We start from the raw sequence: 57161 nt of genomic DNA, 5'->3' as shown, positions 1-57161 counted from the left end.
CTTACGGGGAGGTTCACAGCTCACAATTCAGGTGAAACCATCAGCGGAAATTCCCCAAATCACCGAACGAGAATTGGAAGCTGTGAAGAAAGTTGTCGAAGGTCGGATTAATGGTCTGGGTGTTTCTGAGCCAGTTATCCAAACAGTCGGCGCAGATAAGATATTGGTGCAACTCCCAGGAGTCAACGACCCAGAGCAAGCCGAACGGGTGCTAGGGGGTACGGCACAGTTAGAATTCCGCACACAAAAGCAGAATACAGAAACTCAACTGTTAGCTTTCCAAACATCGCGAGCTGAATTGAAGGTAAAGCAAGAAGAGTTGAGAAAAGGTAAGGATAAAGCAGCAATTGCCAAAAATCAAGAAGATTTACAGAAAAATAATCAAGCGATCGCTGAATTGTTTGAAAGCACCAACCCGCCCCTGATTGGTAAATACCTCAAGGATGCCTATGGCGAACCCACTCAAGGCAACAATTGGAATGTTGCCATTCGCTTCGACCAAAAGGGTGGTGAACTTTTTGCTCAGCTGACGAAAAACCTTGCTGGTACTGGGCGTAGTATTGGTGTTTTTCTCGATAATGAACTGATCAGCGCTCCCACTGTCGGTATAGAATTTGCCTCTACTGGGATTACTGGAGGCTCAGCGGTGATTACAGGCCGGTTTACCGCACAAGAAGCTAATGACTTGGGTGTACAGCTACGCGGTGGCGCATTACCTGTACCAGTAGAAATTGCAGAGATTCGTACTGTCGGGGCAACTTTAGGTCAAGACAGCATCACTAGCAGTATCTATGCTGGTATCGGTGGTCTGACTTTAGTATTAATATTTATGGTGGTGTACTATAGACTACCAGGACTGATTGCCGATGTAGCACTATTGATCTACGCCTTATTGACCTGGGCTACCTTTGCTTTGTTGGGTGTCACCCTGACTCTACCAGGAATTGCCGGTTTTATTCTCAGTATTGGTATGGCGGTGGATGCGAATGTACTAATTTTTGAGCGGACGCGCGAAGAATTGCAAGCAGGCAAATCCCTTTATCGTTCTGTAGAATCTGGTTTTTACCGCGCCTTTTCCAGTATTTTAGACGGCAACGTGACTACAGTCATCGCCTGCGCTGCACTATTCTGGCTAGGGGCTGGCTTGGTAAAAGGTTTTGCTCTAACTTTGGCTTTGGGCGTAGCGGTGAGTATGTTTACAGCAATTACCTGTAGTCGCACCTTGATGTTTTTGGCAATTACAATTCCCGCACTCAAAAAACCAGAACTTTTCTCTCCTAACCTGCCAACATCGAATAAGGCAGAGGTGTCTCAATGAAACTCAGTATTAACAAATCGCGATCGCTTTGGTGGGCTATTTCTGGTGCCATCATCCTGGCTGGTATCATCTCAATGGTGATTTCTTGGCAAAACCCCAACATCAAAGCACCCCTACGTCCCAGTTTGGATTTTGTTGGTGGTACACGATTGCAGTTTGAACGGGATTGTACCAAACCCGGTAACTGCGACCAGCCCATTGATATCAATGTCGTTCGAGAAGTAGCTAAAGCGCAGGGACTCGGTGACAGCAGCATCCAAATTGTCGCAGACAAAGGCAGCGGTGCAGAAAATGGTATATTAATTCGCACAAAAAGCTTGGATCGCGAGCAGCGTACCAACTTGCAAAATGCTTTAAGCGAAAAAGTCGGTACTTTTGACGACCAAAAGAATCAATTTGACACCGTTGGCCCTACTCTGGGGGCAGAACTGTTTAGGTCTGGGGTAATAGCTCTGATCGTTTCCTTTGCAGGTATTATTATTTACTTGACCTTCCGATTCCAGTTGGATTATGCGGTATTTGCGATCGTTGCTCTATTTCATGATGTGTTGATTACCGCAGGAATTTTTTCAATTTTGGGTTTAGTAGCAGGTACTGAAGTCGATAGCTTATTCATTGTTGCTCTACTGACGATTACAGGTTTCTCAGTCAACGATACAGTAGTGATTTACGATCGCATTCGAGAAACCTTAACAATCAATCCCAATCGAGCGATCGCTGACATTGTGGATGATGCTGTCAACCAAACCCTAGCAAGGTCTATCAACACGACCTTAACCACGATGCTATCATTGTTCGCGATCTTTCTGTTTGGGGGAGAAACACTGAAAAACTTTGCCTTAGCTTTAATTATTGGCTTTACTGCCGGGGCTTATTCAAGTATTTTCATTGCCAGTACTCTCTTAACTTTGTGGCGAGAACGTAGCGGTCAATCTCAGGCGGTAGTTAATGCTGAGTCAATTGATACATCTGCTGGGAATTAGTTCTTGGGTATGGGAAGAGGGCAAGGGGACAAGGAGAATAATTCTTAACTCCTAACTCAGCACTCCTAAAGACCAATGACAAATCACAAATGACAAATGACAAATCACAAATGGCAACTGACCCATCATTTGCTCAACAAGTAGAAAGGTTATACCAGCTAACAGTATATGGGAGATGGTTGTTTGTGAGCTGTTTATGGCTCACCATTGCGCCTGTTTCCTTGTGGGGTCTACGTGCAGAAATTTCTCTGTGGCAACAATATTTTACTTGGGTAGCAGTGCGATATGGACTGTTCTATCATCCACTGCCTACCTTCGGTTTAGCCTTTTGTATCGGGATGACTGCTGCTGTATTAGTTTGGCAAAGTCGGAATATCTTACTGGGATTACCAGACCAAGAAAAACAACGTTTAGAAAAACAAGTTTATCGAATACGTCAGCAAGGACCAACTCATCCTTTATGGAAGTGGGTTTGTTACTGAATATTGCCTTAGCTAACTAAATTTTCTCTCTCGTTGCATAGACATATACACATTCGCCAATTTCTAGCAAAATATGACTTAGAAATAGCTAAGATACAGCCAAAGTGAGTGCCATAGATGAACAATCCTCAAATTCAATTTAGCGATCGCAAGTCTGAAATTGACCTTTACCAACTCCAAGAACTGTTAAACATTTCAGCTTTCTGGGCAAAAGGCCGCAGCATTGAGGATTTAAGTATAGCCATTGCCAACAGTGAGCCAGTGATTTGCGTGTGGGATAGTCAGCGACTGATTGGCTTTGCTAGAGCAACATCTGATGGCATATATCGCGCTACGATTTGGGATGTTGTGATTCATCCAGAGTATCGAAATAGTGGTTTGGGAAGCAATTTAGTGGAAACTGTTTTGAGTCATCCCCGGATGAGATGGGTTGAGCGCGTTTATCTGATGACTACTCACCAACAGGAATTCTACAAAAAAATTGGTTTCCAGCCCAACACTACTACTACGATGGTGTTGCATAACTTAGCTAACCTGAGTTTGCTCCCTGATACAGAAGTTGAGCTTGAACAATCACCAAAATAGTCCTGAGTGCTGAGTGAGGAGTTAGGAGTTAGTAGTTATACTAATTTTAAAAAGAATGTGACAAATAAACCATTTGTAGAGACGCGATTCATCGCGTCTTCATCCAAGAATGTGTTGGAATCATTAATTGAATTGGTATTATTTATTCCCCTTCTCCCCATCTCCCGACTCCCCACTCCCTACTCACCCCTCAGTACTACTAAATAGGGGAATAGAAATTTGTAGTCTGCTCATTTCTTGGGATGGTTCCTTGGCAATTGGAGAAGACAAGATTTCTAGTTTTCCTCCCATAACTTCCAGCAGAGTTTGATTGATTAATAGCCTCATTCCTGGAGAAAGAGTAACGTTCTCTAGGTTAGCTTTACTCGGGTGATTTTCAGATTTGATCGAGTCAATTAACTCACTCGAAGGTATGGTATGGCTTGGTACATCCAGCCAAATATTCACAAAATTACTTGTAGAGATGGTGCTGCTAGAAATATAGATGCTGCCTTCTTCCATCTGAGTAATGGCAGTGTCTATTAAACTAATTAATATTTGTCGGAGCCAGAGATGATCTGCCAAAATATAAATTTCTGGGTCTGCGGGTAACAATTGCAAAGGAAAATTGCGATTTGCCGCCAGCATATAAGTTAAGTTATAAACTTCCTCCAAAATATTGGCTAAGGGTCTGGGTTGAATATCAAGTTTATTTGTACCATGCTCAGTTCTGGCAACGTTGAGAATTTCATCCATTAGCTTCAGCAGTTTCAGCGTTCGCTCATGAGCTTGGACAATAAATTCTCGTTCTTCAGCAGGACTTTCACACAAATCTGACAAAATTAACTGATGTAAACCAATTAAACCATTGAGGGGCGATCGCAATTCATGGGTTGTCCGTGCCAAAAACCCAGCTTTAAACTGGCTCATTTCCCTTGCCATTTGGTATGCCAACTGCGTTTGCTGTATTTGTTGCGATATTGATGGCATATCCTGTTGGTCTAATGGCACTACTGGCGATAAGCTAGATGAAGAGTTTGGCGATGCCTGGGTTGGGCGTAGCCATCGCGCAAATAATCGACGAAAACCTAGACCTAGTGCTATTCCTGCTCCTAAATATATCCAGTTACTCCAATTCATATTTTGGCAATTATTAACTTGTTAATTAACCACAACAGCCCAAATTAAAGTTCCATATTTTTCAGCTGTTGAAACCAGGGAAACAACATTATAGCTATCTATATCTGGTTATCATTCGATGAATCTAACTTTATTGCACCTTGCCGCAAAATCTCCCAATTAATGCCCGTCCATTTGGCAACGGTGGAAGGTATACCCAGTCCTAGCGTTTGCTCCTGGGATTCTGTCGCTGCCAGAGTCACAACGTTGGGGAACTGCGCTGCAATCTCGACCATTGTTTGTAAAGGCGGCTGACCAGAGAAATTAGCACTAGTGGTGGCCAGAGGGCCTGTTTGCGCCAAAATAGTTTGAGCGATCGCACTGTTTGGTACTCGAATACCAATTGTTGTCGGGTCAGTAGGATTCATCACTTTCGGCAAGCACTGACTAGCTGGTAATACTAATGTCAGCCCTCCTGGCCAATATTTCTCGGCTACTTTTTGCCAAATTTTATACTCGTTCTCACTACCTTTGACATAAGGCCACAAATCCTCAGCACTAGCAGCCATGAGAATCAAAGGTTTATCTTGACTACGTTGCTTGGCCGCAAAAATTAATCCGGCTTTTTCTGGTATCGCTGCCAGCGCCGGAACCGTGTCTGTGGGAAAGCTCACCAAAAACCCAGCACGTGCGCCAGCTATGAGCTTTTCTAAAGAAACTTGAGCCATGTTTGCTGACAATATTCATCCATCAATTTTACTAGTTGTTGTGGATGACCGAGGCTCTACTATGCCAAGAGCCTTGGTTTTGTCAATTGCAGCTGTAGCAAGAAAAATGCGATCGCACCTTTAGGTGGAATCGGGAATAGGAAGTGAGCGAGTCTGAGAAGTCAATACCAGGGAAGAATTGCTAACTCATAATTCTCACTCATCACTCCTAACTTTTATAAGCTAGGGCAAAGCGTTCAATTCCAGCTAAATCACTGTGAATTTGAATATTGCAATAGCTTCCTTGATTTTGCAAAAGTTCTCGCACTGTATTTGCCTGTCCTGTCATCATCTCAATCAGCCAGACACCACCAGGTTGCAAATAGCTAGGAGAAATTTCTATCAAATGGCGGATGCAATCTAAGCCATCTGCACCACCATCCAAAGCTAGATGCGGTTCGTGGTTGACTACTTCAGGTTGCAAACTAGGTAAGGTACTGGTGGGTATGTAAGGGGGATTCGACACCATACCACTGAACTGACCTTTAAGGAATGTCAGTGGCTCCCACCAAGAACCTTGATAAAATCGAATGCGGTCAGCAAAACCCAAATTTTGGGCGTTGGCTTGGGCGATCGCCAATGCTTCAACACTGCGATCAACAGCATGAATTGTTGCGTTTGGCAAGATATCTGCTAGTCCGATGGCGATCGCTCCACTGCCGGTACCTAAATCCGCCCAGTGTCCTGAAGCATTCCCAGCAGAGGCTACAGCTAAATCAATTAAGCACTCTGTTTCTGGTCGGGGAATCAAAACCGCATTCGATACGGCGATTTTAAACTGACGCCAAGGTGTAGCTTTGGCAATATACTGCACTGGCAAACGTTCATTTAATCGCCTCTGCCACAACCGATCTAACTCTATCAGAGGCAATTGCATCTGAATTTGCGGCCAATTTTTAAAAGACTCCAAACGCAGTGCCAAACGGTCTAACCCAGCTACTTCTTGGAGTAGCCAATCTACCTCCGTTCGTGGAACATCAGTGGCGATTGCTGCTTGAGTTGCTGCATTCCGCCACTGCCAAAGTTCTAAACCAGAAACTATCAGATGTTTCTCCCCCATGCCTCAACCTTGGAGAGCAAATCGGTTATTTTTTCGGAGCAGGCGCAGCAGCAGGCTTGGCAGCAGGTGACTGATTCGGGGCAAGCGATCGAATAAAATTGATAGATTCCCGCGATGGATATAAAACAATTTTATTGATACTTGGATCGTTGCTAGTATTGAGAGCCTCCATAACACCGTACAAATCCACTACCTGAATTTCAGTGTTTTCTGCTTCCTTTGGCACGGCTTTTTTAAATTCATCTAACAGAGCCACTGCTTGCTCTTTCTCAAAAAAGAAAGGAATGTAGCGCTCGTTACCTTTTGCCACGGGAATGGTCAGATAGCTATTATCTTTTTTAAATTTGGGCACAAACAAAGGAATACCGTTGAATTGCTCAACTTTTTTACCATTTGCGTTCACCATACTTGTGGCTGACGCTACCTGTTGTTGAGTCGGGACTAAAGTATAAATTACTGAGTCTGACTTCTTTTTGCTTTCCAGCACTATTTTATAGTAGTCTGCTAAAGACAAAGGTCTTACTTGTAGGGTGCTTGCCAGTTGAGGATTTTCTTTTTTCAGCCGATTATCAAGGAATTTTTGAGCATCTTGCTTGCTAATAAAAAAGCCCACTTGAGAGACGGTCTTGGATTGATTATTCCTGGAAAGAACTACGAATTCGCCTTTAGGATTTGTGAGGGTGAATACGGGTACTTCCTGTAGCTTTTTCACTACCTGATCTTGTGGTAAAGCCACCGCCTCTAGATTACCTAGTCCTGGTAGATTACCTATTCCTGAAAGTCCTCCTAAAAAGACACTTCCAGCTATACCTAATGTTGCGCCCCAACGAACCAATGATTTCATGACTGCTCCTCGCATCAATAAGACAATTAAATTAAACAAATGGTTGGATTTGCACAGCACCAACTAGCTTCAGTTATATAGCAATCTATTTTAGTTGTGAAAATTTATTTGTAAACAACTCATGATGTCAGTTGACTGCTAAAAGTCAAAGATCAAAGCAAAATAATCCCAACTATTTAGGATTGTTATAATATCGCCTTTACCAATAGACTGTGCTAAAGTTGTGTTTTTGTCAATTTTATTTTGCTATTCACTGCCAAATCCTCTAGATGCCTATTTTATGGCTTGTGGAACAGTGAAAAGTCTCTCTGACCCTGAAAATAATAAATGCCATTTTATTGACTTTCTCTGGTATTGGGTGACGGCATGACTTGATCAATCGTTCCATCTGGGGCTAACTAAATATCTTCTCAAATTTATACAAAGTACAGTATCAGAAGTACCTTATTTATCAAAGACAAAATATAGCTACCATGCCTTGAAAGCTGGCCTAATACCAAAATAACTAATTTAATTTTCTGCGTAAAAATATGCAATTTTATTGCACATCTTAGCGACAAAGCTTTAGTCTATTTGCGCTAAATTGCAGAAATTTTTCAGAAATTTTGTAGATTTAGTTGATTTCTGAGAAAGAACGACTTAAAAAAATAGACATCTCCAGAAATTAATTCTGCTTTGCCCGAAATTTTTGTAGAGACGTACCACTGCTACGTCTCCATATACCCGTGCGTGTAGATTGGCTAACAGTTTCCGTCGTTGATCGCAATCTAGTAAATTTTGATTTTTTAATTTGGCATGTTAATCAAAGCTAGACTTTTTGATAAGTCTGGCTTTGGTTAACATGTAATTGACTAAATCGGGATGACAGGATTTGAACCTGCGGCATCCTGCTCCCAAAGCAGGCGCGCTACCAAGCTGCGCTACATCCCGGTTATATGTATCTACTTTTTGCGGTTGGGTTGTGACTTGTTAAAGGTAAGCGATTTGCCCTTTCGCATAAGCATTAAGTTCAATATATCACACAACACCGCTCATGCATAATTTTCTTTATTTTGTGTAAAGACGAGATAGATAGCATCTTTACACAGAATAAAGGTTTTTATGCCGACTGAGTTGTACAAGACATAATATTTGCTTGTTTGTCGGCTGAACCTTCCCAAACCACATAAAAACAATATATCTTTACTAGAGTACCTGATTTTATTGTAAAAATCGGTTTTTTTGAATTCACTCTTAGTGAGGATACCAGAACATTCCTTTAATACCTTCTGGATCTGGCATAAACCCCATAGTTCGGTAGAAATCTACAACATGAGGGTCGGCGAAGAGAGTCACATTGCTAATCTCTTCACTCCTAAGTTTTTTGAGGACGTATTTCATTAGCGCTTTGCCCAGTCCTTGATTTTGAAAGTCTGGGTGAACCACCACATCCCAAATAGTGGCATTAAAAGCATGATCTGAAGTAGCGCGGGCAAAACCGATGAGCCGTTTTTGGTTTCCTCTTACCTGCCACATAGAGGCAACGAGAAAACTATGCTCAATGGCTTTTTTGACTTTTCTTAAAGGACGACGCGACCAACCAACTGCATCACAGAGTTCTTCTAGTTCATACAGATCGATGTCTCGCTCTGTACTGAAGACGATGCGAGCCTCCTTTGAAGAAGCTTCGCTAAGACTACCGGGGGTAGAGTTGCCCGCAGTTTCAGCTGTATGTTCTTCAAAAAGGTTTGTTTTAGTTGTCGCTACAGACTCAGGAGTACTAAACCAAGTTTTCCAAAAACCCATGCCAACGTGGTTCGGGTAATATAACTAAAATTGGTTTCCACTCTCAAGAGTGTTGATTCATGTTTAACGTAGCTAGCCCCATTTACTACCCCTAACACTCAAAATTTTTGGGTTGTTTTCGAGATTTGTAATGGTAACAGCTACTTAAGGCATGTTTCACACCAATCATCTTCAACTTTAGCATTTTGTTGTAAACCCTAGTAAAAATTCAGCAAAAGGGAAGAATATAAGTAATTCAAAATTATGCTCTGTTGTAATTCCTCTGTCTGACTATGTGGAAAACGACCCAAGCTGCTGTGACTTTTCTCGAAATAAATATAGAAAACCCAATTCTGGCAAAGATCCTGTGAATTGTTCGTATGCAGCTTAAATGCACGTTAGCTTAAGAGTGAATTGTATATCAGGGATTTGAATACCCGGGAAAAATTTTCCCACTACCCAGTGGTTTGCCAACCTAAAAATCCTCGGTGAGTTCTGGGGAAAGAGAAAAGGCGAAAGGGAAGGGATTAAAAACCTTTCCCGTTTTCCCCTTACCCTTTACCCCGCCAAGAGAACTTGGCGAACTACTAGTCCCCAGGTGACGAAAGCAAGCGAGTCTTACCCTTAACAATGGCTTCTGGTTTAAAATCTTCGACACTGGAACTCCTAAAGCGCTTTAATCGAGCGTTTCCCCAGTTTTATGAGCAATTCGTCAGCAGTGAGATTCAACTGCAAAATTTACGGCTAGCCTACCGTCTCTATAAAACTAGACGCGCTGTGATTGAACTGAAACCGGAAGGTAGCAAAAGTGCCTTGCATTTTGCCTACCGCAACCAGTCTTTTCTGCTCAGCGATATTTTTGGTGTACTAGCAGCTTATGGTTTAACAATCCACGGTCTGAGTTTATACGGTCAGATCCGTCCGCCGATGTTAGTTTTTATCAAACTGCTGGTATCTCGTGGTAGTAAAGCCTTGACTGAGAAAACCGCAGAAAATGTCTGTCGCGCCATTCGCGAGGCTTTAGGAGGTCGGTTTGAGGTAGAAGAAATGCTGGCAGTAGAATTCAATCTTGACACTGGTTTAGAGCAGGTACAAACTGAATTCTATGTCGATCCGGTTTTTCATCTCCCTGCCCTAGTGATTGAAGCCGATAATCAACCAGGATTATTTTACAAAGTGATGTACGCCATCTGGCAGGAAGATCTGCTGGTAGTCAATGCCAATTTACTCGTTTGGCGCGGACGTACACGGCTGATTCTCTACTTGTTGGGTCCCAATGAAAGCTTGATTCCTGAATATCTGGGTCACAAAATTGCTGAAGGGGTGCGATACAGGTTGCTGGGTAAATGAACAAACTCCTGATTCCTCAAAGAATTTTAGATTTTAAATTTTGGATTTTGGATTGAAAGATTCAAAATTCAAAATCCAAAATCGTTTGACTCCTCACACTTCGTATTTAGTCGCACCCACCCTTAGGGGTACGATATAAGTATGGCAACTATTGAAATCTTGGGCGTTCCACACGCATACGAGCTAACGGCTCCTACTTCCTGCCCCCACGCTTTAGTATTTATTCACGGTTGGCTCAATAGCCGTGGATACTGGCAACCTGTGATTTCCCGCCTATCAAATGATTTGCAGTGCCTGTCCTATGATTTGCGGGGTTTTGGTGAATCCCAGTCCCAGGTAAAAACTGATTTTAGTCGGGCACAAACGTCTATGAGTCTTACGCCCATCTCAAGTGGTGGGGTTGGATCGCCTTTCGATTCTCTTTATACTCCTGCTGCCTATGCTCAGGATTTAGCAATTCTTTTGGAACAGCTAAATATTACTAGTGCTTGGCTAATTGGTCACTCTTTGGGAGGTACGATCGCTCTATGGGGAGCAGAGCAAATACCTGAGTGTGTTCAGGGAGTTATCTGTATCAACGCTGGTGGTGGTATTTACCTCAAAGAAGCTTTTGAGCAGTTTCGCTCAGCGGGTCAAAAATTTTTGCAAATCCGTCCGCGTTGGCTGTCCCAAGTGCCTTTGATTGATTTGCTGTTTACCAGAGCCAGTGTGGCACGTCCTTTAGAGCGCTATTGGGCACGTCAGCGGGTGATTGATTTTGTCGTGGCTGACCCAGAAGCGGCGCTGGGAGCTTTGTTAGACTCCACAACCGAAGAAGAAATCAACCGTTTACCTGAGCTGGTATCCCAACTCAAGCAGCCAGTTTATTTTTTGGCTGGTGCCGAAGACAAAGTTATGGAACCGAAATATGTCCGTCATTTAGCTAGCTTTCACAGACTTTTTCAATACTGTGGTGACAATGTTTTAGAAATTCCTAATTGCGGACACTTAGCTATGTTAGAGCAGCCAGATGCAGTAGCTGATTACATCCGATCGATAGTTAAAAGTCAATAGAAATGGGGCATGGGGCAATACGCTTGGGTTAAGGCTAAAACTCTTTGTCAAAGTCAATTTTTTTAACGAACCGCAAAGGACGCATAGACGCGGAGCGGCTTCCCGCAGGGTAGGACGCAAAGGAAGAGAAGGAAGAAATACTTAACTGAACTGTATTGGGGTATGGGGCATTGGGCATCGGGAAGAGGCAGGGGGGCACAGGGGCAGAGGGGCAGAGGGGAAAGATTGCTACAACTTCTCCCCTGCTCCCCTGCCCCTTCATCTCCCTCATCTTTGCCAGTCCCCAGTCCCCAGTCCCCAGTCCCTCATTTCCCCTGAGATTGATACAGCTTCATCACCTGACTCAGGGCTAATCTAGATTCAACGCCCAGTGTCAGAGGCGACGTATGACCAGAGGATAGATGTTCGGCGGCGGCGCAGCCAATCATGGCGGCGTTGTCAGTGCAGAATTTCAAAGGTGGAAATAGGACGCGTAGATTATTTTCAATGGCGGCGGCTTGGAGGTTTTTTCTCAAACCGCTATTGGCTGCTACGCCGCCGCCAACGGCAATTGTGTCTAGACCATAGTCTAGAGCACAGGCGATCGCTCTTTTGGTGAGCGATCGCGCTACAGTATCCTGAAAGCTAGCTGCTACGTCTGCCACTGGCACTTGTCTGCCATCTTTCTCTAGCTGCTGTACTAAACGCAATACAGCCGTTTTTAACCCACTAAAACTCGCATCATAACGATGAAATCCGCCACCAGGTAAAGAAACTTTTCCTTCCGGTAAGGCAAAAGCTTGGGGATCTCCCTGTTGTGCGAGTTTGTCGATGGCTGGTCCACCAGGATAACCAAGCTTTAATAATCGCGCTACTTTATCAAAGGCTTCACCCGCAGCATCATCACGAGTTTGTCCTAGTGTTTCGTAGACACCACAATCTTTAACATAAATCAAGCTTGTATGTCCGCCTGAAACCAGTAAGCTAAGAAAAGGGGGATTTAAACTTGGCTCGCTCAAGTAAGTTGCGTAAATGTGACCTTCGAGATGATGAACTCCCAAAAAAGGTTTGTTATGTACCATCGCTAAGGTTTTGGCAGCAGTTAATCCCACCAACAGCGCTCCTACGAGTCCAGGGGCGCAAGTCGCGGCAATTCCATCTATTTCCCTCCAGTCTAGTTTGGCTTGCTCTAGAGCTTGAGCGATCGCTTGATTAATCGTTTCCAAGTGCTGACGGGACGCTACTTCTGGCACTACCCCGCCATATTGTTGATGGACTGGAATTTGCGAGGCGATAATGCTGCTGCAAACTTGACGATTGTTCACAATTGCCACGGCAGTTTCATCACAGCTGGTTTCTATTGCTAAAACAGTTGTCATTGAGAGTGGGGAATGGGGAGTGGGGAGTAGGGAGTGGGGAGTTTTAAGCTCGAAGTTCCGAGTTCTGATTTATAAGTTTTGGGTAGCACAAACAAAATCTTGCTTGTTTACCACCCTACAAAGTTTGACCGTGGCGGCTACCCTTCGGGAACACCAAAGGTGAACCAGCGTTGGCGCAACCCGCCGCAGGCATAAAAACTTGGGTGATTCAACACTCCATAACTACCCTACTACGACAATTATTACGCTCAGCACTTCTTGGGGACATCCAAAAATTAAATTACTCAATTCCTGCATCCAAATACGACTGATTTCTTCTTTCTTCTCCCCCTGCCTTCCCTGCTCCCCTTGCCCCCTGCCCACCAAAGTGATTGATTATTTTTTTATTTGGAAGCCCCTTACTCCCCATTCCCCACCCATCTTGGTTGAGAAGCTTTAACTTTTATTTACTGAAACTTTACTCGGTTCCCACCCAAGAGTATGATGACTTCCTAGTTATGCAAATAAACACTGTACAAGCCGCTTCGTTTTGTACAAAGAACTTTTTGTTTTGTAATAAAAGGAAACACTCTATGCGACGATTGTTTGCTTTGATTTTAGCGATTTGTCTGTGGTGCAATTTTGCCCCCCCAGCACAAGCTCTAGGGGCTAACTTGACACCGTGCAAAGACTCTCCCGCTTTTCAAGAGCTAGCTGCTAATGCCCGTAACACCACCAGTGACCCAGAATCAGGAAGAAAGCGATTTGAGCGTTATTCTCAAGCGCTGTGTGGTCCTGAGGGTTACCCCCACTTGATTGTTGATGGTCGTTTAGATCGTGCTGGTGATTTCTTGATCCCCAGCATTCTATTCCTATATATCACTGGTTGGATTGGCTGGGTAGGTCGTACCTATCTGCAAGCGATCAAAAAGGAATCTGACCCCGAACAAAAAGAAATCCAAATCGACCTTGGTTTGGCATTACCCATAATGGCCACAGGTTTTACTTGGCCAGCAGCAGCAGTCCAAGAATTACTCTCTGGTAAATTAGCAGCCAAAGATTCAGAAATTCCCGTTTCCCCTCGCTAAACCAGTTTCACTAATTCATTTGTTTGGAGACTAAATTCATGGCAGACAAAGGCGACCAATCATCCTATTTGGTTAAGTTTATTTCCACAGCGCCAGTGGCAGCTACTCTATGGCTGACAATCACAGCAGGTATTTTGATTGAATTCAACCGCTTTTTCCCAGATCTACTTTTCCACCCACTACCATAAGTGGAAAATTAGATTGTAGGATAATTATCTGAGAATTGTTTAGTTAGTCTTTTTGGACTAACTAAACAAAATATTCACCTAAATAGACGGTAAAAATAGTTTTTTGAAACTCGCGATTCTGTTTAAATATCGGGAGTTTCACACTTTTGAAATGAGCTAAATTAATTTTTCTAAACTTCCTAAACAAAAGACATCTTTAGCTACAATTATTATTAATATAAAAATGCCACCATTTTAATTCAAAGGCAAACATAAAAATATGGCGCAAGCAGTAGATGCATCCAAAAATCTCCCCAGCGATCCGAGAAATCGGGAAGTTGTTTTTCCTGCATTCGGCAATCCGCAAATAGGTAACCTAGAAACTCCGGTTAATTCTTCTCCCTTGATCAAATGGTTCATTAATAACTTACCTGCATATCGTCCAGGTTTGAGTGCTGGTAGACGTGCGCTAGAAGTGGGAGCAGCTCATGGTTACTGGATATTTGGCCCCTTTGCCAAATTTGGTCCACTGCGGGATACAGCTAATGCTAATTTAGCTGGGTTATTAGGAGCGATCGGTTTAGTTGTTGTTTTGACCGGCGCTTTATCTTTGTATGCCAATAGTAATCCTCCGAAAGCACTTCCTAGTGTTACTGTACCCAATCCTCCGGCAGATGCTTTTAACTCTAAAGAAAGCTGGAATAACTTTGCCAGTTCTTTCTTAATTGGTGGTATTGGTGGTGCAGTAGTGGCTTACTTTTTAACCAGTAACCTCGGATTAATTCAAGGTTTATTTGGTTAATTTGGTCATTAGTCATTAGCCATTAGTCATTGGTCATTAGTCATTACAAAAAAATGATAAAGAACAAAGGACAAATGACAAAGCGCAGAGTCTGTAGCTTGCTTCCTTCAGGATGCGCCAGCTTCCGGTGAACAGAACTTTGTAAGAGTGGACAAATGACAAATAACAAAGGACACAGAGGTTTTTCTTTGTGTCCTTTGTTTATTAATGCTAAGAGTGGGTATGTTGTTAAAAATGCTATTTTATCCAAATAAAGCCGCTTCGATGTCATTTAAAGCAGTTTGAAAATCGTCATTAACGATTTGAATATCAAATTCATCTGCGGCCTTAATTTCTTCTTGAGCGCGGTGCAGACGACGGGCGATGGCATCTTCACAGTCTTGACCGCGAGAGCGTATCCGTTTCTCCAATTCCTCAAAAGAAGGCGGTAAAATAAATATGCTCAAGGCACTGGGGAAAGAAGCACGAATTTGTCTTGCTCCTTCTAACTCAATTTCTAGCACTACCAACTTGCCAGAATTAATTTGGTTAAGCACAGCTTCACGGGGAGTGCCGTAATAGTTACCAGCAAATTCCGCCCATTCTAAAAATTCACCTTCAGCGATTAATTGTTCAAACTTACTACGGCTAATAAAGTAATAACTTTTGCCATCAATTTCCCCTGGACGGGGAGAACGGGTTGTCACGGATACCGAATAATACAGTTCCGGATGACAGTGTAAGAGCGATCGCATTAAAGTACCTTTACCGACCCCACTGGGCCCAGTTAAAACAATCAACCTGCCTGGATTTAGAGATTCTTTGGTAGTAGCGCGACTCTGGATGGGTAAAACTCGGATCATCCGTTTAACCTGTGAATTAATCAATAGATAATTATTTATTATTCTTGTATTGTGGCCAAGCCCACCATTGACTACGGAATTTATAGCATTGGTGGCAAAAAATTAGTCTAATTCACATGGTACTGCTGATGTGCTGCAAATAGAGTGGGGTTTTTAACCCACTGCTAGTTAATTATCTACAGTTTGATGATCGCGGGAAATCACAAATCGATTCGCTACCGTTTCCGGCTGAATCGCTGACAGAATTACGTGGCTGGAATCAGTGATAATTACAGCCCTAGTCCGCCGACCGTAAGTTGCATCAATCAGTTGACCTCTGTCCCGTGCATCGGTAATAATCCGCTTAATCGGGGCAGACTCTGGACTGACAATTGCAACTACTCGGTTGGCAGACACGATGTTGCCAAAACCAATATTGATTAGCTGAATGTCCATAAAAAAAACTGAGATCAAACGCGGTTTGAGAAGCTTTTAGTAAACTTATTTCCATGTTATCGCCAATAAATAGGAGTTACAACGCTTAAATTCACGCCAGCCTTAGTTTTTTAAATAATGTCTGCTTTTTTTAGCTATTTATCATCTAAATTTCCTAAAAATCTACCTAAAGATATAGTAAAAATCATACTGGTATCAGCTACTTGGGTGATGTACATTTATTTTTTTGAAATAAGTATCTAAATCTAAAATTGATAGAGAGCAAAACTGATTGTAAGGGTTTGGCTCTAAGTGCGCTAACTAACTACAATCTCAGTGCAGCTGAATTGCTATTCTTGCGTCATAGCGAAAATATAACGTTTCACATTGAGACTCCCAGTAATGAAAATTCTGCTACATTTGCAGAGCTTGATGAGCAAAGATTATGCGATTGATTTTTCTTGCTGTAGCTTTGGTTCTTATCTTTATGACATTGCCTCTATACTTCGTCTCTCGCTGAGGAGGCAGTTGAAAAGTTATCTATCAGCCCCTGTTTACCGCTGGTTATGGTGCATTTGTCATGGCTATCATTAGCATTATCGAGCAATACGGTTCAGTTAAAGGCTACTGGTAAAAAATTTTGGGTTTTCGAGACGCGATAAATCGCAGTCTCTACAAGTGTTTTGGTCTTATCTGAACTGTATTGCATTATCGAGGGAATTATTTACCTAACAAAGTCAGATCGAGAGTTCGTACAAACCTATGTCGCCAGTAAAAAGGGTTGGTTCTGACATTGCAATTAAAAAGGTTGCCCAATGGACAACCTTATTATGTAATTTATTAATGAGTTACTTAGGAGTCTTTTTCAAACCTTGCCAGCTTTCTCGCAGTCGTTTCAAGTTAGGCGTGTGACCACCATAACGCCAGCTGACATAGGCTTGGCAAATTTCATCTATTACCTCAGCAGTTGCTAGGGCATGATGCTGGTATGAGACTTTGGCATACTCTAGCGGTGTTTGTGCTGGATGTTTTCGCAAACCTTTTTGCGCCGTCCATTGCAGCATTTGTTGATAAAGGCTTTCCATCGCTGGCAATTTCTTTAACCATCGACGATTGCGCCATTCGCGCCACTGTCCCCAACCTAGCCAACCAAAAAAAGCTATAGTAGTACCCAAAATTAAGCCAGTCAATACACCGAACCAACCTTGAGTAAATAAAGCTAAAAACCAAGCGATCGCTCTACCGATCCAGCTAAATATTGTCCCAAATACATTATTCAATAAACCTGTCACCGGAGAAGGTAACCATCCAGCAATCCATTGCCAAAATTGCCGCAGCACGCTAAAAGTTTCAGTATCCTCAATTGACGGAGGTATCAAGGGATGATTGGGAATTGGGTCAAAGGCAAACCAGCCATATTTAGGGAAATACACTTCTGTCATTGCGTAGGCGTCTGTATTCCGAACGACATACATCCCCGTGAATGGATTAAACTCTCCTGGACTAAACCCCGCAACCAACCGTGCTGGGATGCCGATAGAACGCAGCATCACCGTGAGAACTGTGGAAAAGTGGTCTGGATAGCCTCCTTTGTTCTTGAATAAAAAAGTTTCTACCAAGTCTTCTTTTTCATCTAAATAAGGTAGTTCTAAGGGATTTTGCGGTACAGAGTAATATTGCTTCAGATATTGAGCTAAGTAAAGAACCTTTTCATAAGTTGAATCTAGGTTTTTAGAAGACTTTGCTACCCGTTGTTGATTGTACTTGGCGAGGATTTCTTCGGTGCGTTGCCGGACTTTTTCGGCAATTTCGGGTGGGATTTGGAGATAATGCTTTTTAATATTTTGGGGATATTTAGTAGAAGTTTGACCTAACAAAGTCCGATCGCGCTGCGGTACTTCGGAGACTACTGTATAAGTCACGCCTTCTGATAATTCCACAGGCGATCGCAACCCATTTTCTCTATCAACTGCAATCATTGGTGTAGGAAAGTAAATTTCCTTGGGATTAGCCATCGCTGGAATTAAATTCGGCAAATCCGACACCACTGTATAAGTTTGTACTACTTCTTGAGTTTTACCAGAAATCAGAGGTGGGGGAATAAAAATTTGGTAAGACCAAGGCGATCGCCTGATGGTGGTAACATCTTCTTTACGAGAAACCCCCCATCCTTTACCTGTATAACGGTCAAATGCCAACACTCGCCAAAAACCCTCAGCTTGCGATCGCACTCGCATCACAACCTTAGGTTTCATCTCACCCCGCAGGTTTTGGTTAATTTCGCTATTGAAACCGTAGTAAAAATTATTATCTACTTTTCCAGGTTGGCCATTTTGGTTTTGCCCTGTACCGTTACCTTGATTATTACCATTACCTCCACGGACATAACCGGGATTGATAATGCTACGTCCTGTAAAACTGCCTTTGATCTCAATTGGAGAACTTACAGGAAAATTTCGTAATTGGTAACCAGGTAACCTGGGTAAAACAGCAAAAATTGCCAGTCCGAGACCGACAATTGCAAAAAAATTAACAATTAAAAATTTAAAATTTAAACTTGATAATTTATCCTTTGGGGTCTTTTCTTTTTGTACTTTTAATGGTCGCAAACCCAAACGCGAGCGATAATCTAATACTAAAGTTGGGAGAGCGATCGCTAAAAATAACAGCAACACAGGTGCAAATGCTAAAGTCTGACTCAGCGTTGCAGCCACACCCAATAAAATCAATCCGATGACAATGGAATAACCCAAATTTTTGCGGCGGGGTGTATCAAAGCTATGCAACACCTGTAGTTGAATTAATAACTCTGCCAAACCCAACCGCGTATCGTTCAACTCTGTCACTAACCGCCCAAAGAAAGTGCCCAGCGCTATTAACATGCCGAGAGCGATGCAGAACTTCACTGCGATGTTAGTATCGCGGCGACGATAGTAACTCCAAACCGCACCCACTACACTTAGGGGTAACGCCCAAAGACTGGATGAAGTCTCGGCGGCAATATCCGTCGCCACAATTCCCAAAATAACCAACGCTAGCACCAGCACCCGCAAGGAAATTGAATTTTCCACTTCTGTCGAAGGCGAACCCTGTGTGTTTTGTTGCCTAAAATTACCTGTAGAGAGACGCCAAAACCGATTCATCTTGGATAAGTTAAACATTTCGAGTCTAAGGTGTAGATCCGACGGAAACAATGGTAAAGAGGGAACTAGCTGCCCTATTATCAAGTATTCCCGTTGGAGGAAGTTTTCTTATCCTGTTTTTAAGCGTCTATAAGTGGAAAAGTGATGGCTTGGTAAATATAGAGACGTGGCTAAATCAGCACAAGGCAGCGAATTAACTCCTTCCCCAGGCTTTGTGACTACTCAATTTTTCGCAGTCCGCGCAGGCAGCTACCCTTCTCTACGAGAGGCTGCACCAACGGTAAGGCTTGTTTGCGACATGCGCAAGGGACGCCTACGTTTGTATGGCGCAAATTCTATTCGCCAAAGCTTTTATAGCAGTTGAAGCATAGTTTAGGACATCAACTTATTCTAAAACCTCCACGCCAACAGACTTTCAAGCCTATTGCCTATTGCCTATTCCCTGCTATATTCCAAAATTGGTGTTATCGGGTGAGTCTACACCTGCCTAAGATTTGGCAACCTACATTAAGTAAGCACCCTGTTTTTAGTAGTCTTGAAAGAGAAACAAAGCCCCGAAGCAACAGCTAGGGGAAAAGTTATTTTATATATATGAGCGTTAATTGACGCAGTGTGCTAGCGGTAGCAATTCAGACTACATTGTGGGACTAATTACAAACAACAAAGGTTGTTCGTCTATTTCTGGAAACTCAACTTCTAGGGTATAAATTGGGTTAAGTTGCTCGCAGCCTAACTCTACACTTAGGTATCCGGAACTCGAAGATGTTGTCATTGCCAAGGTACCACTTCCCCGCAATGTCAAAGTTCCTTTAACGGGTAAATCAGCTTGAACGAGTAACTTCGTAAGTTTACCTAGAGATTGGTACTCTACTTTAATGTTTAAAGTACCGACACTGGTTAGCCATTGTCTTTCTACCACTGGACTAGTTGCTGAAAGTGGTAGAGTCAGATTTTCCAGCAATTGTTTTGCCGCCAGCAATGACAAAGCCATCTGTTGACGGGGTTGTAAATCTGAATAATCGCTCTGAATATCTGGCATTTTGTCCAGAGTATTTACGGAACGATAGGTACTTCTTAGCACCAAGCCAGCAATATCATTTAGTGCCTGAGATTCATTGGGGAAAAAGTTTTCCACCACTTGAACTAATTTTGCCCCCAGGGGCACTGAAGATGTAACCAAGGCCTGACACTGTTCTAGCAATTGCCGAAAAACTCTTTCTGGCAGTGGAATCGGCAGATCCAGCTTAGACTGCTGTGCCATCCATCCCCAGCTAGGAACGAGTGCCATTGACGGCTCATCAAGAAAATCGGGATATTCGGTTAATTGTGTTTCCCAAGGAAACAAGGGTGGGTGGTCTTGGATTTGGATTTGTAACCGACGCTTAAGGACGGCTTGGAAACGATCTTGCACAGTAGGAATTTCTCCCGGTAGAAAGGCCTGGGGTGTTCCTCTCAATTCTGGCTCACTGGTTTTTGAAGCAGTGGCTTCCTTGAAAAGGTTTTCTACCCCGTAATTTTCCTTACATTCTAACGAGGGATGCTCATCGTTTTTGACATTACCTGTCAATAACCAATAGAGACACTCGTCGTCTAAGGATTCTGAGTCACTATTCATGAGTAGATGCACCAGATCCGGACACTAATGAGTTACGAATTTCCCAAGCTTGTTCAAGAATCTTAAACCAACGTTTTTGCAGTTGTGCCATAGACAACCCTAAAGTTTTAGCTATTTTTTCGTCGGTTTGTCCTTGTTGCTTCAACTCTAGTAAAGATCGCTGTTTGCTGTCCAACTGTGCTGTGTATGCTTGCCATTGCTGGGGAGTTAAGCCCAAGTTAGTATGCAATGAAGCTTCTAGCCATTCGTGAACTAATTCCCAACGGTGTAACAAAGCGAATCGAATTAAATGATACTTGAAGCGCTGCTGTAAATAATCTCTCTGACGAGGGGTTAAACCCAAAACTGACTCAATTTCCTGTGCTGATAGATCTTGAAGACGAAGCGAAAAGTAATCAGCACAGTCAGATTGTTGTCGTTGTTCGAGGTAATTCATTAATTCCGTAATCACAACGGAACGCAAGGTGTCTTCTTCTGGTTCGGCTTCTGTTTGCGTTGCCATTGTGGAGCGCAATTGCTGAATGGCTGGTTCTTCCCAACCGTCGCCATCACTATTGCTACCTTCTGCGGCTTGTTCTATGTCTACGCTGGTTTCGGGGGGTTGCTGTTGGGAGAAAGTTTGCGCTCTGAGGATAATTAGCTGTTGCTGACGACCTGGCAAGGGAATTCGTCGCTTACCATAGCGTTCAGTAAATGCCATATACTCGGCCAATTCCAGAAGCGTTTGTGGGCGGTAAGTGGCACCGAGTTGATTTTCTCTCCGGAAAGCGTTTAATGCTTCTAGATAAAAACTTTGTAGAAAATCTTCAATTATGGTCAGCCGTCCTTGATAGCTCAATTGCTTCTGAGGAGGATTAATGTAACGATAAATAATAGCGCTCAAAGTACTGTGTAATTCTACCCTGCCTCGATTTGAACCTAACTGATAGTACCTAAGACACTGTTGCAGCCGATGTCGGGCGAGGGTGAGTGCCGAGCTTTCCACAGCCCCGGAAGCTTGGATTCGTTTGCTTTCACTGCAAATCCGGTAGACTTCAGTGGTGATTCGTCTTGCTACATCGTGGCAATTCTGTTGTGAAGCTTTGGTTGACTGCTGAAACTCCCTGGAGAGGAGTTGAAAGATCGCCTCCACACCAATAGAATTTTCTCCCAGAAAAGTTGCAGATGGAATAGTTGCGGTTGCGGCTGAATTCATAGTCTCGGTTTTCAAAAGACCTTAAGTTATTTAAATACAACCTGTACGACCGTGGGTGTTGGCTTTTGGGGTTTTGCTTATAAGCTAAATGCAGGCCCTACCTACGTTTAAGATCTGCCTGATTTTATTATTCCCAAATTTAATGGGATTGTTCACATTTTGATAGATGTTATTGCCATTACCCAGGAGCCGTATACAAGTCATTATGGATTTAGAAGCACAAATTCAATTGCTGATTGACAATGCACCCCGCGATGGTATAACACCAAATCTGATTTCAGCAATTTCTCCTGCCTTAAGAGCGATCGCTCAAAAATTACGTTACTCCCAGTACTATATTCTCCAAAGTTCAGAGGGCAACTGGGTTTTAACTACGTTGAGCAATCGTACTAATCCAGGATTGGAAAAGCGAGTGGTTTACGCTTTTCCTACCATACAAGATGTCTCCCTAATTTCCACTGCTGGGCTTGACCCTCAAATGCTAACTAAAATTGTTCCGGTGACCCATATTTTGTTTCAATTGCTGGCATTGGAACCCGTAGATAGTATCGTTTTTTTGGAAACGCCGGGTCAGACCACTCATACCTTTGAAGTCCGGCGAAGTCAGCTAGAAAAACTTATGCAACAACACCTGCGACAGATGCGATCCCCTAAACACATACCCCCTGATATTGCATAGAATTATTTGGGATGTGAGATTTTTTCGATACAATGCAACATCTGTCTTTAAAACTTATGAGCACCAAAAATTGGCGCTCATAAATTTTTGAAAAATTTTCAATTTCCAAACTGTCTGCAAAAATTTGCTCAATCGGGAAACTATTTTTTTCCTTATCGCTTTGTAATATCTGAAATCGATTAAAAAACAGTTACTAGTGAACAATTCTCAATTTTTTTGTTTAACTTCTGCTGACTCTTAGGTTGGGTTTCAACTCTCTGAAATATCTAAAATTGATTAAAAAACAGTTACTAGTGAACAATTCTCAATTTTTTTTGTTTAACTTCTGCTGAGCTATAAATACCCATCCAACAATAGTTGGGCAGGTTTCACTAGCCAAAACTTACGTAACTGACACTTATCTGTTTCGTGATGAGGTGAAGACCAAAACCAAAGACCCTGTGCGAACCAGTCTTTTTTAAATTTTGAGTTTTTAATCATTCAATCCAAAATCGTTTGACTGAGGGTTCGCGTAGCATCTCGTAGAGAAGCCGAAGTCCAAAATCTAAAATCTAAAATTTGTTAGCTGAGAACTGATTTAATAGAGCCGACTCAGTGCATAATCAGCTATGTTCACCAATGCCTGCTGAGACTCTGAAGGTGGCAGAACTGCAAGATGTTCAATTGCCAATTTAGTATGATCAGCTGCTAATTCTCGGGCTTGCTGTATACCTTGACTATCTTGAATCAGTACTAATGCTTGCTCTAAATCTCCTTCTTGAGCAAATTCTCTTTCAATCAGCACTTCCAAGTATGGTTTTTCGGCTAAAGCAAATAAAACGGGTGCAGTCAGATGACCACTTTTGAGGTCTGACGCCACTGGTTTACCCAAGGTGTCTGTGGTACTGGTGAAATCTAGAATGTCATCGACAATTTGAAATGCTATGCCAAGATGACGACCATAGCTGTACATATGCTCAACAGTTTCTCGGGACACTTCACTGAGTAATCCAGCAGCTTTAGAACTATTAGCAATTAACGAGGCTGTTTTGTAATAACTCTTTTGGAGGTAAGTTTCAATAGAGATGCTAGCATCAAAACGATTCAATCCCTGCTGAATCTCCCCAGTAGCTAGATCCATAATCACTTCTGAGAGCAATTTCACGACCTCCAAGTTATCCAAGTTTGCTAAATACCACGAAGATTGGGCAAAGAGAAAATCTCCTGCTAATATGGCAATGCGGTTACCAAACAAACTATGAACGGTGGGAACGCCTCGCCGCACGTCTGATTCATCTACCACATCATCGTGTACCAAGCTTGCTGTATGAATCATTTCGGTAATCTCAGCTAAGCGGCGGTGACGTGGAGTAATTTCTTGGTCTAACATTGTTGCCCGCGATATTAGCAAGACAATTGCTGGCCTGATACGCTTTCCCCCAGCACCGAATAAATGTTCGGCGGCTGCAAACAGAATGGGGTGGCGATTTCCAACTAGCTGTTTGAGGTTATCGGCTAGTTGTCGCAGGTCTGCTTCCACAGGGGTAAACAGGGAGGTGGCTGGGGTCATGGATGGGCGGACTCTGACTTAGGTTACGAAAGTTTACATATCCTTTACTCATTTTAAGATAACCCTGTGCCAGCGCAAAGTTTTCATTAGCTAATCCCATACTCAGAAGTTTATTGATGAGTTTACAGCTACCGCTATTTTGTCAATAAGCAATTATGCTTAAGCTTGATAGAGGTTTTGACAATATGGGAAAAGTGTTCACAGAAGATCGTATTACTGAGTTATTGTAAAATTTTCGTAAAGTGTAAGTCACTACCTAGAAGATAAAAATAAGGCTTTAGCAGTGCCCGTTTGACAAGAATTGGAATCAACTGGCTACTCCAAGATGCCAGGGTATCTACTTGGCGTATATGTACGTTGTGCCCTACAGACAAAACAAAAGTAAATTAGGTATTATTGCTGATTGACTATTTTGATAAAATCTAAATTAGATTGATTAGTATAACACCAAATTTTTTTCCAGTTCCAAGTGTAGCTATTGAAAAAATTTGAAATTTAGCAGACCAGTAGGCTTAAAATTCAGGGCTGTTGTGTTACGCTAAAATATAGGAATTTTAAATTTTTCAAATACTCACACACCAAAAGTAAATCACCTGTTAGTTGATTTTACTGAAATGGGAGTTGTGTGTATAAAATAACTATCCGTTGGTAATGTTAATGGAATAACTCCTTTGATTTTTCCGACGATATGCGAAACTCCTAGTCTGGAGCTATGGGATATCCCTATGGGAAACCCTTAAGGTGACGCTCCTTCTTTGCGAGACGCTAAACAAACGTCGCTAATGGTAGGCTAACGTCAAGTAGGTTATAGGCTTATGCTTTATGACCTTCTTGGCTCAAAGCCAGACAACTTTAGCGGACGTTGAGTGCGAGGGTTGCTCCTGTCACAGTAATGTGAGCAAAAATAAGGCAGATCGAGTAGACCGCTGAGAATTGCAGTATTAGGTTGTTTTTTGGCAAATTAACTGCTGTGGGATTTATGGTCTGCTAAAAGTTGCATTAGATAATCAATTATTCGTCCTTAGAGAATCTTATCTCTATAGGTAGATTTACCATAGCAAACTACAGTCATCAAGAACGTACTTGGTTGGCTGAAGTTCTACTAATTTCATGAAATTTTGTATTGGTTGCCAAGGGTGCTAGTAGAACAATGATTTACGGAAGTGTGCCTATGATGATTTTTATTTTAGCGTCTGGATATTTGTTCACAGTCTACCTGTTATTAGCACTAGCAAAACGGACGGGTACAAAAACTGCTCCGACCAGTTTTGCTTCATCTGTTGAAGGAAAACGCGAGCAGGAAATATCAGTCAGGGCAAAGGTGACTGAAGCAGTCAATAGTCAATAGTCATTAGTCATTAGTCATTTGCAAATGACTATGGACAAATGACTATAAGCAAACTAATTTTATTGTGGTTGGGAAATAGCGATATCACTGAAGCAAACCTGTTCTACCAGCGGTGTGTAGCCTAGCCACTGAACTCCGGACTGGGAAAACTGTTGTGGACAACCACTGACGGCAAAGTGAGTTGGTAGTGGTGGGTGGGTATTTCTTAAGCCTAGCAAGTCTAGTTCTTGGGCACAAGCAGCGACAACATGAACAGCTGGGTCAACCAATTGGACTTGAGATGGGAGGAGTGATCGCAATACTGGTGTGAGGAGCGGATAATGGGTACAGCCGTGGATTAAGGTGTCAATTTCCTGCTCCAATAAAGGTTCTAAATAGGCTCGTGCTACTTCAGTAGTGTAAGGGTCGTGAATGCGATTTTGCTCAATCAGTGGCACGAACTCCGGACATCCAACTTGCCAGACTTGGATGTCCGGATTAATTTCGAGTATGGCGTGCTTATAAGCATTACTCTTAGCTGTGGCTGGAGTGGCAATTACACCGATGCGCTTTCCTTGATGGACTGCTGCCCTTGCCCCTGGTAGGATTACTCCCAGTATAGGTATGTTGAATTCTTGACGCACAGTTTCTAAAGCTAGGGCAGAACTGGTGTTGCAAGCCATAATCACCATTTTTACCCGTTGCTGTTGTAGCCAGGTGAGGATTTCACGGGTAAATTGTAAAATTTCTGCTTGTGAACGAATTCCGTAAGGAAGCCGAGCTGTATCCCCAAAGTAAACAATTGATTCATTAGGCAGTTGGCGATATAGTTGCCGCAGTACCGTCAGTCCTCCGACACCACTATCAAAGATACCAATTGGGGCATGTTGGGGTTCTTGATTAGAAAAGTCGTCAAGATTTCCTTCAAAAATGGCAGATGAATACACAGGCAGATTATTGATTTAGGTTTTTGGATATAAAATACAGAATTTAGCAGAGAATTTACAAACTTACCACTAAATTCTGTACGAAAAAGAAGTCTAAATACTACCTCTTGAATGAGTAATTTTTACTATATTACCTCTGCCGTAAGTATTTGAGTATGCCACTAGCGATCGCTTCTGCCATCTGATTTTGATACTCTGCTGTTGCTAATCTGGGATTATCCTCATAACCACTCATATAGCCTGTTTCCACTAAAATCGAGGGCATAGAGCTTTTCCTCAGAACGTAGAATCTGGCTTTGCGGGTTCCCCGGTCTTTAATAGTAGGGATGTTTTGCAGAATTGAATTACGAACTACATCAGCTAGAGCATAACCACTTTCGTAATAATAGACTTCTAAGCCATTGACAGTAGGACGATTATCAACCGAATTAGCGTGAATGCTAACAAACAAAGTCGCATTAACTCGCTCTGCGATGTCTACGCGTCCCTGAAGTTCTACGAAAAAGTCAGCGTCCCGTGTTAATACTGCTTGTACACCATTTTGCTCTAAAATTGCTGCTACCCTTCTACCAATAGGCAAGACTACATCTTTTTCTAATAGTCCGCCCAAACCAGGGGCACCTGAGTCTTTACCACCATGTCCTGGGTCAAGAACTACTAGCAATTTTCCATTAGGAACCGGGGGACGTGACTGTGACTGGGATATAGGAGGACGATTATCTGTAGGGCTGGGGAATTGACCTTGGTTTGGTGATGGTAGGGGAGGTAAAACAATGGGGGGTATATTACCAGGACGCCGTAATTCTAAAGCCAAAAGCTGGTCGCCGACTTGGTTGAGTTCGCCAATTTGCACTCCGGCTGCTGGTTGAATTAAGACGGTAACAGTGTTGGCTGGTTGTGGTTGCAGGCGAACGCGGAGAATAGGGCTATTAGCATTAAAAGTAGGCCCTTTAACTTTAGGAGCTAATTGAGCATTGTTGATGGTGATGCGGAATAGACCAGAGGTTCTATCCCACCCTCCTGTAGCAGATAAGCTTTGGTCGCCTCTAATTAACAGTTGTGTGCCATTACCTGCTAATTCCACAGACTCAATAGTGGCAGTTGAATTGTTGGCATATGGTACGGCAGATGGGGTATTATTCCCTGGCAACTGGGCAACACCACGACTGGGCAGAACCACGAAACCACCAATAGTACTGGTAGTTGCCCGCCAGTCAGAACCATTTTTGTCCACCTGTAAGGTCATGCGAACAACAGATGAGCTACTTTCCAGTTGTGAGAACTGGATGCGACTCACCCCGTAGCGGTTAATTGGTACATCTCGCTGCTGGAGATTAGGTGAGAGAGTTGCACCAGCGATATCAATATTAATAAGCTGGCGATCGCTGCTCCGATTTACTTTAATCTGAGGATTACCGCCACTGGTGGTGACGAAAAAGCCATCGCCTGTAGTTCGTAAGTTTTCAATTTGAGTAACTCTGGCGACAACTGTTCCCTTGTTAAGTGGATTAACGGTGTCGGTTGTCACCACATTATAAATACTTCTGGGAGATAACGCTGGTATAGGTGTTCTTGGTGGAGTTGCTGTCGCTATTTCTTGCTGTTGAGTATTTCTTGCAGGTACATTTTCAGCTTCTGGCGTAGGTAATTGTACTATCCAGCGACCGCCAGTTGTACTTACAAATTGCACTCGTTTGGGGTCTAAAGTATAACCAGGGGTCAATTCGACGACTATGCGCGTTGTTTGCTCGTCAAACTGCCCGATGCGGATAGCGCTAATTGCACCACCGACTTGTTGAGTTAGCTGCGGACGCCCAAATGTCGTTCCTGGCAAATCAATTACCAGCCGAGTTGGGTTGAAAATTAATTGTGCTTGGGGTTGGACATCTCCCAAAGTATTAATTTCCAGCTTGTTTTGATTGGCATCAAAGCGCCAAGATTCCAGTCTCGCGGCCATTGCCGGCGACGACAGCATGAAGATAGTTCCAATAGTACTGGGTAGTAACCAGCGTAATTTCACAGTCCTTTCTCCTGATTCACATTCATGGGAGCCGTCAACATCTCAACATATTGGCAAATCCTCACACCGTCACCGCCTACATTTGAGTTTTGCGCTGTTATTAAGACACAGCTAATGGCGTAAAATATAGCACGCTCATCCGATTTTGCCATGCCATTAGCCCATATAACTTAGACGCATCAAGCATCAGATGACAATAACAAACAAGAGACTCTTGTCCCGCCGCAAGAATACCTAAATTTTTTAGGTAAAGCAGGAAAAGAAATAAGTAATTTTCTACCCCAAGGAGTAATTAGAATTATGCCAATTGGGAGTTGAAGATTTTCATGAGTCCAGGTGAAGCTAATTTGTTCCCAACACCAGCAATAACAATTCAAAATTCAAAATTCAAAATTTAAGACATTTTGAGTCGGGGATTTAAACCCCGACCCAAAATATGCTACCTGTAGACTTTGTAAGAGAGAGGTCTTAAACCCTTGAATATACGATAACCCGATCACGATCGCTATTAAATTGTATAAATTTAGTAATCATTTAAATGAATTTACTCAACAATGTTAGACAAAATTATTTATCTTCTCTTTAGGTATTGCAGAATGCCACGAGCGATCGCTTCTGCCATTTGATTCTGGTAAGCTGAGCTTCTGAGCTTAGCGTTATCCTCTCGACCAGTCAAATAACCTGTTTCTACGAGAATCGAAGGCATAGAACTTTTCCTGAGGACATAAAATCTGGCTCGCCGCACTCCCCTATCTCTGACATTTATGCTTTGGAGAATACTGTTATGGACAATGCGAGCTAAACCCAAACCACTGTCGTAATAATAGGTTTCCAACCCACTGACATCGGAACGACCCGGCCCGATTGCATTAGCATGAATGCTAACAAACACATCGGCATTAGCTCGCTCTGCTAATTGCACCCGTCCTGGAAGGGTAACAAAATAGTCAGAATCGCGCGTCATAACTACTTGAACGCCATTTTGCTGCAAAATTTGAGCTATTTTTTTACCAATAGGCAAGATGATGTCCTTTTCCCGTACTCCGCCAAGACCCACTGCTCCAGGGTCTTTACCGCCATGTCCTGGGTCAATCAGTACTACCACTCGTCCATTAGTAGCTGGGCGTTGTGGTTGTCTTGGGAGTTGGGGATTGGGATTATTTGGGTCTGGGAATGGGCCCCGGTTTATCGGTGGTAGCGGGGGTACAGTATAGGGGGGTCTTCCAGGAAGTGTGACAACTCGACGAGAGCCTTGTATCGCTATAGCTAAAAGCTGGTCGCTGATTCGATTGGGTTGCCCAAGTTGCACTCCAGCGGCTGGTTGCACTAAGACAACAACTGTGTTGGGTTCTTGCGATTGCAGGCGTACCCGAAGAATGGGACTATTGGGAGCAAATGTAGGGCCTATGACTCTGGGAGCTAACTTAGCATTGGGAATTGTAACGCGAAAAAGACCAGAGTTTCTGTCCCAGGCTCCCGTAGCAGATACAGTCTGGTCAGCTCTAATCAGCAGTTGTGTGCCATTATCAGCCAGTTGCACGGACTCAATTGTAGCTGGCGAGTCGTTAGCCTGTGGTCTGCTGGGAAAAGAAACAGGTTCTGACTGGTTATCAGAATTATTGCTTCCAGGTAATGTGACAACACGGCTAGGCAGAACTACCAAACCATCAGCACCACTTTTAGTTGCTCGCCAGTCTGGGCTATTTTTATTTACCCGCAAAGTTAAACGAACACCAGGGGGTTGAGTTCGTAGTTGAGTGAATTCAACGCGGCTAACCCCATGTTTATTAACGGGCTGATTATTTTGCTGTATTAGGCGTGGTGATAAAGATGCGCCAGAGATATCTATGAAAATGCTAGCGCGATCGCGGCTGCGAATTACTTGAATCGGAGGATTAGCACCGCTGGTGCGGACGAAAAATCCATCACCTGTAACTTGCAGGCTCTCAATTTGAGTCCTCGCTTGTGGAGTGGCGACAACTCTTGATTGGGGTTGAGGACTGGAGTCTGGGGTTACTACACTGTAAATATTTCTTGGAGGTGATGCTGCTTTATCAACTTCTGGTCTAGGTAATTGCACTGTCCAGCGATCACCAGTTGTGCCCACAAATTTGACTTTGTTAGGGTCTAAAGTATAACCAGGAGTCAATTCGACGACTATGCGCGTTGTTTCTGTATCAAACTGCCCAACACGGATATAACGAATACCATTACCTACCTGTTGGGTGACTTGGGGACGCCCAAACGTTGTTCCTGGCAAATCAATTACCAACCGAGTCGGGTTGAAAATTAGTTGTGCTTGGGGTTGAACATCCCCCACAGTATTAATTTCCAGTTTGTTTTGATTGGCATCAAAGCGCCAAGATTCTAGTCTTGCCGCCATTGCAGGCGACGATAGCATCAAGATAGTTCCAATCGCGCTGGGTAGTAACCAGTGTAATTTCACAGTCCTTTCTCCTAATTCACATTCATGGGAGCCTTCAGTAGTGCTGAGTATATAGTCCAAGGTCACCAAAGTTTAGATCTCAACAAGCCTAAACCCTCGTATAACTCTTGGATTAAATTGCCAAACAATCAGTATTTTATGTACTTTATTTGGCTTATTTGTTAGTATTCATGGCTCAGCACTGCTTCGGTTAAAATCTCAATTCATTGGTAAATCATCACACCTTCACCACCTAAACTTGAGCTTTGATGCCTTTTTTGATTAAGCTGGTATAAAGACACACTTAAATCAATATGATTTAACAGCGAAGGATTGCCAGGTTTGATATCGGGATTTAAATCCAAGAAAGCTTCCATCTATAGAGATGGGCAGCTTTGACTCCTAATAAAACTAGATAACTGATAATTGTTCACAGATAACTGTTTGTTGTTCGTTGCCATTGATGCACTGAGTAAATAATTCCCACTACTTTCAGTCGATCTAGCTTTCTTAATGGGTGCTACTCCCCAATTACTAGAAAAATCTTCAAATTAAGACTGATAACAATCTGCTTTCTAAATCGTAACTTTCACTTTGGGGGGAGTAGGGAAGAGAAATTTATAAATTACGCTTCTCGATAGAAATTGGGATGAGGAGCAGGGGAAAACTGGAAACAAGTAACATTCCGAATACTAGTAGAAACTATAAACAAACGACAATTTTATAATCACACGGGACGGAGATTTGGCAAGAGAAGTTTCCAATTTTAGGAGGGAGATGGGGCAGAGGGGAGAATATAACTCTTAGCTCAGCACTCCTAATGCCCCATACTCCAGTGATTAACTATCGCGGGATTCTGGAGTTACTTCTGACACTGATACCTTCGACTGGGGTGGTTCGATTACCAACGAAGTACCAGAAGCACCATCTAAAACTAGTTGCTCTGAGCCTGCATCCACAGTTTTTGGTTCTGGAAATACAAATCGTAACAAGGGAGGAGCTAAAAACGTGGTTAAGATAACCATCATGATAATTGCTGCTCCCAGTGGCTTGGAGAGAGCGCCGCTAGCAGCGCCGACGCCAGCAAATACTAATCCAACTTCACCTCTAGGAATCATCCCCACACCGATCGCTAAACGGTTGATTTCCGGTTGACCAAACACGCTTAAGCCTGTGATCACTTTACCGAGAATGGCTACTGCAATCAGGAAAGTTGCCATAATTAAGCCTTCCCGATTATCGGGAATCGCTGGGTTTAAGACTCCCAAATCGGTTTTTGCACCAACGGTGACAAAGAAAATTGGCACAAGCATATCGGCAATGGGACAGACTTGCGTTTGCAGTTCTTTACGCTTATCTGTTTCTTCTAAGACTAAACCTGCGGCAAAAGCTCCCAGAATTGCTTCTAAATGGATGACAGCGGCCAAATATGCCATAGCAAAGGCAAAGACGAATGCCGGTATCACTACTCCTCCCCGTGTTTTCAGATGGTTAGCGATCGCCACAAAAGACTTATTGAAAACATTGCCTAGCAATATCGATCCCAAAATAAAACTAGTGGCACTGATAATCAAATAAATGACTTTGCTAACGTCTACCACGCCATCTTTAGCTAAACTGGCAACTACCGCTAAGACGATAATTCCCAGAACATCGTCAATCACGGCAGCACCGAGAATAATCTGCCCTTCTTTAGAATTGAGTCGCCCCAGTTCTGATAGCACTTTGGAAGTAATTCCAATACTAGTAGCAGTCAAAGCCGCTCCCGCAAAAATGGCCGGGACAGCACTGATACCAAACAAAGTCATCAGTCCCACAGTACCAGCGGCAAAGGGTACTGCCACCCCCACCACTGCGACGACAGTGGCTTGGATACCCACTGCCATTAAGTCTTTTAAGTTCGACTCCAAACCGATTTCAAACAGCAGGATAATCACGCCCAATTCTGCTAAAACAGAAACGACCTCGGACTGTGCTGCAAACACCGCTGGAGTGGCTTCGGGAGATAAACCAGCAGTAGTTTGCAGAAAGGTCATAATCAAAGAATTAGAAGCGTCTGTGCCGCCTTCTGGAAACACCAAAAGATGGAAAACAGAGACACCGACTACTACACCACCTACGAGTTCGCCTAAGACGGGCGGCAAACCTATTTGGTTTGATAACTCTCCACCAACTTTGCTGGCGAGGTAAATTACTACTAAGCTTAGTAGCACTGCTGCTACTACCATTGAACTGTCTGCGGCTTCTGTTGCGCTAGCCAGCAGAGGAAAAGAGAAGTTGATTGGATTTAACAAATGCATTGGGTTCTGTGAAAATCCTTCTCTTTGATTTTGACGCGTTTCTGAAAAACGTCTATCTTTCGATACGATATTTGCAGGTTGTAAAAGGGACTGGGGATTGGGGATTGGGGACTGGGGTTAGAGGGGTGGAGTTTAAAAACTCGTAGGCAACTATCAAAGACTCGTGGGCGACTATCAAAGACTCATTCGCTATTCCCTATGCCCTAATCCCCAGTCCCTAGTCCCCAATCCCTAATAAATCCACCAAGCACTGCCAATAGACTTGAGAAACCGGGACTACAGACAGTCTAGGAAGTCGCAGCAAGTCAAAGTCTGTAAATTTTTCATCCTGCTTAATTTGGGCTAAGGTGACGGGTTGCTGTACTCTTCGCACTGCCCGCACATCCATAACTGCCCGTTTGCTATCGTTGAGTGCTGGATCGATATAAGGTTGACTAATTATTTCTGCTACACCCATAACTTGTCGTTCTTTGCCTGTGTGATAAATCAACGCCAAGTCACCAATTAGCATGGTGCGTATATGTTTGAGCGCTAGAGCATTGTTGACTCCATCCCAAATTGTACTGCCGTCCCGTTCCAAATCGAAGTAGGAATAATTTTCTGGTTCAGTTTTCAGCAGCCAATACGCCATACCCAAATCTCCCAACAAACTAATGTGATTTTTTTAGTTTCCAAAAATGTAACCATTCCCGCTTTTGATTCTGGCGGTGTCAAAGTATAAACATACAAATCGTATCTAGCGATCGCATTTGAATTATGAAAAACTTGTGGTAGCTGTTAACTTTCAACAGTCACCAAAGGATTGCTACATACGCTTAATTAAAAACATTTGTTCTGAGGAGTGCAAATCTTATGACTAGAGCCGCTTTACCCGGTTCTCCGTTTCCATCTGCAAACTTGTGGAAAATACTGTCTTTAACTTTACTTTTATGTACAACTTTTACACTGCCTGCGTTGGCACAAGAAAAGGAGAAATTGTGGCGAACCTTGACTGTTAACGGTCGTGGAACCCAAGAAATTCCCACAACCATAGCGCAAGTCAGTTTAGGAGTGGAAATTCAAGGTAAAACTGCACAAGAAGTACAGCAAGAAGCTGCCCGCAGGTCATCGGCTGTGGTTACGTTTCTGAAAAACCAAAATGTGGAAAAATTACAAACTACTGGTATCCGGCTCAACCCAGTTTATAGCTACAACAACAATGTGCAGCGGATTACAGGCTATGCTGCCAATAACACTGTGAGTTTTCGCATTCCCATCGATCAAACTGGTAAATTATTAGATGGTGCAGTCAAAGCCGGCGCAACACAAATTGATGGTATTAGTTTTGTTGCCAATGATGAAGCGATTACTAGGGCGCAAAACGATGCATTAGCAGAAGCTACCCAAAACGCTCGACAGCAAGCTAATGCCGTTTTCAGTACTTTGGGTTTGGCACCCAAAGAAGTGGTAAGCATTCAAGTTAATAATGCCACTCCACCTCCACAACCTGTGTTAGTGCGTAGTGGTAATCTGAAATTAGAGAATGCAGCTGATGTTTCCACCCCTGTAGTTGGTGGCGAACAAGAAGTAGAAGCATCGGTGACGTTGCAAATTAGTTATTAGTCATTAGTAGAGACGCGATTAATCGCGTCTCTACAATAGTCATTAGTCCTTACTTTAGACAAAGCGCAAAGTCTGAGCTAAGGCTTCCTTAGATCAGAACTTTGTAAGAGAGGACTAATGACATAATGACTATTGAGCAATTAGAAATTCTCTGGCGAAAAATCTCCGCCTCCTTCACCATCGCGTTTAGAGCCTAATAAATCTAATTGGTCTACTTGAATCACTGGTGATGAACGGTTTGCTCCTGTTTGGCGATCGCTCCATGTGTCAAACTTCAACGAACCTTTGACTGCAATTTGTCTACCTTTACGTACATAATTGCCTGCCACCTCTGCCGTTTTTCCCCATAGTTCCAAATTAAACCAATCAGTATGTTCGCCTTCCTTAGTACGGCGATTAACAGCTAGTGTCAATCTACACTTAACACTACCAGACTCAAAATACTTCATCTCTGGGTCGCCGCCTACACGGCCAATGAGGGTGACAACATTGATACTCATGTGCGTTACCTTTTAGTACAGGTGTACTTGTTAGTTGAGACTCCTATCATAGCTGATTGGCAAACTATTGAAAATAATGCGTTAAAGAGTTAACAATATGATTGAATTGAAAAATTATACATAAAACTGGGAGAAACACATAAAAGTATACGGATATACTAAGTCAACGAGAGAATATCAAAAAATAGATGCCTGAGACATAGTAAAAATTGCTGGGAATTATATAAAAATATAGTCTAGTTTACTGGACTCAGGATAGAAACGAATAGCATATAACACAATTAACTCTTACTGTTGTAGTCAAAAAGTAGCACATAGGGGGCTTAGAGACGCGTGGGTCTTTTCAGGAACTTTCGCACATCATGGGATATGGGTATCGACCTCGGTACCGCTAACACCCTTGTTTATGTATCTGGTAAAGGTATTGTACTCCAAGAGCCTTCAGTGGTTGCCATCGATCAAAATGAAAAGGTGGCCTTGGCTGTAGGAGAAGAAGCCAAGAAAATGCTCGGTCGGACGCCTGGAAATGTGATTGCTCTCCGCCCCCTGCGCGATGGCGTAATCGCTGACTTCGAGGTTGCCGAGCTGATGCTCAAAAGCTTTATTCAACGTGTAAATGAAGGTAGATCCTTAATTTTACCGAGGATTGTCATTGGCATTCCCAGCGGTGTCACAGGAGTAGAAAGGCGAGCTGTGATGGATGCAGCTCAACAAGCCGGGGCAAGGGAAGTTTACTTAATTGATGAACCTGTAGCAGCGGCAATTGGAGCAGGACTACCTGTTACTGAGCCTACTGGTAACATGATCATTGATATTGGCGGCGGCACCACAGAAGTTGCAGTCCTAAGTCTTCAAGGTACGGTGCTGAGCGAATCAGTACGCATTGCAGGGGATGAACTAACTGAATCAATCGTTCAGTATCTGAAGAAAATGCACAACTTAGTGATTGGTGAACGTACCGCCGAGGAGATCAAGATTCGCCTTGGCTCTGCATATCCCACTAACGATGATAACGATCTGATGATGGAAGTCCGAGGGTTACACTTACTTTCTGGTCTGCCACGAACTGTAACAATCAAAGGCCCAGAAATCCGTGAAAGTATGCTCGAACCGTTATCGGTAATTATAGAAGCTGTGAAACGGACATTGGAACGGACGCCTCCAGAACTAGCAGCAGACATTATTGACAGAGGTATTATGCTGGCTGGTGGTGGTGCTTTGCTCAAAGGTATAGATACCCTGATTAGCCATGAAACAGGGATTGTCACCCACATTGCCGCCGATCCTTTAAGCTGTGTTGTGCTGGGGACAGGTCGTGTGCTAGAAAACTTTAAGCAAATGGAACGAGTTTTCAGCGCTCGCTCTCGCAATATGTAGCGAAAAATTATCAGACTTAAGTTCTATTTGAGTTCTATTTGGGTTTTATATAAATAGAATCCAGGTAGAACTTAATTATTAAGTATATATAGGTATATATGGTTACAGTACGGCGTTGGTGGGATCATAAAGGATTACAAATCGGGGTGTTAGCTCTAATAGCTGGTAGTGCTTGGATATTGCGACAGACTCAAGGCGAGTTGGTACTTGAGACTTACTATACAATTACCCGTCCGTTGCAGATGTTACAGTCAGGGCCAACTCCAGAAGAACGCCTCAGAGATGCACGGGTATTAGAGTTACAAACTCGCATAGTAGATTTGGAAAGTGAAAAGAAAAAGTTACAAAATTTATTGGGCTATGTGGAAAAAGAACCACTGGCATCAAAGCCAATTCCAGCACGGGTGGTGGGACGTAGTGCTGACCAGTGGTGGCAACAAGTTACCCTGAATCGGGGTACTAATTCTGGGATTCAGGAAGGCTATATAGTCAAGGCCGATGGGGGATTGGTTGGTCTAGTGGAGAGTGTAACTCCCAATACTAGCCGTGTGTTGTTAATCAGTGACCTTAAGAGTCAAGTAGGTGTAACAATTAGCCGCACGTCCGCTAAAGGTGTTTTGCGAGGAGATTTTTCTGCGGAGGCTGTGCTGGAGTTTTATGAAAAAGTCCCAAATGCAAAGGTAGGAGATTTAGTTTCCACATCTGCTTATAGTAAGAAATTTCCATCTGGGTTGGCAGTAGGACGAATCAAGTCGCTGAATTTAAAGAAACTTCCAGCCTCGGTAGCCAAAGTTGAGCTTTTTCCGCCAATACGCTTTCTAGATTGGGTAGCTGTCTATCCAAAGCTAGAAAACCAAGATTTGGAAACCGAAAAGTCGGTAGAACAAAAGTCTAAGTAAACGTGAATTTGACAGACCTCACCCACCCAGCCTCCCTCTCCTCGAAGGAGAGGGAGGAGTAATGAAAAATTAGGCTTTTTGCTCCCCTCTCATTGAAGGGGCTGGGGGTGAGGTCAAAATCCTGTACATCGAATTCACGTTAAGTAAATTCTTCCTTGAAAATCAACACAAAAATGAAGATTCCTGCATTTGTTGGCAGCAGACAGAAAAAGCCAAAATCGCCAAAGCGAAAATCGAAAATCCAAATTCCACCCCTTTCTGGTTGGCATCCTGCTGTACGTCAGTTGATGGGTTGGGTGGTGACAGTTGGGTCTGTAATCTTATGTTTACTCTTGTTGCCAACCCGCTTGCCAGGTATGGAATTATTGGGAATTGGCCCAAACTGGTTGTTAATTTGGGTGGTGGCTTGGAGCGTGAAGCGCACAATGTTTACCGGAGCATTGGCGGGGATAATTTTGGGGCTACTTCAAGATGGAATGACATCACCATTGCCTACTCATGCCCTCAGTTTAGGTATAGTGGGACTTTTGACTGGTTTGCTCCAGAAACAGCGTTTTATGGAAGAGGATTTTATTTCTATTGCTGTAATTGTTTTTGTGATGGCAGTTTTGGGAGAAACTATCTTTGGTTTGCAATTAACTTTTATGGGTGATGCCTACGGTGGACATAGCCTACGCCAAGCTGGAAATATTTGGACATACTACCAACGTGTCGCCCTTGCTTCAGCGATTCTTAGTAGTCTCTGGGCACCTGTGGTTTATTATCCCCTGAATCTTTGGTGGCAGCGGATGAAATTTTTGGAGCAATAGTTTGGCTGTTAAATGTTGACAGTCATCAGTCAACAGTCAACAGTCAGCGTGAAATGCCATCACTAAAAGAGGATGGAATGAGCTTAACTTTTTCTTTGAGAAAAGCATCAAACGTCAACCTATCTGGTAGTGAAGTTTGTGCGCCTGATTTTGTGGCGGCTAAAGCGCCTGCTGCTGCGCCCCAGATAACTCCCTGATGTAAAGATATTCCTTCAAAAAGTGCTGCTGCTAAACCACCGTTAAAAGCGTCGCCAGCAGCTACTGTGTCAACTACATGAACTGGAAATGCAGGTACAAAAAACTTTTCTTGGGTAGTTGCACAAAAAACACCCTTAGCACCCAATTTGACGATCGCACATTTAACTCCCCTTTGCAATAAAATCTCAGCTGCCTTGGCTGCTGTTTCCTCTCCATCCACATCAAAACCTACCAACTGACCAGCCTCAACTTCATTGGGTGTGATAATGTCTATCAATGGATAAAGTTCGGCAGGTAAATTAGATTGTGCCGGTGCGGGGTCAAGAATGACTTTGATGTTTGCGCTTCTGGCTGCTTTTGCTGCTGCAACCACCGCAGGAATGGGAATTTCTAATTGTAAAAGTAGTGCTGTAGCTTCTGGTAATAAGCTAGATAATCGTTGCACATCTTCTCGATTGACGCGTCCATTTGCACCAGGAATTACAACAATTTGATTTTCTCCAGTCTGACTTACAGTGATGATGGCGACTCCAGAACTAACAGTTTCATCAACGAAAACATTGTTTGTCTGCACTCCAGATGCTTGCAAATTCTTGACAAGTTCTACACCAAAATTGTCTGCACCAACACGCCCGACAATTTGAGTAGGAATTCCCAGTTTGGCTAAGGCTACAGCTTGATTGGCTCCTTTACCTCCCGAAACTTGAAAAAAATTTTCTCCGAGTAAGGTTTCTCCGCCGACTGGTAAACGGGGTGCTGTGGCTACCAAGTCTATATTGATGCTGCCAAAAACGATAATGGTCATGATGATTTTTGTTTAGCTTACAAGTTATTTAGCCTCATAGTATAGGGTGCGATCGCAATGCTTAAAACTACAAAGATCTCTAGATTTTTGACGATTATCAGCAGTATTTAGCCTATAGTTTCAGATATTGACGCAAAATGCTTTGCGCCTGTTTTAGTAGCTCTGGTTCTAGTTCGCCCAATCGTTGAATCAAACGCATTTTGTCAAAAGTCATTGGTTCAACACATACCAAAAGACTATCTACAGACAGCCTATTCTGCGCTGATGAAGGTACTGCAACCACCGCAGGCGAAATCCGAGAATCATCTGGTCGTGCTGATGTAAAAGGTAAAACGGTCACCTTGGTTCGCTGAGCATTGAATACTGTACCAGAAACTACTAATGCTGGCCGTGCTTTACGAATCTCAGTACTTAAGGATGGATCGAAAGTTACGAGCCAGATGCTTCCCAGTCGGTAATCGCCACGTTCTGCCATTCACTTTGCCAACCTAATTCCAATTCATCCACTAGAGAACAAGCTATTGCTAGCGCAGCATCTTCTTGTTCTTGTCGCCATTGTTTCAAGAGATTTTCAATTAGCGCACTGCGGTTTTCAACTTGTTGGTCGATGTAAGTTAATAATTCATCCGGTAGCGAAATAGAGATTTTAGCCATGTCCTACTTCAAGTCATACTATAAGTAGTATAAACTCAAGGATTTACTAATTCCTAGCGTTGACCTTAATGAATGGGACTATCTAACGAGCGGAACAAGCTATACTGCGAAATATCGCTTAACAAATCTTAAAAACTATCATTGCAAACATAGGATATGCAAAACACAGATGTAGTTGTCATCGGTAGCGGTATTGGCGGTTTAAGTTGTGCTGCTCTTTTGGCACGGTATGGCTTTGATGTGATAGTCTGCGAAAGTCATTCCATTCCTGGTGGTGCCGCCCACACTTTTGAGCGCAATGGTTTCAAGTTTGACTCTGGCCCGTCTCTCTACTCTGGATTGTCTTACAGCCCCTCTACGAACCCGCTGCGGCAAGTCCTAGACGCCATTGGCTCTGAATTACCGTGTGTCACCTACGATACTTGGGGTTGTTTTTTGCCAGAAGGTTATTTCGATACGTCAGTTGGGGCTGAGCAATTTTCTCAAGTGTTGATGAAATTGCGTGGTCGTGAGGCTGTAACTGAATGGCAACAACTCCAGCGCATTATGGAACCACTGGCGAGTGCAGCAACGGCTATGTCACCGGCAGCATTACGCTTTGATTTGGGTGCAGTTCAAACTGTAGGACGATTTGCGCCAACTCTAGCAAAACATATTGCAAGTACGATCAAGCTGACTAGGCCTTTCAGCCGGGTTATGGATGGTGTTGTCAAAGACCAATTTACCCAAAATTGGCTGAATTTGCTGTGTTTTCTGCTTTCTGGGTTGCCAGCAGATGGCACGATCGCCGCAGAGGTAGCATTTATGTTTGCTGATTGGTATAAACCAGGGGCGGTACTGGATTATCCGATTGGTGGTAGTGGTGCTTTAGTTGACGCCCTTGTCCAAGGGTTGCAGCGTCACGGTGGTAAGGTCATGCTGAGCGCACATGTGGAGCAAGTGTTGGTGGAGGGTAATCGGGCGGTGGGTGTGCGTCTGCGCGATCGCCAAGAAATCCGCGCCCGCAAAGCAGTAATTTCTAATGCATCGGTTTGGGACACGCTGAAGCTGTTACCGGAAAATGCAGTATCAAAACATTTCCGCACTCAAAGACAAGCGACGCCTGAGTGCGATAGTTTCATGCATCTGCATTTAGGTATTGATGCCGAAGGATTACAGCCAAATTTACAATGTCATTACGTCGTGGTGAATAATTGGGAACTAGGCGTAACAGCACCTCAAAATTTGGTGGTCATATCAATTCCTTCAGTTCTTGATTCATCCCTAGCGCCACCGGGTAAGCATGTGATTCACGTTTATACTCCGGGAAATGAACCCTATGCTATTTGGCGGGGGATGGATAGAAGAAGTGAAGAATATGCCGAACAAAAGCGATCGCGTGCAGAGGTAATGTGGCAAGCGCTAGAACGGGTTATTCCAGATATTCGTTCTCGTTGCGAAGTCACCCTTGTTGGCACACCTTTAACCCACGAGCGTTTTCTGCGTCGTCACCAAGGTTCATACGGCCCAGCAATTGCAGCTGGTTCTGGTATATTTCCCGGTCCCAGCACTCCCCTATCAGGGTTGTTGTGCTGTGGAGATTCGACATTTCCCGGTATCGGCTTACCAGCAGTCGCCGCTAGTGGGATGATTGCTGCCAATACCATTGCACCTATTAACAAGCATTTAGAAATGCTTGAGGATATCAAATGCTTTTAATTTTTTGAGTAGAAAATCTAGCTACCAACACAGCCGCACCCGCAGCCAAAATTGCTAGAGCACTTCCAGTTTCGGGTACGGCAGCAACTTTAGCATCGATTCGTGCAGTTCCAGCAAACAAACCTGCCAAACTAGAATCGCCAAGTGTCTGAGCAAACTCTGGAGAAATAAACAATTGAACATCAGCCAGAGTTAGAGTTAAATTTTGTTCATCAAATGTCACAGATTGCGGAGCGCTCAAGTCAAACAAAATTGGATTAACAGAAGAAACTGTGTCTCTTAAAACAAGTCCACTGGCATTAGGCACAGTACGTCCGGGAGCAAAACCAATTGAAAAGTTACCAACAGTAATTTGCTGGTTGAAGGTAACAGTACCAATATGCTCGATTGTACCGAAGAGTGGAGTAAAACCGCCTTCGTCACTGAAGGTAAAGTTGGTATCTGAGTCGATTTGAAAGCCAACTAGATAATCACTCGGAATTGGTGGGACTGTATCCTGAGTGTCTGTGATAATTAGCCCGATATTTCTGAGAATATTTTCGTGGTCGCGATCTATACTGGTAACTCCAGATTCGACTTTAAAAGTTGCAGCTTCTACTTGTATGGGTGCAATTGATATAAAAGCTGCTGTCGTACAACTAATAATTCCTGTAAAGTGAGAAAAACGCATATATCTTCCCTTTTTTGTGCGCTTGATATTAGATAATTCAATGATTTTGTTGAGATTTTATTTTCCAATTCAAGATTTTTGCATTTTTACTTTTTTTGCTTAATTACTCGGATTTTTTCATTTGTTTTTTCTATGTTGAGTTTGCAATCAAAACTTATTCTACAGGACTTACGCAAAATCATGAAATAACGAACCGCAAAGGACACAAAGAAATAAGAGTTTCAGAGAGTTTTTGCGTAAGTCCTATTCTATTTTTACAGAATAAGTTTGATTGCTAGCTGAATAACACATTAAAAATCTCTGAGAAGTCACGAGCAGAGTCGAAGACACTCTGCTCTGGTCATAATGGCTGTAAAATTCAGGATGTTAGACTGTTTAATGTTCTTAAAACTATTGAGTTTATGTCTCTAAATTCAATAAATTCACTGGCTCAAAATTGTGAATTATGGGTTCTTATAAAAAAGCTTTTTTCTTTGGGTATTTTTGCATAATAAACAACTTATATAAGTGTTTAGGTGGCTGCCAAGAACATGACTAATAGTATTTCATGATGGTTTGCATCAATGATTTCTAGATACTTCGCTATTCTTTTTATAGACTACCATACTTTTTTCAAGCTCTATTATTAAATCGTCTGTTAAGTCCGATCAATTGACTATTATTAGTTAAAACTTAATCTGAAAACACGAAAATAATGGGTTTTTTAAAGTTCAAATAAAGAAATTGTCAATTTAATAGCATCTTTTAATTCATACACTTAAAAATTAAAAGTAAATTACGTAGATGTAAATAAACATGACTGATGGTAATTGAGCATAAAGTTTGATAAATAGGGCATTATGCATAAAAACTTACAAAAATATAGTTATGTTTAATGATGCCTAGTTACTATTATTTAGCTCTCAGCCTAGTATTGTGGTGCAATCAAAAATAAGTTTATCTTTAATTTATTTATAAGTTTTTAAGAAGTAAAGCCATGTCTGAAACTTGAGTACTAGACCAATAGAGCTAGCGATCGAGGTAGACTACATACACTAGTGCTTCTGGCGTTATCGAAGTGCTGTTAGCAAAAGCGGGGCGTTTAGCCCGTGCTAAGTTCAGAGTTAGGAATCATAATTCTTCCCCTACTCCCTTTTTTGGATGGAAGTATCAATTAGAAAATTGACATACACTCGCAAAAACGATATACCATATAGTGCATCATACGCAAACCGTTGTTTTATGCCTAGTGTTGAACTTGACGAAAACCGAGAGCATCGTATTCAAACAGAGATCGTTGTAGATGCTGAAGATAAAGAAGACCGGGCCATGGGTTGGTACTACTACCTGGAAGAAACTCTGAATTTTCCGTTTATGGCTAAATGGACTAAAAAAGCACGTAAATCAGGTTCAGCGGAGGAGAAAACAGTTGAAGTCCTGGGAATGGCACCAGATGATGAGTGCTTAAAAGATATGTTTGTAGAAGTGGCTTATATTAATGGTAAGGATGATGATGTGTATTCTGCCAAGTTATCTGAAATAGTAGCCATTGATGCTGACAGTGAAACTCAAGAAGCGATCGCAGACTGGCTCTATTGGATTGCTAGAGGGTATAAATTCTAGGATAAATTCCGAATCACGCGACAAGGATTGCCAGCAGCAATAACATTTTCAGGTATATTTTTTGTAACTACACTACCAGCACCAATGGTTGTGTTATCACCAATAGTTACGCCTGGACAAATAATTGCACTGCCACCAATCCAGACATTATTACCAATCTTAATTGGGGCTGCTAATTCTCTACTAGAAAGGCGAATTTCGGGTTCTGTAGGGTGATAGGCAGTATAAATTTGTACGTAAGGAGCGCATAAGACATTATCACCAATGTGAACTGTATTGCAGTCTAAAATTACACAGCCATAGTTTATATATAATTTATCCCCAGCGAAAATATTAGTGCCATAGTCACAGTGAAAAGGTGGTATGACTGTTACTTTTTGACCAATTTTTCCAAATAATTCCTGCAAAATTTGTTGTCGTTGCTGTTGCTGTTCTTCGGTTGTAGAATTGTACTTTCGCAACAGACGACTAGCTCGTTTATTTTCGGCAGCTAATTCGGGATCTTCTGCAAGATATAACTCGCCTGCGAGCATTTTCTGTTTTTCGGTTTTTTCCATAACGGATTTATAATACATTTAGATAAATGAATTCAGGGGCTTGTACCCTTTTTTTATTTTTAATTTTTAATTGCTGGGAAGCGACGGTCAATACTCAAATATCGCATAAGTAGCTTTTCCTTGCCGCTTAGCTCTGTACATAGCAGTATCGGCATCCCGTAGCAAGGTTGCAGGTTCTTCATAGTTACTACAATTCCAAGCAATACCAATGCTGGCTGTAGTATATAATTGATTTCCTTCGAGACTAAGGGGTGACCTTAGGGAGTCTTGAATACGTCTGGCAACGTTGGTAGCGTCAGTAATGTCTCTAATATCTTCTAAAAGAACGGTAAACTCATCACCACCAAATCGTGCTACAGTATCGCCACTACGTAAGCATGACTCTAAACGTCTAGCGATCGCTACTAAAAAATCATCCCCTACTCCATGCCCAAAGCGATCGTTAATCTCTTTGAAGTTATCTAAATCTAAAAACAAGACTCCAAAATAATAATCGCTTTTACGTTTGCTACGTTCAATTGCTTGTCTAAGCCTGTCTAGAAATAACACACGATTCGGTAATTCTGTCAACCCATCATAAAAGGCATTGCGAATTAGTTGTGCCTCTGTTTCCTTACGTTTAGTAATGTCTTGAAAAACTAAAACTGCACCAGTAATATTACCATTTGGATCGCGGATGGGTGCAACATTATCCCCAATCGGTATTTCTTTTCCATCTTTGGTAATTAGTGCACAGTTTTCCGGTAGATCTAAAATTTCGCCTGCTTCGATTACATTTGTGGCTAAATTTTCAATTGCTTCTCCTATATCTTTGTCAACTAAGCTCACAATTTCTACTAAATCTTTACCGAAAGCTTCGCTTTGTTTCCAACCAGTGATCATTTCTGCTGTTGGATTCATCATTTGAATACAACCATTTGCATATGTCACAATCACTGCGCGACCCATACTGTTAATAATTGCTGTCAGCCTCTGTTTTTCTTCTTGTAATCTGTTTTCACTCTGATGTTTATACAGAGCCATTTCAATCACAAAATGCAAATCATTTTCAAGAAATGGTTTGATTATATAGTTAAAAGGCTCAATTCCCTGATTTTCTTGTAAGATTTTATATTCGGAACGATTTATGATATGTACCACAGGCACATGGAAATGATTCTGGATAATATCCACTAGTCGCACGCCGTTAATTTCCCCAGCTAGGTAGATATCAATTAATACTAAATTGGGTTGAGTTTCTGCTACCTTTTTTATTACCTCTTCACCGGACTCAGTTATTTCTGAAACCGAATAGCCTAACTTTTGTAAACTTTTTCTGATATTTGAGGCTAGGGTTTTTTCATCCTCAACAACTAGGATTTTGCGGGGGACCATATTACGATAGCCTGTTTGCTAAGGTTGAGATTTTGTTGTTACTATCAACTCGATCTAAAATTCGATAATCTTATCATAAACAATCTCTAAATACCTTGCTAAATAGCAAACATAATGTTATTTTCCTGTGATAATTTCTGTATCTCCGAAGCTAATCTGATAATCATGTACAGCTAATATCAAGTTATTTATGTTAGATATAAATTATGAACAATCAAAAATTGATCTTCAAAAACATAGAATAATTATCTTGATAACAAGTAAAGTTATTCAGTATAGTATTTATCCAAAAATTAATCAAGAATAAAATTTCATAAATTCACAGCATATTAATCTCTCATTTTTGCTTTTGAAGTGGGTTTAGGGAGCATAACCTTTAAACATCCAGGAATCAGGAGAAGAGCATGAACGATATGGGACTGGGTTATTTAAGAGGAATTAAAAATCGTACTGGTTTTAAGTTTTTGAGAACGAGTCAGGACTCGGGGGAATAAATGGCAGGAAAAATTCTGTTTGTCAGATATTTCCACGCTCCAGGTAAACCCCTGTTTTTGCTAGTTTATGGGTGTCGATCTCTAAAACACAAAGCGTATTTTAGAGATCGGACTTACTTTTAGTCAGTTCAACGCTAATTTTGCCACCAAAGTCTGGAATTGGTGCGCTAGGTTTGCTAAGGGTGACTTGGACTTGTGCTATGCGATCGTACTGTTGGAGGATAGAATCTGCAATTACCATTACTAGCTTCTCCACCAAAGCGAACTTAGAAGTTTTTACCAGATGTTGTATCAAACTAATGACACTGCGATAATCTATAGTGTCTTCGATCGCGTCAGTCTTAGCCGCTGTGGAGATATCCAACCATAACTTCACATCAACCTCAAACCATTGTCCTAGCACCTGTTCTTCTGGCAGATACCCAGTGTAGCCATAGCCGCGAATTCCTGTTAAATAAATGCATTCCATAAAAGTTTGAGAGCAAATTGTGTGCATTTTCTAGAAAGTGTAGTCACTGCGTTGCCATCCTTGCCAAAGTTGAATCAACTGGCGTCAAGCTAGTCTGTCGGGAAATTTTCTAGCCAACAAACTCGTGTGGCGGTGTCGGTTTACATCCCCACATTTGTGAGGAAAAGCTTACAACCTATCGTTAGGGAAAGCTGCTTTTGAACCTCCAGGGGTCAAAAACCGAGCCTCGCACTTTTCCTTATCCAACTTTCCAAGACGGATTTTAAATTGAATTTCCCTCAATAAAATCTAAAATTTAAGATTGTTTTATAGCTATGTTTGATTTGATGCCGATCGCCTTTAAAAATGTTAATCAACTTTGGGCTTATATCTTAACAGAGACGCTAAAGCAGCTGGGATTGACTTGTGCTATTATTTGTCCTGGTTCACGCTCCACGCCCTTAGCAATAGCCTTTGCTCAACAAGCACCTGAGATTGAAGCAATTTCCGTGCTTGACGAACGCTGCGCCGCCTTTTTTGCCTTAGGACAAGCGAAAGCAATCGGACGTCCTGTGGTACTTCTTTGCACCTCTGGCACAGCAGGAGCGAACTTTTATCCAGCGGTAATAGAAGCCTCATATAGCCGCGTACCGCTGTTGGTGTTAACCACCGATAGACCGCCAGAACTGAGAGATTGTCACTCTGGGCAAACCATAGACCAATTGAGATTATATGGCAACTACCCAAATTGGCAAGCCGAGTTAGCCTTACCCTCTGCGGATATGGGAATGTTAGCTTACCTGCGGCAAATGGTAATTCATAGCTGGGAAACCACGCAAATCCCTACGAAAGGCCCAGTACATTTGAATATTCTCTTTCGCGATCCTTTGGCGCCTGTTCCCGATGGAAGTGACTTGAGTTTTTTACAGTCCCAGTTCCAGCCAGAAGAATTCTTTGCAGGAATCGCAAATCTTACCGCACAGACGCGATTAATGAGCCAGCGCGTTGCGGGGGTTCCTCCCGTTGTAGCGACTGGCGTCGCGTCTCTACCGACCCCCCAATCCCTATTCCCCATTCCTCAAGAATGGAAACAAGCCGATCGCGGCATTATTATTGCAGGTGTAGCCCAACCACAGCAACCACAGGAGTATTGTAAAGCGATCGCTCAACTTTCCCAAACTCTCAAATGGCCTGTTTTAGCAGAGGGACTCTCGCCACTGAGAAATTATGCCGACCTCAATCCTTATTTAATTTCCACCTATGACCTAATTTTGCGAAATCAGCAACTAGCCAAACAGCTAGTACCCAAAATGGTGATTCAGATAGGAGAAATGCCTACTAGTAAAGAATTACGTACCTGGATAGATGCAACCCAACCCCAACGCTGGGTAATTGACAACAGCAACCAAAACCTCGACCCTTTGCACGGGAGGACGACGCATTTGCGGATGAGTGTAGAACAGTTTTTTTGGGAAGATGAAGAGGACATCGGGAAAGAGGACACGGAGACACGGGGACACGGAGACACGGGGAATTTATCACAAAGACTCTCCGCGTCACCGCGTCTCCCACTCTCCGCGTCTTCTTCCCCTGACTATCTCCGCCAGTGGTGTGCAGCAGAAGTGCAAGTTAGGGCAGCTGTTGATCAAACTATGGGGAATATGGAGGAATTATTTGAAGGGAAAGCAGCTTGGTTAATTTCTCAAACGCTACCGCCGGGAACGCCACTGTTTATTGCTAATAGTATGCCTGTGCGGGATGTGGAATTTTTCTGGAAACCGAATAATTTGAGAGTGCGATCGTATTTTAACCGGGGTGCAAATGGTATTGACGGCACATTATCCACAGCATTAGGAATTGCTCATCGCCAGCAAAGTAGTGTAATGCTAACAGGAGATTTAGCTTTATTGCATGACACAAATGGTTTTTTAATCCGCAATAAATTTGTGGGACATCTGACAATTGTGTTAATTAATAACAATGGCGGTGGAATTTTTGAAATGTTACCCATCGCCAAATTTGAACCACCATTTGAAGAGTTTTTCGGCACTCCCCAAGATATTAATTTTGCTCAGTTATGCGCTACTTATAATGTGCAGCATGAATTGATTACTTCTTGGGAACAGTTGGAGCAAAAAGTGAACCCACTACCAACTACAGGAATTCGGGTTTTAGAGTTGCAGACAAATCGCAAAGCTGATGCCAAGTGGCGACAAGATAATTTAAGGAGATTTGCCGCAGATATTAGTATTTAAGTCTATTGGAAGTTAAGATAATAACTCAGATATAGTACATGACAATAATAAAAAATCATGATCTATGAAAAAAATCTGATTGGAAAGACAGTTGAATAAGCTACTGAATATGTAAAAACTAACGGTTATGAATTGTTTATAGTGCAAGACAACTGGATGGTGCAAAATCTATTTACTAGAGGAGTATATATAGTTGTGGTGGATAATAAAATAACTAAGCTTAAAGATGTTCGTCATTAAGGTTGAGGCAAAATAGCTAGTACAGCACGGCGGAAATCTAGCCACGATAATTAACCAGACAAACAGCAGACAAGGGATTTAAATCTCTTGTTAAAGGTAAGTAAACTTCGATTCCGCCACAGTGTACTACGCATTCTCAAGTTAAGCTGAACTCGGCAATTAAACTCGAACTGAGTAATCAGTGTAGATAATCGAGACGTATTGAAAAAGAATTAAGCAAAACCACCATCCAGCCTTGCTCTTAGGGCACAAATATAAAGAATAGCCGGAATAACTCTTTTATAACTAGGATTTGTCAACTGCCATAGTGTAAACAATCCTGCGCCTATCCAACCAACTGGCCCGATAATAACAGCTATTGCACTTGACATTGTTGTATAAACAACAAAAGGTAAAGTAATTCCTATTACGCCAGTTAGTGTACCCAATGTTGTTGAAGCTAGTAAATAAATACCAAAACCAGACAATTTAGCACCTGTCAAAGCTAGAAAAATACTAGTACTTCCTAATAATTCACCTCCTTTATCAAATTCTGATGCTGTTTTTCGTAACTGCTGTTCCATTTCTCGCTTTTGTTCTGGTGTCATTTTCTCCAACATTGTTTCCATAACTTTCTGTGCAATCTTGACCTCCATTGCACTAGCAGATTCATATTTACTACATTTGATGTTTAACTTTTTAGCAGCTCGCCTAACTATTTTTTGATAACTTGGATGATCGTCAAATATTTCATTAAATACATAACTAGCAGCATCTTGGCTCTTCTCGCATAGACGATCAACAATAGAATCGACTGTTGGTTGTGATGCCTTAAGAATTTCTGCCAATGCTTTCCTCTCCTCAAATGAAGCGCGATTTAGCAAATTTTTAAGTTCATCCATATATTTAACCTTTTTACTGATAAAAAATGCTAATAATAGTATTCCCAGTAATATTCTTTTTATATCGATGAACTGAAGAAAAAGGAGAATCAAGCTATGGCAAAAAAACTGAGTGATGTAATGGCAGAACTCCCACCTGCACGTCGAGCAAAAATTGAAGCCCGCGCTCAAGAGCTTATTGCCGAAAATATGACGCTTCAAGATATTAGAAAAGCCAGAAAGTTAACTCAAGAATCTATGGCGGAACTATTAGGAATTCGTCAAGATAGTGTCTCTAGCCTTGAAAAACGTGCAGACCTGTTGCTTTCTACATTGCGTAGTTATGTTAAAGCTATGGGAGGAGAGTTAAAACTTGTAGCAGAATTTCCTGATAGACCTCCTGTGATTATTTCTGCACTAGGAGAATTAGACGATCGCGCTTCTGAGATAGAAGTAGAATAAGCGATCGCTCTCTTTTTGTGCATAAGATTTACTCTCTTGGTTGACCTTGTAACCACCCTTCCAAATCACCAAGAGTAGAGAAATCTAACAAAGCATCACCTAAAGCTTCCAACTGTTCCACCGATAACCCTTGAATCTGGGACAGAACCGCATCAGGAATATTACCCACGCGCCGATTTAACAGGCGTAAAACGATCGTTCTTTCCCCTTCAATCTTTCCTTCTTGCTTCGCCTCCCGAAAAGCCCGTGGTTCTTCTAAATTAAGTCCCAACATTGCTTCAATCTCCTCTCGACTCAGGTTAGAAAACTTGTAGACGATAATTGTCGTCACTAAATCAATTATCGCTTGCTCTGATTGCTGCCGTGCTTGTTCAAGCAAAAACCGCGCCCCCTCTACTGCTTCAGTTTCAGCAGTAACATTTGTCAGCAACATTAAACTCAATCCTAAAGGTTGTTCTCGTAAATCCCCCAACTCATCGAGATAAACTCGCCTGACTTGTCCACTCTCCAACAAAGCGCGGTGAATCGTTAAATTTGATGGTTCCAGACTGCGAGAAGGAAAAATCAACACTCCAAACCAGTCATCGTAACGAATTGAGTGGCGGTAGAGAAACAAAAACAACTCGCTAAAGAAGCGGTGATATAAATCTTCGTCCTTCTGAAACTGAACTTCAGCAAAGAAAACTATTTTAGAAATCGCATTGGCGGGAGGTAGAAACACTCCATCAATGCGGAAGGCTGTTTCTTTAACCTCAACCGATTCAAACTGGTAGTCTGCTGCTTCTGGGGGTGGTTGGTCTACTAATTCAAACAGCAATCCTGGAAATTGCTTAAACAATTTGTAGAAGATGGAGTCGCGCCGCATTACGATCGCTAATGAATTACCAGCCCTGATTGTAAAGCTTAAGACATTAATCTTAGCGTAGGCGTAGCCCACCGCAGGTATCGCAACTCCCCACGTCCGCGATAAAATTCTCAAGCACAACAGCGTACTCCATACTAATGCAAATCAACTGGGAAACTGCCAAAACCTACGAAGATATTCTGTATCAAAAAACCGAGGGTATTGCGAAAATCACCATCAATCGCCCTCACAAACGCAATGCTTTCCGCCCCAAAACGGTCTTTGAACTGTACGATGCTTTTTGTGATGCACGTGAAGATACTACTATTGGCGTTGTCCTCTTTACTGGATATGGGCCACATACTGATGGTAAATATGCCTTTTGTGCTGGTGGCGACCAAAGCGTGCGGGGACATGCTGGATATGTGGATGATAGTGGCATCCCTCGGTTGAATGTGCTGGATTTGCAACGCTTGATTCGTTCCATGCCAAAAGTAGTGATTGCTTTAGTAGCGGGATATGCGATCGGTGGTGGACATGTCCTACACTTGATTTGTGACCTCACCATCGCCGCAGATAACGCCATTTTCGGGCAGACTGGGCCGAAAGTCGGCAGTTTTGATGGTGGTTTTGGCGCCAGCTATCTCGCCCGCGTTGTGGGGCAAAAAAAAGCACGAGAAATCTGGTTTCTCTGTCGTCAATATAATGCACAACAAGCTTTAGAAATGGGGTTAATTAATTGCATTGTCCCAGTCGAACAACTAGAAGCCGAGGGTATTCAATGGGCGCAAGAGATTTTAGAAAAAAGTCCGATCGCAATTCGGTGTCTCAAAGCAGCATTCAACGCTGACTGTGACGGACAAGCTGGTTTACAAGAACTCGCTGGCAATGCCACCCTACTGTATTACATGACAGAAGAAGGATCTGAGGGCAAAAAAGCGTTTCTCGAAAAACGTCCGCCAGATTTTCGCTCTTTTCCTTGGTTACCTTAAAATTGCAAAAATCGCACCTTCCCAAAGGGTGCGATTTTTCTAGATGTCAATGTTTACAGCACTAAAAATCTTAAAAACAAATCTTATTTTAAGCAGACTAGGAACCTAGTCCAGTAATAATGAGTGACTAAATAAGCACAGCTTTAGTTTTAGCCTCTTGGGAAGTAGAGACAGTTGTCTCTTCTACAAGAGCAAGAGCAGCATTGTCTAAATCTGAGGCTAAGGATTGAGAAGAAGCTAAAACTGGTTTTGCATCTGGCAAACCCCAAGCATCTTCCAAAGTTTCCCAAGAAGGTGCAAAAGGTGGGATCGCCAAAGTACAAGCTTTCCAGCTTGCTTGAACTGGCGCTCCCAATTGCTGACACACTCCGCCACGGCGGCCTTCTGGCTGGTAATGACGGCAATATCTACAGGCAGATGCTAAAGATTTAATAGGTTTCATTTGGGTTCATCATTAGTGCCGTTTCAGGCTGAATTTCACCCTTATATTTTGCTTCTATATATAAAGACGCAGGAGAGGCAAAAAATCATTATTTGCTCTAGGTTTCAGCGATCCCCACGAAAAAATAAATTTTAGAATATTTTTATATTCTTGTTATATTTTTCAATGTTTATTAGAGTGGATACCTATAGATTTTGGCTAAAACTTATTAGGGATCAAGATTAAAAGTAAGGTTTTTGATTTATCAATTTTTTTAACTTCTTCCTTAAGGATAGCTTGAGGGAGATAATTAGAGATAAATAGTATGGTTTGATATCATACTGCGGATATTTTAGCAGGAAAATATATTTTTTCTCAAGAATTAGAACTCTTGTGTGTGGTTGCAGCAAGTTACTTGAGGATATTTTTCCTTTTCCATAAATTTAATTTGTCCAGACCTTTGCACCTGAAGCTCTCTGGCTTATACCAATTCACTAAAAGTTTGAAACAGATCCAAATCTAGAAACCCTTGTAAAACAAGGATTTCTTAATTGTGAATTTTGTTAGCGCAGCTAAGCCGTGTCCGCGAGCGTCATTTTGAATTTTGAATTGGTATTAGTGGTTAGGATCGACTGGCTTCAAAATTGCTTAGCAGCACACAAAGAACAGACTGCCCAGCGTTGAAGTTCGCCTGGTGGGGTGGGGGATTGACATTGCGGACAAAGGGGTAAGCCATGCGATCGCGCTTGCACAATCTTAGCCCAATGCCCAAAAGCAGCATTCGGATCTTGAATACTGAGTGTACTATCAGGGGTGCTAATGCGATCGCCAACGTAACTCGGATGCTCATGGGGCAAAATTGTTTGTTGGTCTTTTCTGTCCACAGATGGATGCTGCCAACCAGCAGTTGAGAAGCGAATATCAACCAACGCCGTTGGCAGCTTTTTATTCAACTTTAAAAGCAGAGACGGGCGACCAAAAGTCAGGTTTTGCGCCCAAGCTGCACTAGAAGTTGCCACCCACAAAACATCGCGCTGAATTGACAATGGTCGAGTATGCCCAGCAGCGACAGGGCCAACAACCTCTGCCCAACACTTGAGCAAGCGTTGAAATGGTTGCTCTTGCCATTTAGCCTGCTTTTCTAAAATCCCTAAAATATCATTAACTGATTTGAACGACATTGTAAAAACGTGGGGAGTGGGGAGTGGGGAGTAGAGATGCGATTAATCACGTCTGTACAGGAGTTAGGAATTTTCTCTGCCCTTTAATCCCCTACTTCTCTCACTGCGCTATTCCCCATTTTCAAGATAGACCTCCATCAACTATCCTTCACAACAAAGTTTAAAAATCGTCTTTTCTACTCCCTACTCTCCACTCCCCATATTCTCAGTAATTTTCGCTAATATTGGCACAAATATGTCTAAAGCTAATTCCAGTAATCTACGTTTGAGGTACAGAGACAATGACTGAAAACCCCCTGAATGATTCCGCTGCTCAATCGTCCAAAACACATGGGCTGAAGCCAGCACTAGCCGCAGCACTAGCGAGTTTAGAGGTGCCATTAGATCAAGAGTTAGCTCGATACCGACGCACGCGAACTGGTTCAGTGTCTTCTAACCAATCCCGTGTTGGGAGTTACATCAACAGTCAACCTCAGCAGTTCACCCCCATTTCGACAGCATTGAGTACAACTGCGCCATTAGTAGCAGAAACTAGGATCGATGTACCGCCGCCTCCGCCTCTATCAGCAGCTATAAATCCTCAGGTAACTCCAGTCCCATCTGTAATAAAAATTGACGAACCACCCATATCTGTAACTCCGAATCCTCAGGTGAACTCAGAACCAGTAGCAGTAGACACAGAGGAACTGAGTAATCTTAATAATCTGCCCCCCAGCTTGGATTCAGCTAAAAGACAAACTCAACTTCCACCACCGCCGCCTAACTTTAGTACCAGTATTGTGCCAGCACCTGTAAAAGATACCAAGAGCGAAAATCTTGTGCAGCCGGATGATGGTCTCAAGCAGCCAGATGACTATCTCGAATCTAGTGAAGCATTGCTACGAAGTCTTACAGAAGAACAGCCAGAAACTAAAAAGCCAAGTAATTATAGTGACAGTTTGCTATCACCTTTGGGTATCGGCTCGATGTTGCTGCTATTGGTAGCAAGTCTGACCTTGGGTTATGTGGTTTTCAATCCTAAAAGCTTGCCACAGTGGAATTTAGCCAAGTTGTTTAACGGCAACTCGTCTACCGCACCAGAAAATATTCAGGAAGTTGCAACTAATGTGCAATCTCAAGTCCAGCCACCAAGCACACCTATACCCAAGTATCCCAATCTGGCTGCTGAAGAGTTTCCTGAGGTGAGAGACCCCAATGATGTAGTTGGCTTAACACCCAAAGTCCAACCAAAGCCTTCAGTTGTAACGAATCCAGTTGTTCCCCAAAACCTGACAAATCCTCAAGCCGCATTACCTGACCCCATCACACCCCTCAAACCAACAAATCCCATCGCCATAGCACCTGTAGCTACAGCGAAGCCTTTACCTCTTGCGGATTTGTCCCCGACTCCAAAGGCAAAAACCTCACCTGGGCCAAATGCAGAAATCAAACTATCTACAGATGGGCTATACCACGTAGTCATAGACAATCAAGGCGGTGCTTTAGCCTCAGCACGGGGAGTAGTTCCCGATGCTTATTTATCACCTGATAAACAATTGATTTTTCTGGGTGCTTTTAAGACTAAAGAACAAGTACAAAGACACATGCGATTACTACAAACAAGAGGAATTAAAGCACGAGTTCAACAACAATGAGTCGCAAAAATGTACGATACCATGAGATAACAAGTCATGAGTTTCGAGTGCTGTTAGCGGTAGCGGGGCGTTCAGCATGTGCTGAGTTAAGAGTACAGACGTGATTAACCCTTGTCTGTACAACAGTTATGAGTTAGGAGTGATGAGTAGTAGAGATAAAATCTTGCTTGTTTACAATCCTACTACAAATCTTTTTATACTTAAGAGTTTAGCTGTGTACTCAGCACTCGCAACTGGGCGCTTACTACTGAGTTTAGTGAATGGAGAGCAGAGATGGAGTTAATCAAGCGTATCCTGCGGGTGATTCGCGCTAACCTCAATAGTTTGATAGGCAGTGCAGAAGATCCAGAAAAGATTCTGGAGCAAACTGTGATGGAGATGCAGGAAAATCTGGTGCGGTTGCGGCAGGGTGTAGCACAAGCGATCGCCACCCAAAAACGCACGGAACGCCAAGCTGCTGCTGCTCAGTCTCAAGCAGAAGAATGGTATCGCCGCGCCCAGCTAGCACTGCGACAAGGCAATGAAGTTTTAGCACGGGAAGCTTTGACTAAGCGCCAAGCTTATAAAGAAACTACAACAGCCCTATCTAACCAGATAGAACAACAAAATGAGATAGTGGCTAGGCTAAAAAAGGATATGCGATCGCTAGAGTTAAAAATTGCCGAGGCGAAAACTAAAAAAGATATGTATATTGCTCGCGCCCGTTCTGCCGAAGCCTCTTATCGCCTACAAGAAATGCTCGACGGAGTTTCTGCTACCAGCAGTCTCAATGCCTTTGAGCGGATGGAAGAAAAAGTTTTGCAGATTGAGGCGAAATCAGAAGCAATTGCTCAACTTAGTAGCGATGACCTGGAAACACAATTTGTGTCATTGGAATCTACTAATGATGTGGATACCGAATTGGCAGCGATGAAGGTGCAGGTTTTAAATGAGGCAGAAAACACACAAGCAAACAGTCGCCTCTTGGAAGATAACCAAAAAATAGGGCAGCCTCCCCAACAGCAGCTACCCAAAACACAAGACTCTTAAAGTTGGGTAAATTGCCCCAGCTTCGAGATATCTTAACAATTAAGAGTTGTTGGGAGGTACCGATCCAAACTGGAAAGATTACATTGAAATAGGTAGCTATAAAAAAGTAACAAAGCTAACTGTCCAACAAAGAGCGTAAACCAAAACAAGGAAAAACAAAGTTATGGGATTATTTGATCGCATTAAAAGAGTTGTTAGTGCTAACTTAAATGACCTAGTAAACAAAGCTGAAGACCCGGAAAAAATGCTAGAGCAAGCCATCCTGGAAATGCAGGAAGACTTGGTTCAACTGCGTCAGGGAGTAGCCCAGGCGATCGCCGCCCAAAAACGCAGTGATAAACAGTACACTGATGCCCAAAATGAAATCAATAAGTGGCAACGCAATGCCCAACTAGCGCTCCA

Annotated in this window: 54 protein-coding genes and 1 tRNA gene (2 of these 55 cut by a window edge); 24 read left to right on the top strand and 31 right to left on the bottom strand. The window is 42.6% G+C overall.

Translation table 11 applies throughout. The features are described 5' to 3' along the window. The 4 genes from secD to ACM0OY_RS04410 all read left to right on the top strand — a co-directional run. Window positions 1–1318, top strand: the 3' portion of a protein-coding gene (gene secD / locus ACM0OY_RS04425; protein WP_414567734.1) for a protein translocase subunit SecD. 95 nt of this gene lie to the left of the window's left edge; the window shows 1318 of its 1413 coding nt (coding positions 96–1413); its start codon lies beyond the left edge, outside the window; its stop codon occupies window positions 1316–1318. Beyond that, on the top strand, window positions 1315–2301 hold the full coding sequence (gene secF / locus ACM0OY_RS04420; RefSeq protein ID WP_414567673.1) for a protein translocase subunit SecF: 987 nt from the start codon (window positions 1315–1317) through the stop codon (window positions 2299–2301). The genes secD and secF overlap by 4 nt, the downstream gene beginning before the upstream one ends. Window positions 2302–2390: 89 nt before the next feature. Continuing rightward, on the top strand, window positions 2391–2783 hold the full coding sequence (locus tag ACM0OY_RS04415; protein WP_414567672.1) for a hypothetical protein: 393 nt from the start codon (window positions 2391–2393) through the stop codon (window positions 2781–2783). A gap of 117 nt (window positions 2784–2900) precedes the next feature. After that, on the top strand, window positions 2901–3368 hold the full coding sequence (locus ACM0OY_RS04410; RefSeq protein WP_414567671.1) for a GNAT family N-acetyltransferase: 468 nt from the start codon (window positions 2901–2903) through the stop codon (window positions 3366–3368). A gap of 183 nt (window positions 3369–3551) precedes the next feature. Here ACM0OY_RS04410 and ACM0OY_RS04405 read toward each other — a convergent pair whose 3' ends face one another. Together ACM0OY_RS04405 and ACM0OY_RS04400 are read right to left on the bottom strand one after the other, a co-directional pair. Further along, window positions 3552–4487 (bottom strand): sensor histidine kinase, encoded by a 936-nt coding sequence (locus ACM0OY_RS04405; protein ID WP_414567670.1) that lies wholly within the window; start codon window positions 4485–4487, stop codon window positions 3552–3554. 98 nt (window positions 4488–4585) lie between these two features. Next, window positions 4586–5194, bottom strand: coding sequence for an L-threonylcarbamoyladenylate synthase (locus ACM0OY_RS04400; protein WP_414567669.1), 609 nt, complete (start codon window positions 5192–5194; stop codon window positions 4586–4588). Here ACM0OY_RS04400 and ACM0OY_RS04395 point away from each other — a divergent pair. Further along, a complete protein-coding gene (locus tag ACM0OY_RS04395; protein ID WP_414567668.1) occupies window positions 5193–5318 on the top strand; it encodes a hypothetical protein in 126 nt (41 codons plus the stop codon). The genes ACM0OY_RS04400 and ACM0OY_RS04395 overlap by 2 nt on opposite strands. Window positions 5319–5402: 84 nt before the next feature. Here the strand turns inward: ACM0OY_RS04395 and prmC are convergent, their stop codons facing one another. The 4 genes from prmC to ACM0OY_RS04375 all read right to left on the bottom strand — a co-directional run bounded on the left by prmC (window position 5403) and on the right by ACM0OY_RS04375 (window position 8922). Continuing rightward, a complete protein-coding gene (prmC, locus tag ACM0OY_RS04390; RefSeq protein WP_414567667.1) occupies window positions 5403–6293 on the bottom strand; it encodes a peptide chain release factor N(5)-glutamine methyltransferase in 891 nt (296 codons plus the stop codon). 25 nt (window positions 6294–6318) lie between these two features. Then, window positions 6319–7137, bottom strand: coding sequence for a Tic22 family protein (locus ACM0OY_RS04385; RefSeq protein ID WP_414567666.1), 819 nt, complete (start codon window positions 7135–7137; stop codon window positions 6319–6321). Between the two features lie 856 nt (window positions 7138–7993). Next, window positions 7994–8067, bottom strand: a tRNA-Pro gene (locus tag ACM0OY_RS04380). A gap of 303 nt (window positions 8068–8370) precedes the next feature. Further along, entirely contained in the window at window positions 8371–8922 is a 552-nt protein-coding gene (locus tag ACM0OY_RS04375) for a GNAT family N-acetyltransferase (protein ID WP_414567665.1), read from the bottom strand. 609 nt (window positions 8923–9531) lie between these two features. Here ACM0OY_RS04375 and ACM0OY_RS04370 point away from each other — a divergent pair. Further along, window positions 9532–10251 carry a hypothetical protein gene (locus ACM0OY_RS04370; protein ID WP_414567664.1) on the top strand — a complete coding sequence of 240 codons (720 nt, stop codon included), beginning with the start codon at window positions 9532–9534 and terminating at the stop codon, window positions 10249–10251. 141 nt (window positions 10252–10392) lie between these two features. Continuing rightward, complete coding sequence (locus ACM0OY_RS04365; RefSeq protein WP_414567663.1) at window positions 10393–11304, top strand: alpha/beta fold hydrolase; 912 nt, start codon at window positions 10393–10395, stop codon at window positions 11302–11304. Between the two features lie 305 nt (window positions 11305–11609). Here the strand turns inward: ACM0OY_RS04365 and tsaD are convergent, their stop codons facing one another. Further along, on the bottom strand, window positions 11610–12662 hold the full coding sequence (tsaD, locus tag ACM0OY_RS04360; protein ID WP_414567662.1) for a tRNA (adenosine(37)-N6)-threonylcarbamoyltransferase complex transferase subunit TsaD: 1053 nt from the start codon (window positions 12660–12662) through the stop codon (window positions 11610–11612). A gap of 572 nt (window positions 12663–13234) precedes the next feature. On the opposite strand from tsaD, the gene ACM0OY_RS04355 reads away from it, so the two are divergent. The 3 genes from ACM0OY_RS04355 to ACM0OY_RS04345 all read left to right on the top strand — a co-directional run bounded on the left by ACM0OY_RS04355 (window position 13235) and on the right by ACM0OY_RS04345 (window position 14698). Next, on the top strand, window positions 13235–13729 hold the full coding sequence (locus ACM0OY_RS04355; protein WP_414567661.1) for a Photosystem I reaction center subunit III: 495 nt from the start codon (window positions 13235–13237) through the stop codon (window positions 13727–13729). Between the two features lie 38 nt (window positions 13730–13767). Next, window positions 13768–13917 carry a photosystem I reaction center subunit IX gene (psaJ, locus tag ACM0OY_RS04350; RefSeq protein ID WP_414567660.1) on the top strand — a complete coding sequence of 50 codons (150 nt, stop codon included), beginning with the start codon at window positions 13768–13770 and terminating at the stop codon, window positions 13915–13917. Window positions 13918–14176: 259 nt separating this feature from the next. Further along, window positions 14177–14698, top strand: a complete 522-nt coding sequence (locus ACM0OY_RS04345) for a photosystem I reaction center protein subunit XI (RefSeq protein WP_414567659.1) — start codon at window positions 14177–14179, stop codon at window positions 14696–14698. Window positions 14699–14940: 242 nt separating this feature from the next. Here ACM0OY_RS04345 and gmk read toward each other — a convergent pair whose 3' ends face one another. The 5 genes from gmk to hetZ form a co-directional block, all read right to left on the bottom strand. Continuing rightward, the gene (gene gmk, locus ACM0OY_RS04340) at window positions 14941–15540 is read right to left on the bottom strand and encodes a guanylate kinase (RefSeq protein WP_414567658.1); all 600 of its coding nucleotides are present in this window, start codon (window positions 15538–15540) and stop codon (window positions 14941–14943) included. A 168-nt stretch (window positions 15541–15708) separates the two neighbouring features. Further along, window positions 15709–15975, bottom strand: a complete 267-nt coding sequence (gene remA / locus ACM0OY_RS04335; protein WP_073639751.1) for an extracellular matrix/biofilm regulator RemA — start codon at window positions 15973–15975, stop codon at window positions 15709–15711. Between the two features lie 827 nt (window positions 15976–16802). Further along, window positions 16803–19097 (bottom strand): DUF3488 and DUF4129 domain-containing transglutaminase family protein, encoded by a 2295-nt coding sequence (locus tag ACM0OY_RS04330; protein ID WP_414567657.1) that lies wholly within the window; start codon window positions 19095–19097, stop codon window positions 16803–16805. Window positions 19098–19731: 634 nt separating this feature from the next. After that, entirely contained in the window at window positions 19732–20712 is a 981-nt protein-coding gene (locus tag ACM0OY_RS04325; RefSeq protein WP_414567656.1) for a PatU, read from the bottom strand. Next, entirely contained in the window at window positions 20705–21907 is a 1203-nt protein-coding gene (gene hetZ / locus ACM0OY_RS04320; protein WP_414567655.1) for a heterocyst differentiation protein HetZ, read from the bottom strand. The genes ACM0OY_RS04325 and hetZ overlap by 8 nt, the downstream gene beginning before the upstream one ends. A 205-nt stretch (window positions 21908–22112) precedes the next feature. Between hetZ and ACM0OY_RS04315 the strand changes: the two genes are divergently transcribed. Continuing rightward, window positions 22113–22586 (top strand): hypothetical protein, encoded by a 474-nt coding sequence (locus tag ACM0OY_RS04315; RefSeq protein WP_414567654.1) that lies wholly within the window; start codon window positions 22113–22115, stop codon window positions 22584–22586. 577 nt (window positions 22587–23163) lie between these two features. On the opposite strand, the gene sds is transcribed toward ACM0OY_RS04315, so the two are convergent. Beyond that, the gene (sds, locus tag ACM0OY_RS04310) at window positions 23164–24135 is read right to left on the bottom strand and encodes a solanesyl diphosphate synthase (protein WP_414567653.1); all 972 of its coding nucleotides are present in this window, start codon (window positions 24133–24135) and stop codon (window positions 23164–23166) included. A gap of 1150 nt (window positions 24136–25285) precedes the next feature. Here sds and ACM0OY_RS04305 point away from each other — a divergent pair. Then, entirely contained in the window at window positions 25286–25483 is a 198-nt protein-coding gene (locus ACM0OY_RS04305; RefSeq protein ID WP_414567652.1) for a hypothetical protein, read from the top strand. Window positions 25484–25542: 59 nt separating this feature from the next. On the opposite strand, the gene murI is transcribed toward ACM0OY_RS04305, so the two are convergent. The 6 genes from murI to ACM0OY_RS04275 all read right to left on the bottom strand — a co-directional run bounded on the left by murI (window position 25543) and on the right by ACM0OY_RS04275 (window position 33785). After that, the gene (gene murI, locus ACM0OY_RS04300; protein ID WP_414567651.1) at window positions 25543–26409 is read right to left on the bottom strand and encodes a glutamate racemase; all 867 of its coding nucleotides are present in this window, start codon (window positions 26407–26409) and stop codon (window positions 25543–25545) included. Window positions 26410–26539: 130 nt separating this feature from the next. Further along, window positions 26540–28429, bottom strand: coding sequence for an N-acetylmuramoyl-L-alanine amidase (locus tag ACM0OY_RS04295; RefSeq protein ID WP_414567650.1), 1890 nt, complete (start codon window positions 28427–28429; stop codon window positions 26540–26542). Continuing rightward, on the bottom strand, window positions 28426–28581 hold the full coding sequence (locus ACM0OY_RS04290) for a hypothetical protein (RefSeq protein ID WP_414567649.1): 156 nt from the start codon (window positions 28579–28581) through the stop codon (window positions 28426–28428). Before ACM0OY_RS04290 ends, ACM0OY_RS04295 begins: the two co-directional genes overlap by 4 nt. Window positions 28582–29000: 419 nt before the next feature. After that, window positions 29001–30875 carry an N-acetylmuramoyl-L-alanine amidase gene (locus ACM0OY_RS04285; RefSeq protein ID WP_414567648.1) on the bottom strand — a complete coding sequence of 625 codons (1875 nt, stop codon included), beginning with the start codon at window positions 30873–30875 and terminating at the stop codon, window positions 29001–29003. An 818-nt stretch (window positions 30876–31693) separates the two neighbouring features. Next, a complete protein-coding gene (locus tag ACM0OY_RS04280; protein ID WP_414567647.1) occupies window positions 31694–33154 on the bottom strand; it encodes a cation:proton antiporter in 1461 nt (486 codons plus the stop codon). A gap of 217 nt (window positions 33155–33371) precedes the next feature. After that, entirely contained in the window at window positions 33372–33785 is a 414-nt protein-coding gene (locus tag ACM0OY_RS04275) for an EVE domain-containing protein (RefSeq protein ID WP_414567646.1), read from the bottom strand. 221 nt (window positions 33786–34006) lie between these two features. Between ACM0OY_RS04275 and ACM0OY_RS04270 the strand changes: the two genes are divergently transcribed. After that, window positions 34007–34756: an SIMPL domain-containing protein gene (locus tag ACM0OY_RS04270; RefSeq protein WP_414567645.1), complete on the top strand. Its 750-nt coding sequence runs from the start codon at window positions 34007–34009 to the stop codon at window positions 34754–34756. A gap of 140 nt (window positions 34757–34896) precedes the next feature. On the opposite strand, the gene ACM0OY_RS04265 is transcribed toward ACM0OY_RS04270, so the two are convergent. Next, window positions 34897–35256, bottom strand: coding sequence for a single-stranded DNA-binding protein (locus tag ACM0OY_RS04265; RefSeq protein ID WP_414567644.1), 360 nt, complete (start codon window positions 35254–35256; stop codon window positions 34897–34899). A gap of 369 nt (window positions 35257–35625) precedes the next feature. Here ACM0OY_RS04265 and ACM0OY_RS04260 point away from each other — a divergent pair, with 369 nt between their 5' ends. The 3 genes from ACM0OY_RS04260 to mreD all read left to right on the top strand — a co-directional run bounded on the left by ACM0OY_RS04260 (window position 35626) and on the right by mreD (window position 38341). Continuing rightward, window positions 35626–36633 (top strand): rod shape-determining protein, encoded by a 1008-nt coding sequence (locus tag ACM0OY_RS04260; RefSeq protein ID WP_096539882.1) that lies wholly within the window; start codon window positions 35626–35628, stop codon window positions 36631–36633. A gap of 98 nt (window positions 36634–36731) precedes the next feature. Continuing rightward, window positions 36732–37532, top strand: coding sequence for a rod shape-determining protein MreC (mreC, locus tag ACM0OY_RS04255; RefSeq protein WP_414567643.1), 801 nt, complete (start codon window positions 36732–36734; stop codon window positions 37530–37532). 173 nt (window positions 37533–37705) lie between these two features. Then, the gene (gene mreD, locus ACM0OY_RS04250; protein ID WP_414567642.1) at window positions 37706–38341 is read left to right on the top strand and encodes a rod shape-determining protein MreD; all 636 of its coding nucleotides are present in this window, start codon (window positions 37706–37708) and stop codon (window positions 38339–38341) included. Window positions 38342–38384: 43 nt separating this feature from the next. Here mreD and rbsK read toward each other — a convergent pair whose 3' ends face one another. The 3 genes from rbsK to ACM0OY_RS04235 all read right to left on the bottom strand — a co-directional run bounded on the left by rbsK (window position 38385) and on the right by ACM0OY_RS04235 (window position 39998). Continuing rightward, on the bottom strand, window positions 38385–39344 hold the full coding sequence (gene rbsK, locus ACM0OY_RS04245) for a ribokinase (protein ID WP_414567641.1): 960 nt from the start codon (window positions 39342–39344) through the stop codon (window positions 38385–38387). Between the two features lie 112 nt (window positions 39345–39456). After that, window positions 39457–39819 (bottom strand): type II toxin-antitoxin system PemK/MazF family toxin, encoded by a 363-nt coding sequence (locus ACM0OY_RS04240; RefSeq protein ID WP_414567640.1) that lies wholly within the window; start codon window positions 39817–39819, stop codon window positions 39457–39459. Further along, complete coding sequence (locus tag ACM0OY_RS04235) at window positions 39774–39998, bottom strand: type II toxin-antitoxin system ParD family antitoxin (protein WP_190956310.1); 225 nt, start codon at window positions 39996–39998, stop codon at window positions 39774–39776. The genes ACM0OY_RS04240 and ACM0OY_RS04235 overlap by 46 nt, the downstream gene beginning before the upstream one ends. A 156-nt stretch (window positions 39999–40154) precedes the next feature. Between ACM0OY_RS04235 and ACM0OY_RS04230 the strand changes: the two genes are divergently transcribed. Further along, on the top strand, window positions 40155–41696 hold the full coding sequence (locus ACM0OY_RS04230; RefSeq protein WP_414567639.1) for a phytoene desaturase family protein: 1542 nt from the start codon (window positions 40155–40157) through the stop codon (window positions 41694–41696). Here the strand turns inward: ACM0OY_RS04230 and ACM0OY_RS04225 are convergent. After that, window positions 41683–42366 (bottom strand): hypothetical protein, encoded by a 684-nt coding sequence (locus ACM0OY_RS04225; RefSeq protein ID WP_414567638.1) that lies wholly within the window; start codon window positions 42364–42366, stop codon window positions 41683–41685. The two genes, ACM0OY_RS04230 and ACM0OY_RS04225, sit on opposite strands and share 14 nt — an antisense overlap. A 1221-nt stretch (window positions 42367–43587) precedes the next feature. Here ACM0OY_RS04225 and ACM0OY_RS04220 point away from each other — a divergent pair. Next, complete coding sequence (locus ACM0OY_RS04220; protein WP_414567637.1) at window positions 43588–43968, top strand: calcium-binding protein; 381 nt, start codon at window positions 43588–43590, stop codon at window positions 43966–43968. On the opposite strand, the gene ACM0OY_RS04215 is transcribed toward ACM0OY_RS04220, so the two are convergent. From ACM0OY_RS04215 to folB, 3 genes are all read right to left on the bottom strand, one after another. After that, window positions 43965–44525 (bottom strand): sugar O-acetyltransferase, encoded by a 561-nt coding sequence (locus ACM0OY_RS04215; protein WP_414567636.1) that lies wholly within the window; start codon window positions 44523–44525, stop codon window positions 43965–43967. The two genes, ACM0OY_RS04220 and ACM0OY_RS04215, sit on opposite strands and share 4 nt — an antisense overlap. An 87-nt stretch (window positions 44526–44612) precedes the next feature. Continuing rightward, window positions 44613–45899 carry a diguanylate cyclase domain-containing protein gene (locus ACM0OY_RS04210; protein ID WP_414567635.1) on the bottom strand — a complete coding sequence of 429 codons (1287 nt, stop codon included), beginning with the start codon at window positions 45897–45899 and terminating at the stop codon, window positions 44613–44615. A gap of 594 nt (window positions 45900–46493) precedes the next feature. Beyond that, the gene (gene folB / locus ACM0OY_RS04205; RefSeq protein ID WP_414567733.1) at window positions 46494–46862 is read right to left on the bottom strand and encodes a dihydroneopterin aldolase; all 369 of its coding nucleotides are present in this window, start codon (window positions 46860–46862) and stop codon (window positions 46494–46496) included. Between the two features lie 314 nt (window positions 46863–47176). Here folB and menD point away from each other — a divergent pair, with 314 nt between their 5' ends. Then, window positions 47177–49096: a 2-succinyl-5-enolpyruvyl-6-hydroxy-3-cyclohexene-1-carboxylic-acid synthase gene (menD, locus tag ACM0OY_RS04200; RefSeq protein WP_414567634.1), complete on the top strand. Its 1920-nt coding sequence runs from the start codon at window positions 47177–47179 to the stop codon at window positions 49094–49096. 452 nt (window positions 49097–49548) lie between these two features. Here the strand turns inward: menD and ACM0OY_RS04195 are convergent, their stop codons facing one another. Next, window positions 49549–50217: a hypothetical protein gene (locus ACM0OY_RS04195; RefSeq protein ID WP_414567633.1), complete on the bottom strand. Its 669-nt coding sequence runs from the start codon at window positions 50215–50217 to the stop codon at window positions 49549–49551. 96 nt (window positions 50218–50313) lie between these two features. On the opposite strand from ACM0OY_RS04195, the gene ACM0OY_RS04190 reads away from it, so the two are divergent. Further along, window positions 50314–50658: an XRE family transcriptional regulator gene (locus tag ACM0OY_RS04190; RefSeq protein WP_414567632.1), complete on the top strand. Its 345-nt coding sequence runs from the start codon at window positions 50314–50316 to the stop codon at window positions 50656–50658. A 28-nt stretch (window positions 50659–50686) separates the two neighbouring features. On the opposite strand, the gene ACM0OY_RS04185 is transcribed toward ACM0OY_RS04190, so the two are convergent. Continuing rightward, entirely contained in the window at window positions 50687–51523 is an 837-nt protein-coding gene (locus ACM0OY_RS04185; RefSeq protein WP_414567732.1) for an Rpn family recombination-promoting nuclease/putative transposase, read from the bottom strand. A 137-nt stretch (window positions 51524–51660) separates the two neighbouring features. Here ACM0OY_RS04185 and menB point away from each other — a divergent pair, with 137 nt between their 5' ends. Then, on the top strand, window positions 51661–52494 hold the full coding sequence (menB, locus tag ACM0OY_RS04180) for a 1,4-dihydroxy-2-naphthoyl-CoA synthase (RefSeq protein ID WP_414567631.1): 834 nt from the start codon (window positions 51661–51663) through the stop codon (window positions 52492–52494). A 127-nt stretch (window positions 52495–52621) separates the two neighbouring features. Here the strand turns inward: menB and ACM0OY_RS04175 are convergent, their stop codons facing one another. Both ACM0OY_RS04175 and ACM0OY_RS04170 read right to left on the bottom strand, forming a co-directional pair. Then, window positions 52622–52936: a hypothetical protein gene (locus ACM0OY_RS04175; protein ID WP_414567630.1), complete on the bottom strand. Its 315-nt coding sequence runs from the start codon at window positions 52934–52936 to the stop codon at window positions 52622–52624. A 617-nt stretch (window positions 52937–53553) separates the two neighbouring features. Next, on the bottom strand, window positions 53554–54096 hold the full coding sequence (locus tag ACM0OY_RS04170; protein ID WP_414567629.1) for a DUF721 domain-containing protein: 543 nt from the start codon (window positions 54094–54096) through the stop codon (window positions 53554–53556). Between the two features lie 281 nt (window positions 54097–54377). Between ACM0OY_RS04170 and ACM0OY_RS04165 the strand changes: the two genes are divergently transcribed. The 3 genes from ACM0OY_RS04165 to ACM0OY_RS04155 all read left to right on the top strand — a co-directional run. Then, entirely contained in the window at window positions 54378–55730 is a 1353-nt protein-coding gene (locus ACM0OY_RS04165; protein WP_414567628.1) for a hypothetical protein, read from the top strand. A 273-nt stretch (window positions 55731–56003) separates the two neighbouring features. Beyond that, window positions 56004–56759: a PspA/IM30 family protein gene (locus tag ACM0OY_RS04160; protein WP_414567627.1), complete on the top strand. Its 756-nt coding sequence runs from the start codon at window positions 56004–56006 to the stop codon at window positions 56757–56759. 163 nt (window positions 56760–56922) lie between these two features. After that, window positions 56923–57161: the 5' end (the start) of a PspA/IM30 family protein gene (locus tag ACM0OY_RS04155; RefSeq protein ID WP_414567626.1), read on the top strand. The gene runs 550 nt beyond the window's last position; 239 of the gene's 789 nt are visible here — the first part of the coding sequence; the start codon lies at window positions 56923–56925; its stop codon lies beyond the right edge, outside the window.

Source organism: Nostoc sp. CCY 9925, from assembly GCF_963920935.1.
In the GTDB taxonomy this organism is placed as follows: Bacteria; Cyanobacteriota; Cyanobacteriia; order Cyanobacteriales; family Nostocaceae; genus Nostoc.
Note: the sequence above shows the minus strand (reverse complement) of the source record. Positions and strands in the feature narration are given on the sequence as shown.

Bases quoted from the DNA above. Each gene is read 5' to 3' on its own strand.
- ACM0OY_RS04305 (WP_414567652.1), top strand. From the start codon at position 25,286: ATGATTTACGGAAGTGTGCCTATGATGATTTTTATTTTAGCGTCTGGA.
- ACM0OY_RS04170 (WP_414567629.1), bottom strand. From the start codon at position 54,096: ATGTCGTTCAAATCAGTTAATGATATTTTAGGGATTTTAGAAAAGCAG.
- ACM0OY_RS04225 (WP_414567638.1), bottom strand. From the start codon at position 42,366: ATGCGTTTTTCTCACTTTACAGGAATTATTAGTTGTACGACAGCAGCT.
- ACM0OY_RS04235 (WP_190956310.1), bottom strand. From the start codon at position 39,998: ATGGCTAAAATCTCTATTTCGCTACCGGATGAATTATTAACTTACATC.
- ACM0OY_RS04370 (WP_414567664.1), top strand. From the start codon at position 9,532: ATGGCTTCTGGTTTAAAATCTTCGACACTGGAACTCCTAAAGCGCTTT.
- remA (WP_073639751.1), bottom strand. From the start codon at position 15,975: ATGGACATTCAGCTAATCAATATTGGTTTTGGCAACATCGTGTCTGCC.
- ACM0OY_RS04395 (WP_414567668.1), top strand. From the start codon at position 5,193: ATGTTTGCTGACAATATTCATCCATCAATTTTACTAGTTGTTGTGGAT.
- ACM0OY_RS04270 (WP_414567645.1), top strand. From the start codon at position 34,007: ATGACTAGAGCCGCTTTACCCGGTTCTCCGTTTCCATCTGCAAACTTG.
- ACM0OY_RS04275 (WP_414567646.1), bottom strand. From the start codon at position 33,785: ATGGCGTATTGGCTGCTGAAAACTGAACCAGAAAATTATTCCTACTTC.
- ACM0OY_RS04220 (WP_414567637.1), top strand. From the start codon at position 43,588: ATGCCTAGTGTTGAACTTGACGAAAACCGAGAGCATCGTATTCAAACA.
- tsaD (WP_414567662.1), bottom strand. From the start codon at position 12,662: ATGACAACTGTTTTAGCAATAGAAACCAGCTGTGATGAAACTGCCGTG.
- ACM0OY_RS04175 (WP_414567630.1), bottom strand. From the start codon at position 52,936: ATGAAACCTATTAAATCTTTAGCATCTGCCTGTAGATATTGCCGTCAT.
- ACM0OY_RS04195 (WP_414567633.1), bottom strand. From the start codon at position 50,217: ATGGATGAACTTAAAAATTTGCTAAATCGCGCTTCATTTGAGGAGAGG.
- ACM0OY_RS04260 (WP_096539882.1), top strand. From the start codon at position 35,626: ATGGGTATCGACCTCGGTACCGCTAACACCCTTGTTTATGTATCTGGT.
- sds (WP_414567653.1), bottom strand. From the start codon at position 24,135: ATGACCCCAGCCACCTCCCTGTTTACCCCTGTGGAAGCAGACCTGCGA.
- folB (WP_414567733.1), bottom strand. From the start codon at position 46,862: ATGGAATGCATTTATTTAACAGGAATTCGCGGCTATGGCTACACTGGG.
- ACM0OY_RS04400 (WP_414567669.1), bottom strand. From the start codon at position 5,194: ATGGCTCAAGTTTCTTTAGAAAAGCTCATAGCTGGCGCACGTGCTGGG.
- mreD (WP_414567642.1), top strand. From the start codon at position 37,706: ATGAAGATTCCTGCATTTGTTGGCAGCAGACAGAAAAAGCCAAAATCG.
- prmC (WP_414567667.1), bottom strand. From the start codon at position 6,293: ATGGGGGAGAAACATCTGATAGTTTCTGGTTTAGAACTTTGGCAGTGG.
- ACM0OY_RS04280 (WP_414567647.1), bottom strand. From the start codon at position 33,154: ATGCATTTGTTAAATCCAATCAACTTCTCTTTTCCTCTGCTGGCTAGC.
- ACM0OY_RS04355 (WP_414567661.1), top strand. From the start codon at position 13,235: ATGCGACGATTGTTTGCTTTGATTTTAGCGATTTGTCTGTGGTGCAAT.
- ACM0OY_RS04210 (WP_414567635.1), bottom strand. From the start codon at position 45,899: ATGGTCCCCCGCAAAATCCTAGTTGTTGAGGATGAAAAAACCCTAGCC.
- ACM0OY_RS04185 (WP_414567732.1), bottom strand. From the start codon at position 51,523: ATGCGGCGCGACTCCATCTTCTACAAATTGTTTAAGCAATTTCCAGGA.
- ACM0OY_RS04375 (WP_414567665.1), bottom strand. From the start codon at position 8,922: ATGGGTTTTTGGAAAACTTGGTTTAGTACTCCTGAGTCTGTAGCGACA.
- psaJ (WP_414567660.1), top strand. From the start codon at position 13,768: ATGGCAGACAAAGGCGACCAATCATCCTATTTGGTTAAGTTTATTTCC.
- secF (WP_414567673.1), top strand. From the start codon at position 1,315: ATGAAACTCAGTATTAACAAATCGCGATCGCTTTGGTGGGCTATTTCT.
- gmk (WP_414567658.1), bottom strand. From the start codon at position 15,540: ATGATCCGAGTTTTACCCATCCAGAGTCGCGCTACTACCAAAGAATCT.
- ACM0OY_RS04315 (WP_414567654.1), top strand. From the start codon at position 22,113: ATGGATTTAGAAGCACAAATTCAATTGCTGATTGACAATGCACCCCGC.
- ACM0OY_RS04410 (WP_414567671.1), top strand. From the start codon at position 2,901: ATGAACAATCCTCAAATTCAATTTAGCGATCGCAAGTCTGAAATTGAC.
- ACM0OY_RS04330 (WP_414567657.1), bottom strand. From the start codon at position 19,097: ATGAATCGGTTTTGGCGTCTCTCTACAGGTAATTTTAGGCAACAAAAC.
- ACM0OY_RS04405 (WP_414567670.1), bottom strand. From the start codon at position 4,487: ATGAATTGGAGTAACTGGATATATTTAGGAGCAGGAATAGCACTAGGT.
- menD (WP_414567634.1), top strand. From the start codon at position 47,177: ATGTTTGATTTGATGCCGATCGCCTTTAAAAATGTTAATCAACTTTGG.
- ACM0OY_RS04215 (WP_414567636.1), bottom strand. From the start codon at position 44,525: ATGGAAAAAACCGAAAAACAGAAAATGCTCGCAGGCGAGTTATATCTT.
- ACM0OY_RS04365 (WP_414567663.1), top strand. From the start codon at position 10,393: ATGGCAACTATTGAAATCTTGGGCGTTCCACACGCATACGAGCTAACG.
- mreC (WP_414567643.1), top strand. From the start codon at position 36,732: ATGGTTACAGTACGGCGTTGGTGGGATCATAAAGGATTACAAATCGGG.
- ACM0OY_RS04325 (WP_414567656.1), bottom strand. From the start codon at position 20,712: ATGAATAGTGACTCAGAATCCTTAGACGACGAGTGTCTCTATTGGTTA.
- ACM0OY_RS04385 (WP_414567666.1), bottom strand. From the start codon at position 7,137: ATGAAATCATTGGTTCGTTGGGGCGCAACATTAGGTATAGCTGGAAGT.
- ACM0OY_RS04165 (WP_414567628.1), top strand. From the start codon at position 54,378: ATGACTGAAAACCCCCTGAATGATTCCGCTGCTCAATCGTCCAAAACA.
- ACM0OY_RS04265 (WP_414567644.1), bottom strand. From the start codon at position 35,256: ATGAGTATCAATGTTGTCACCCTCATTGGCCGTGTAGGCGGCGACCCA.
- ACM0OY_RS04190 (WP_414567632.1), top strand. From the start codon at position 50,314: ATGGCAAAAAAACTGAGTGATGTAATGGCAGAACTCCCACCTGCACGT.
- ACM0OY_RS04240 (WP_414567640.1), bottom strand. From the start codon at position 39,819: ATGGCAGAACGTGGCGATTACCGACTGGGAAGCATCTGGCTCGTAACT.
- hetZ (WP_414567655.1), bottom strand. From the start codon at position 21,907: ATGAATTCAGCCGCAACCGCAACTATTCCATCTGCAACTTTTCTGGGA.
- ACM0OY_RS04290 (WP_414567649.1), bottom strand. From the start codon at position 28,581: ATGGCAAAATCGGATGAGCGTGCTATATTTTACGCCATTAGCTGTGTC.
- ACM0OY_RS04230 (WP_414567639.1), top strand. From the start codon at position 40,155: ATGCAAAACACAGATGTAGTTGTCATCGGTAGCGGTATTGGCGGTTTA.
- rbsK (WP_414567641.1), bottom strand. From the start codon at position 39,344: ATGACCATTATCGTTTTTGGCAGCATCAATATAGACTTGGTAGCCACA.
- ACM0OY_RS04345 (WP_414567659.1), top strand. From the start codon at position 14,177: ATGGCGCAAGCAGTAGATGCATCCAAAAATCTCCCCAGCGATCCGAGA.
- ACM0OY_RS04160 (WP_414567627.1), top strand. From the start codon at position 56,004: ATGGAGTTAATCAAGCGTATCCTGCGGGTGATTCGCGCTAACCTCAAT.
- ACM0OY_RS04415 (WP_414567672.1), top strand. From the start codon at position 2,391: ATGACAAATGACAAATCACAAATGGCAACTGACCCATCATTTGCTCAA.
- menB (WP_414567631.1), top strand. From the start codon at position 51,661: ATGCAAATCAACTGGGAAACTGCCAAAACCTACGAAGATATTCTGTAT.